A 57,671-nucleotide genomic window follows, 5' to 3' on the forward strand; every position below is an offset into this window, starting at 1 on the left:
ACAAAATTGCGCAAGTGTTTTATTTAAAAAAACATCTTTTATTTCATAATTGAACAAAAATCAGCCGAGTGGTTTAATAAACACTCTCAAGCGTGTTGTTTTTATTCCTAAACTTGTTGTTTCACTAATTTATATAAACCAACTCAGCGGGGACTTCTGAGCAAATCATGCTCGTTGTTCCATCTTTTTTTAAGGGAGTAACCATTAATGCTAAGATGCGCCTAGATCATGAATTGCTCAACAGTTCTGAAACTCGCATCTTGAAGATGCTTGGGTATAATAGGTGTTAGTCTTAATTAATATGTCTTTTTTGAATTTAGGAATAAATAATGACAATTCGCGCTTATAAAGGTATTCAACCAAAAATTGGTATTAATACATACGTAGATGAATCAGCCATTATTGTTGGTCAACTTTATTTAGGTAAAGATTCTAGTATCTGGCCTTTAGTTGCTGCTCGAGGTGATGTTAATTACATTCAAATTGGCGAAAGAACAAATATCCAAGACGGTTCAGTTTTGCATGTCACTCGAAAATCTGAATCCCTTCCCGATGGTTACCCGCTTATTATTGGTGATGATGTCACTATTGGACATAAAGCTATGCTACATGGTTGCAAGTTGGGAAACAGAATTTTAGTTGGCATGGGCGCTATTATTATGGATAACGCAATTGTTGAAGATGATGTCATCATTGGTGGTGGTTCTTTAGTGCCACCAAACAAAAAGCTTAAATCTGGTTACCTATATGTTGGCAGTCCTATAAAACAAGCACGCCCCTTAACTGAACAAGAACGTGCTTTTTTAAAAATATCTGCCGACAATTATGTATTGTTGAAAGATGAATACTTAAAGGACTTATAGCGCCTCTATTATCTTAACCAAATTTCACCGAGTTCATTATACTCTTCATCCTCAATTAGCTCGGTCGCTTGATCTTCTAAATCAAACTTATTTTGATTTAAAAACTCTTCAATATTTTCACCAGTATGTTTAACAAAACAAAAAACGATTAACCCAGAAACTATCGCTTCAAACTGAATCGCTTCTCGCTCTGCTACATATATATAACGATCCACAAATTGTATTGCTTGATTCATAGTTTATAATTCACTTTTTAATTTAATTAAGACATTTTCAATATTGGGCTTAGCATTTCGCCATAAATAAAAACTCTCGGCAGCTTGCTCAACTAGCATTCCGATACCATCTACTAGTATAGCTGCTTCATTATTTTCTTTAATCCAATTCAAAAATGAGGTTACATTCTTTTCATAAAACATATCATATGCTGCTTCACAAAATTGAGCATGAATAACATCTAACGCAGGTAAATCACCCGTGACACTGGTAGAGGTAGAATTAATAATTAGTTGATATTCATCTTTTGGTAACAAATCAAAGCTAGATGCAGAAATTGTAATGTTTTTTTCTAACGCATATTCTTGAAATGTTTTTTCTAACAACTGTGCTTTTTCAACTGTTCTATTCACAATAACAAGTGAATCAGGTTCTTGTCCTAACAAAGGTAAAATAACACCTCTCGCTGCGCCACCAGCACCAATCAACAAGATGCGTTTATTTTTTATTTTTATATTATTTCTCAATAAATCAGCGACTAAACCTGCACCATCCGTATTATCACCTAAAATACGGCCATCATCACACTTCTTTAATGTATTTACAGCACCAGCCAGTTGTGCTCTTAAAGTTAATGTATCAGCATATTGAAAAGCTTTTTCTTTAAAAGGTAAAGTTACATTTGCGCCTAAGCCCTCCCCTTGAAAAAACTGATTCAATGAATCGATAAAGCCATCTCTAGGTGCTAGAATCGCACGGTAATCAAGCTGATGCCCGACAGATAATGCAAACATTTGATGAATTGTCGGCGATTTTGAATGTTTTATTGGGTTACCAAATACAGCATATGAATCCATTTCAATCCTTTTTATCGTAGTTTTGGAGTTAACTTAACAGATGAACCTTATAAAACGTATTTTCACTAAAGAACACACACAAAACAAGCCCTCAGAAAAACCTATAGTTGAAAAAACACCTTATGAGATTATTGGTGGAGAAACTGGTGCATATAACTTATCAAAGCGCTTTTACGATATAATGCAACAAGATGAATATGCTCGCCCATTATTAGAGTTACACCCTCAACCTTTAGATCGTATTCGCATTGTATTTTTTGAGTTTTTATCCGGTTGGCTAGGAGGTCCTGATTTATTTACGGAAAAATACGGTCATCCAATGCTACGAAAAAAGCATTTACCTTTTTTAATTGATGAAGAATTAAGAAATCAATGGATTTATTGCATGTATAAGGCGCTAGATATTGAGATAGATAACCCCTTACTTCGCCAGAATTTAAAAATATCATTTTTACAATTAGCAACCCATATGATTAATCAAGAATAATTTAATCTAGGTCAAAACCCACTATAAAATGTTAGTACATTATATTTTCTCTATGCTAAGGATAAAATTTATGCGCTCACTCTCAATTCAAAACAAAATTTACATTCTCCCTGCTCTATAGCCGAATCAATATAAAATGACATAGTCAAGGTGCTCAGAAAATAGTGCGTCAAGCTCGCAACGCTTAGTTCTTCTAATTGATTTTACATGCGTCCATTTTTGCTCAATTGAATTTAAGTCAGGGCTATACCCATGCGACATGGAAATGCGTTATTTCAGCAAGTCGAGAAGCGTGCCAAATACGAGGCATAAGATGTGTCGTTAAGTCATTCTCAATAAATATCTTATAACAATGCATCTTGCCCTATGGGTGTTTGGGTAGAAAACGATTGCGGCGTTATGATTCATCATCAGGGAATAACCATGGATTACAAATCATGCCTTGTACTCGTATTCTAACCAAGCATAGAGTACATCGAAATTGACATAGCATGTAAAAACACTCAAAGTTAAGAATAGACCACCGACAATAGCACCAATGACATTCACTCGGTCTTTTACTTGCCAATCATGCATGCCATAACAACGAACAGCTTTTTTTTAATAGCCATGAGTGCACGGCATACATTGTGCAAAACCACTCTCATCAAGATAAACAATATCTTTTCCATCCTCTTCATAACACGCAATCCGACGCTGAAAATTTAATCGCTCTTCTTCGTCAGATTTTGGGTGTTTTAGTGTTTTTTTTTAAGGTGATGTAATGCGTTTCAGAGCGTAATGATACCAATTCTATTAAGTTAATGATCAGATTTAAATTAGGGTGAATTTTTAAGAGTAAGGCACTTAATTGAGTAATAGATAATTGGACTCCCCCACATTCTAAAATGTGGGTAATATAAAAGCTCCTAAACAAATATATTAAAAGCGTCCATAACATGTATCCTACTAGAGTTGCAGTTGATTTAGCAAAAGCAGTTATTCAAGTTTGCATTTATAAAAACAAAAAAGGTGAAGTCTAATATTGAAATGACACCGGATGAATTTCTTTGCATATCCACTTTAGTTTCAGATTTTTGCCGATTAATATAAGACGTAATGTTATTAGCCCAACGAAATAGTGTTCTGAGGCTAATATTAAAATGCTCACTTGTTTTTTCAAAAGTGAACTTATTTTTTTCTTTGTAAGCCAAAACAGGTTGGCGAAAATCTAGACGATCAGGTAAAAGCTTTTAAGTTAACACTATAAAATTCAATTAAAGCCAATTTTATAAACTGGCTTTAATATTAAATTTACTTTTCAGCTAACCAATCTTTTGGTTTTAAGAAATCATTATAAAGCTTAGCTTCTAAAGAATTAGCCTCAGGCGAATAGTTATATTCCCAACGAGCTAATGGTGGCATAGACATCAAAATAGATTCTGTACGCCCACCTGTTTGCAAACCAAATAATGTGCCACGATCCCAAACTAAATTAAATTCAACATAGCGACCTCTACGGTACAGTTGAAAGTCTCTTTGCTGTTCAGTAAAAGGCGTATATTTTCTTCGTTCTATAATCGGCACATACGCATCTAAAAATGCATCGCCTACCGATTGCATAAATTCAAAGCTTTTCTCAAAACCCATTTTATTTAAATCATCAAAAAATAAACCACCTACACCACGTGTTTCATCTCTATGCTTTAAATAAAAATATTCATCACACCATTTTTTATATTCAGGATAAATAGTATCGCCAAATGGATCACAAGCATTTTTAGCTACCATATGCCAATGCACTACGTCTTCAATTTTCGGATAAAAAGGTGTTAAGTCAAACCCACCACCAAACCACCAAATAGGTTCTTCGCCTTCTTTTTCAGCTATGAAAAACCTCACATTAGCGTGACTTGTTGGGATATGTGGATTTTTGGGGTGTATAACAAGAGATACCCCACATGCATGAAAGCTGCGCCCAGCCAGTTCGGGTCTGTGTGCTGTCGCTGATGTAGGCATAGAGTCACCATAAACATAAGAGTAATTAACCCCCCCTTGTTCAATGACTGCGCCATTGGTGATAACACGCGTTCGGCCACCGCCCCCCTGCTCTCGCTGCCAAGTATCTTCAATAAATACAGCTTCACCATCTGCTTGCTCTAGGCCTTGGCAAATTTGGTTTTGTAAACTTAATAAATACTCTTTAACTTTTTCTAAACTAACGTTCTGCATTTTGTCCTCAATTAACTTCTGATGACCGCACCAGTCATAGCATCTTTTATTTGACTAGGCTTATTCCCAATACCTAATTCACCTTGTACATAAAATAAATTTCTATCGATAAAAACCTGCTTAGCTTCTTTAATATCTTTCACTGGATCGCAACCTGCTAGGTTTGCACTGGTCGAAACTAAAGGTTTACCAAATTGAGAGCATAGCGCTTTAACTTCAGCATGATTACTCACTCTTACAGCTATGCTATCAAATTTACCTGTTATCCATTTTGGTGCTGATTCTGATGCAGGTAAAATCCAAGTAACAGCGCCAGGCCAAGACGAAAAAATCTCAGGTCTTTTATCCATTGGTATTTTACTATCATCAATATAAGGTAATAACTGGCTATAATTATCAGCAATTAAAATAAGGCCTTTATCAACTGAACGCTGTTTAATAGTCAATAAATCCATAACAGCTTGCTGATTATCTGGATCACAACCTAAACCAAACACTGCCTCTGTCGGATAAAAAATAACAGCACCTTGCTTTAAAGCCGTTATTACATTTAATTCATTATTTGATTCAGTCACTATTGTTTTAACTCTTAAAATTAACCAGTTTGTTTATAGCCGCATAATTTCTGTGGGCATTGTAACTTTTTACCTGCACCTGTCGACTTTTCAATTAACACTAACCAACCACATTGCGGACAAGTTTGATCAACTGGTAATTGATTTAATATGTAGTTACATTCAGGATATGCATTACAAGAATAAAAAGTTCGCCCTGATTTATTGCTACGTTTTACTAACTTTCCAGCACTACATTTTGGGCATTGAGGAAACTTATCTTCGGGTGAGTCTTCATTATCATGTGCAATATAATGACAACAAGGGAAACCAGTGCAACCAATAAACATACCATAACGGCCATTTTTAACGGCTAATACTTCACTACATAGCGGGCAATGAGATCCATCAAGTATTTTAATTTTCTCAACATCGTGCTCAATCAAAGATTTGGTATATTCACAATCAGGGTAACTAGCGCAGCCTACAAAAGGCCCACTTTTACTATGACGAATAATAAGCTCAGACCCACAATCAGGACATACTCCAAGCTCTTTTTCTAGAGCATGTTCATGTGCACTAAAAAGATCGTTGTCGATTTTTGTCATAACAATACCAGTAAAGATAAATTAATATATAGATTATACCTAACAAGGCAAAAAAATACCCTGAAACTATCAGGGTATTATTTATAAAACAGTCCATTTCATTTTTTTATATTGAAAAGCATCAACAGTTAATTTAAATTGATAACTGAGTTGGTTTTAATGTACTTGCCCTCTTTGCTCATCAAAAATCAAATCTTCCATTTGAGCATAAGCGCCTTCTTGTCCTGGTACATTAAACAAAACCATTAAAACAACCCACTTTAAATCATCTAAACTAATACACTCTTTATCTAAATAAAATATACGGTCTATTACCATTTCTCGCGTAATCGGATTAATAAGTGCAACCTGCTCTAAAAACATTAAAAAGCTTCTACAAGTGATATCTAGTTTGTCACATTCTGAATCTGTAAAAATTCGTGTTGAATGTGATGGCGAACGATTTAAATATGGAAATTCATCGCTATGCTGTAAATCGGCTAACTGCTCCAACCAATCAAGTGCTTTATATATTTCTGAACTATGAAATCCAGCTCGTTTGAGCTCTTCAGTCAACTCATTCTCTTCAACAAAGATGGCTGATTCGCTATGAATATAATTCTCAAATAAATACATGAGGATATCGAACATTTTAACACCTCCTTAGCTTAATGTAGCCGTCTATAACACGCTCTATTTTATCTTCTAATTCAAGATCTAATAAACGAGGTAATATCTGTTCTATTGGTAACTGAACCCTTTGTGCAATAACATCAACCGGAGTCACCTCAAATCCAAGCTGCTCTAATATTGGATCATTTTCCTTACTTTTTTCTTGCTCTCTATTAGTATATAGACAACTTTTTGTAAAAAAGCTCAACTCTTCTAATATATCGTCCACATTCTCAATTAATTTAGCGCCCTGTTTTATCAAAAAATGGCACCCTTGAGATAATGAGCTGTGTATGGATCCAGGTACAGCAAAGACTTCTCGGTTTTGCTCTAGCGCATATTTAGTTGTGATCAATGAACCGCTTTTTATTTCCGCTTCAACGACTACAACACCCAAAGATAAACCTGAGATAATGCGATTTCTACGAGGAAAATTACTTGCTTGTGGTTTGGTTCCTGGTAAAAACTCACTAACTAAAAGCCCTTTTTTCAGTATTTGTTCAAATAAAAGCGTATGCCTTTTAGGGTAAACTAAATCAATTCCAGTACCTAGTACTGCTATAGTGTATCCATTAGAAGCTAAAGCACCTTTATGTGCTGCACCATCAATACCTAAAGCTAAACCAGAAGTAATAGTTAAACCTTTTTCAACTAACTCATAAGCTAATTGTGATGCCGTAATTAACCCGTTAGGCGTCGCACTTCTGCTGCCTACCATAGCAATTTGAGGGGTTGATAACAAATGAACCTGACCTTTACAAAATAATAACAGTGGCGGACTAGCTATTTGCTTTAAAGACTCTGGATATTGATCATCAAAGTAACACAATACCTCAATACCTTGTTCCAATATAGAAGAGGTTATTTGATTGATATAAGACCAATCTGTGTTTATTAAATTTTGTGATATTTTTGCAGTTAAGCCAAACTCTAATAGTTGGTTATATGATGTGGAAGTTAATTGAGATAATTGAATCTTTTTTTGTAAACGAATTAAAATTGCAATCCCGAGCCCTTTACATAAATAAAAAGCGAGCCAATTACCTAGCTCGCTTTTTTTAATACTTTCCATGGTCCCTCCTTAGAGCCGATCACTATTATTCTACGCTTACAACATCTCCAACTCTTATTGGCTGTAACGTACCAGTGACTAAGGCGTAACTTAAATTATTATAAACCTTAAATACCATTAACTCGCCAACTTTTTCTTTTGGCATGTTCCAAACTGTACTATCAGCATTCTGTTCAATACCAAAAAATTCACTTGTTGAGGCTGCTATTTTTGCAAAACGAGATGAATCTTCTAAATATTTAGGCCCTGCACTACCATCTACAACTGTAGGCGATTGACGGCGAATATCAAAAATATGTCCAGGTTTTATTTCATCTTCAGTACCAAGGTCAATAACAACCACATCTAACTTGCTAAATTCCCTTAATTTAGTTGTAGATGCGATGATTAAACCATCAACTTTTTTTTCTGGTTTTGTTAAATTAAAGAATGCTGGTAAAGATTGTCCTTCAATTGCAGGCATTAAAAAGTCACTGCCATGAATTTCTCGTTTTGAGTTTATTACACGAACCGAAGCCGGAACACCATTTTCAATGTCGCCACTTCTAAATGCTCTAGCGGTACCTACTAAAATAGCTTCATGCGCTAAAGGCTCACCAGTCTCAGGATCAATATATGCTTCACCTTTGCGATAAATACCATAATATTTACTACGCTCTAAATTACCTTTGACGTATAAAATATGACCCGAAACTAAATTTTTAGCACTAGAGTTACCGCCTAAAACATATGGCTTTGTAGCCATAACTTCTTCATCCATAGCCTGTTCATAAGTTAAATAAGGTCGAATAAGTTCAAGCGGTAAAGTTGGAATAGCACCATCTTTCTTCATGGTTTTACGACCATGCGGAGATATTTTTTTATACTTTTGATTCATCACCAGCATAGGTTGACCATCGGCATCATAGACTAACGAAAGCATATCGCCAGGATATATTAGGTGCGGATTATCAATTTGTGGATTAAATCGCCATAGCTTAGGCCACAACCAAGGTTGCTCTAAGTAGATAGCAGAAATATCCCAAAGCGTATCGCCTTTTTTAACTACATACTGCTCAGGCGCATCATTTTTAACTTTCAAAATATCTGCGATCGCTGGAAAAACCATCGACAATGAAAGCGCTATAGCTGCAATTTTTTTAATCATAAAAGCTTCCTTGAGTCTTTTCTTTTATTATTATTGACCTAAACCTGTAAAAAATGAACACGAATGGCTAAAATACAGACATTAACATAATCTAGAATTTTAAGCACAGCTTTAAAAGGTAAATATGGCAATTTTAGAAGTATTACGTTTCCCCGATGAACGTCTTCGCACTATCGCAAAGAAAGTTACACAAGTTGATGATTCAATAAGAAAGATTGTTGATGACATGTTTGACACTATGTACGAAGAAAACGGCGTAGGCTTAGCTGCCACTCAAGTTAATATCCATCAACGTATTGTTGTTATGGACGTTTCTGAAAACCGAAATGAAAAAATTGTATTGATCAATCCAGAGATCACTCAGCAATCAGGAAACACAATCAGTGAAGAAGGGTGTTTATCTGTACCAGAAGCACATGCAAAAGTAGACAGAGCAGAATTTGTTACTGTTAAAGCATTAAACGCGCAAGGTGAAAAATTTGAAATGGATGCTGAAGAGCTGTTGGCTATTTGTATTCAACACGAATTAGACCATTTGGTAGGTAAATTATTTATCGATTATTTATCACCATTAAAGCGTCAACGTATACGTAAAAGATTAGAAAAAGAAGCAAAGTTAGCCGCAAAAGAAGCAGCCCGAAGCTAAAGAAAATCTAATTAATTATTTTTTAACGGCCATATTATGGCCTTATATAATTATGCTTTGCATTTTTATAACCTAAGGAAATTTTAGTGACACAACCTTTACGCATTGTTTTTGCGGGTACGCCAGATTTTGCAGCTCGCCACCTTCAAGCTCTTATAGACTCAGAACATCAAGTAATAGCCACATACACTATGCCAGATCGCCCAGCAGGACGAGGAAAAAAACTAAAAGCAAGTGAAGTAAAACAACTTGCTATTGAAAATAATATTGATGTTTATCAACCTGACTCATTAAAAATTAAGAGTGAACAACAAATATTAGCCGATCTAAACGCTGATATTATGGTTGTTGTTGCTTACGGTTTAATTTTACCGCAAAGCATTTTAGATACACCTCGTTTAGGCTGTATCAATGTACATGGCTCTATTTTACCTCGCTGGCGTGGTGCTGCACCAATTCAAAGAGCAATATGGGCAGGCGATAAAAAATCAGGCGTAACCATAATGCAAATGGACTTAGGTTTAGATACCGGTAATATGCTAAATATTACAACTTGTGATATCACGCAGAAGGAAACAAGTACATCTTTATATACCAAACTTGCAAAGCTTGGCCCTAAAGCACTTATCGAAACGCTAGCTGAAATAACTAATGGTACTTCAAAGGCAGTCGTTCAAGATGAAACACAAGCTACTTATGCTCATAAATTATCTAAACCAGAAGCAGATATAGATTGGTCTGTGAATGCTGAACAAATAGAACGTAATATTCGCTCATTTAACCCTTGGCCTATTTGTTTTACACAAATGTCAGGTAATACAGTTAAGATATACCAAGCGAAGGTAGTTGAATTAACTGGCAAACCAGGCACAGTGTTAAAATGTGATAAACTAGGAATCACCATAGCAACTGGTAAAGGCGCTCTTAAGATAGAACTGCTACAACCTCAAGGAAAAAAACCTATGTCTGCACAAGATTTTTTAAATGGTCGAGCTGATTGGGTCGAAATTAATAGCTTAGTCGGTAATAAAGGTGAAAACGAATGAGCGACGTAAGAGCCTTAGCAGCTGAAGTTATTTATCAAGTTATCATAGAAAAACAATCTCTTAATCAGGCTTTACCTGCTGCTAACACAAAAGTTACAGTGAAAGACAAAGCTTTATTACAACAGCTTTGTTATGGCGTATTACGTCACTATTCAAGTTTAGAGTTTTACTGTTCTAAATTATTAAGTAAGCCAATAAAAGGCAAGCAAAAAGTATTTGAGTTTTTACTTTATGTTGGTATTTATCAATTACAACATATGCGCACTCCACCACATGCAGCTGTTGCTGAAACTGTCAACGCATTAACAACTTTAAATGCCACTGGGTTAAAGGGTTTAATTAATGCTGTTTTACGTAATTTCCAACGTAAACAAGCAGATCTTGAAGCGCAAGCACATGAGATTAATGCATGTCGCTATAACCACCCAGGCTGGTTTATCAATCAAGTTAAAGCAGCTTACCCTGAAAAATGGCAGAAAATTTTAGAAGCAAACCAATTACAAGCACCTATGTGGTTACGTGTAAACCAAACACAAAATAGCACAACACAATATAGTGAAAAGCTCAGCCAAGAGAATATAAAACATCAATTACAAGATGGTTTTATTGATGCTGTTTTATTAGATAAACCATGTGATGTTTTTAGCTTACCAGAATTTGAAACTGGCGGCAGTTCAGTACAAGACGGTGCAGCTCAAATAGCTGCAAGATTATTAGATCCACAAGATGGCGACTATATACTTGATGCATGTGCAGCCCCTGGCGGAAAAACATGTCATGTATTAGAGCTTGCTAAAGTTGCAGTATTAGCCTTAGACTCCGATGCAAAAAGATTAGAGCGTGTCCAAGAAAACTTAACTCGTATTGGCTTGAAAGCAGAGTTAACGTGTGCCGATGCATCTAAACCTGATAACTGGTTTGATGGTAAGCAATTTGACCGTATTTTATTAGATGTTCCATGCTCAGCTACCGGTGTCATACGTCGTCACCCAGATATAAAATGGTTACGTAGATCAGACGACATTGAAAAAATAGCAAAACTACAAGGGCAAATTTTACAAGAAATATGGCCTTTATTAAAACCAGGTGGTACTTTGCTGTATGCTACCTGTTCGGTTTTACCTCAAGAAAACAAAAATCAAATTTTGAACTTCCTTGAAAAGCAAACTGATGCTGAACATATTGCAATAAACTCTGATGATACTTTAACCACTCCAGGATGGCAGTTGCTGCCTGATCTGACCGATGGTTTTTATTATGCAAAGTTAACTAAAAAACACCCTTAATAAAAACAAAAAATATATTGGTAGATCATGAAAATTATCATTTTAGGCGCAGGTCAAGTTGGTGGTACTTTAGCTGAAAACTTGGTTGGTGAGAAAAACGAAATCACTGTGATAGATGTCAACGGTGATAAACTTCACCAACTTCAAGATAAGTTCGACTTACAAGTTGTAACTGGACATAGCGCCCACCCTGATATTTTACGCCAAGCAGGAGCTGAAGATGCAGATATGATTATTGCGGTAACTAGCTCCGACGAAGTAAACATGATCGCCTGTCAAATTGCTTATAGTATATTTAATACACCAACAAAAATTGCGCGTATACGCTCTGAACAATACTTACGTTATAAAGAAAAGCTATTTCATAACCATGACCTACCTGTAGATCACTATATTGCACCTGAGCAACTTGTTACTAAGTACATACGTCGTTTAATTGATTACCCAGGTGCTTTACAAGTTTTACAGTTTGCGGAAGGTAAATTATCTTTAGTTGCAGTAAAAGCCTACTACGGTGGTCTATTAGTTGGTTATGCCCTTTCAACATTAAAGGAGCATATTCCAAATGTTGAAACTCGCGTTGCTGCTATTTATCGTCAAGGCAGGCCAATCAAACCTTTGGGTACCACAGTAATTGAAGCTGATGATGAAATATTTTTTATCGCAGCAACTAAACATATACGCGCCGTAATGAGTGAGTTACAAAAACTTGAGCAATCTTATAAAAAAATAATGATTGTAGGCGGTGGTAATATTGGAGCAGGCTTAGCGCGTTCTTTAGAAAAGAACCACACCGTAAAGCTTATTGAGCATAACCCTGAACGTGCAACTCAATTATCTGAACAGTTAGATAAAACTATTGTTTTTTGCGGTGATGCATCCGATCAAGAGTTATTATCTGAGGAACACATCGAACAAGTTGATGTATTCATTGCGGTAACCAATGATGATGAAGCTAACATCATGGCAGCTATGCTGGCTAAACGCATGGGGGCACAAAAAACGATGGTACTAATCCAACGCAGCGCATATGTGGACTTAGTACAAAGTGGTGAAATTGATATTGCGATTTCTCCGCAACAAGCCACCATATCAGCGCTACTTACTCATGTACGACGCGGTGATATTGTAAACGTATATTCTTTGCGTAAAGGTGCAGCTGAAGCAATCGAAGCGGTCGCTCATGGTGACAAAACGACGTCTAAAGTGGTTGGTAAAGCAATTAGGGATATCAAACTACCTGCTGGTACAACTATTGGTGCAATCGTTAGAAATGATGATGTTTTAATTGCACATGATAATACTGTCATCGAATCAGGTGATCACGTGATCATGTTCTTAATCGATAAGAAACATATCTATGTAGTGGAAAAACTATTCCAAGTAAGCGCTATCTTTATGTAGCATTAATTGTCTGTATTATTTAATAAAAAAGCACAACTAAAGTCGGGCATATACCCAAACCACTTCAAGATGCAGGATTCAGTTGGAATTAGAAATGCTTTAGGCAAGGCATTGATTGAAGAACATGGTTATTCCCTTTTCAAAATCAATAACGCTGCATAAAGTATTTATAAACCAACCTTACAGGGACTTCTGAGCAAATCATGCTCGTTGTTGCCTGCATGGATGTAGGTACTAGAGCAATGCAGGAGCATATTGCCGGTCCATCTTTTTTAAGGGAGTAACCATTAATGCAAAGATGCGCCTAGATCATGAATTGCTCAGCAGTCCTGAACCTCACATCTTGAAGTGGCTTGGGAATACAATTTAGCCACGCCAAAATGTGGGTGTAAATAAAACTAATAAAGTAAATATCTCTAAACGACCAAATACCATAGCAATGGTTAAAATCCATTTTGCGGTATCTGTGATATCACCAAAGTGAGCAGCAACATCACCTAAACCCGGGCCTAGATTGTTTAAACATGCTGCAGTAGCAGAAAAAGCAGTGATATTATCCATTCCAGTGCCCATTAACATTAGCATGATAATGACAAACACTAATGCATAAGCTGAGAAGAACCCCCAAACTGCTTCAACCACTTTATCGGGTAATGCTTTACGCCCCAGCTTAATTGAATATATCGCTCTAGGGTGCACCAAACGATTTAGCTCTCTTATGCCTTGTAAGTATAAAAGAAATACACGGACCACCTTCATACCGCCTCCAGTGGAGCCTGCACAGCCTCCTATAAAGCTAGAGAATATTAATAACATAGGTAAAAATATTGGCCAAGCAGAAAAGTTATCGGTGGCAAAACCTGCGGTTGTACTAATTGAAACTGCTTGAAACAATGCTTGATTCAAAGTTTCATCACCACTTTCAAATACATTTTCAGAAGACAGCACTGCAAAACAAATTAATACCAAGGCAACTTGAATTAACAAAAATACTTTTAGCTCTGGGTCTCGGATATAATTTTTTAAGCTTCTATTGGCCACAACCGCATAATGCAATGAGAAATTTACTGCGGCTATCAGTAAAAATACAACACATATTACATTTATGAATGGGCTATTAAAATGTCCCATTGAAGCATCATAAGTAGAAAAACCTCCTATCGCTATTGTAGAGAAAGCATGGCAAATCGCATCAAACCATCCCATTCCGGCACTCCAATAAGCTAAAGTACATGCTATAGTGAGCGATACATAAATATACCAAAGGTGTTTCGCAGTATCCGCGATACGGGGAGTCATTTTAGAATCTTTCACGGGACCTGGTGTTTCAGCCCTATATAACTGCATACCCCCAACTCCTAACATAGGTAAAACAGCAACAGCTAATACAATGATCCCCATACCACCAAGCCATTGTAATTGTTGTCGATAAAATAATACTGACTTAGGTAAAAATTCAATTCCGGTTAAAACGGTAGCTCCCGTTGTCGTTAAACCAGAAAACGATTCAAATACAGCATCTGCTAATGATAAGCTAGGTTCTTCCAAAAAGATCAAAGGCAAAGAACCAAACGCGCCTAATACCAACCAGAATAAAACAACAATCAAAAAACCTTCACGGGCTTTTAAATCTGCTTTTTCACTTCGATTTGGATACCAAGTAACTAAACCAATCGTGACACTAAATACAAAAGCGAGAACAAAAGGAAAACCACCACCATCTTTATAAATTAAAGAAACGAGTGCCGGAGGGATCATAGTGACACTAAAAAGTGCAACTAATAACCCGAGGATTCTGATAATAGTACGAAACTGCATTAGATTATTTATATCCTACATACCGATTTTAATCGGAAGTAATTAATGCCTATAGATTACTTTAAATTGCCCTAAAAAATAACAGTTAACAAATTAATCTTTTAACTTAAATTCAACTCTCGCATTTGTTTTCTCAAAGATTTCCGCTAAAACACGTTTAACTTCTCTACTGTCGATCTTAATTTGCCAATCTATTTGTGCTGTAAATGTTTTTTGAATATCTAAAACTTTATAGGCTGTTAAAATATTTTCAATCAAGCCCTGATGACTATATTCTGAAATACCATAAACTAACGCTTCAGGTATTTTAGTTTCAGTTTTTAGTTCCAACATCGCATTATTTAAACTACCGCCATATGCACGGACTAAACCACCAGTGCCGAGTTTAATGCCACCAAAATAACGTGTTACCACAGCTGTGATCTCACCTAAACCAGAGCCCATCAAGACATTAAGCATAGGCTTTCCTGCTGTGCCGTTGGGTTCACCATCATCAGAAAAACCAAACACATGACTCCCTCCCGGTTCACCTGCGATATGCGCCCAACAATTATGTCTCGCATCAGGGTATTTAATGCCAATTTCTTTAATGAATGCTTTGGCAGAATCTAAATCTGGCGTGTGAGCGATATGAACGATGAATTTGCTTTTTTTGATATCTTGTTGATAAAAGACAGAGTCAAAAGGGATTTTATATTCTTGCGGCATGGCTATAATCTAGGTTTAATAGCGAGGCTAAGAACCCCGCAAATTATTATGAGTATAAATATTAGTGATATTTTCTTATATTAAAAATTACCACGAACAAAAGAACTAAGCTAAATTTAAGTCACGTGTCATGTTTTCATTATGATCACGATGGACAATAATATTATCTTCAATTCTGATACCACCATGAGGCTTAAACTCAGCAACTTTATCCCAATTAATGTATTGGTTATTATTTGTTTTGGATAAATCACCTAATAATGAGTCAATAAAATATAAGCCAGGCTCAATAGTAAAGACCTGATTTACTTCTACGGTACGCGTACAACGTAAGAAAGGGTGGCCTTCAGGTGCACTTTGATGTGTTCCTCTTTCATCAGCCATAAACCCTCCCATATCATGTACTTGCAAACCTAAATGATGGCCTAAGCCATGTGGGAAAAAAGTTTTTGTAATACCTCTTTCAATAATTGCTTCTGTAGATAAGTTTACAATATTAAATTGTGATAATAGTTTTGCGATACGCATATGGCAATCAACATGTAAATCACCATATTTTACACCGGGCTTTAAGTCATCACACATTTGTAGTTGCTGTGTATTTAGTTCACTGATCAATTCTGCAAACTGACCTGATTTATTAAAGTCATAAGTACGTGTAATATCTGAGGCATAACCATTAAAACTTGCACCCGCATCAATCAAAAATGAACGCATTGTTTGCGGCGGTAACTGATCTAAATGTGTGTAATGTAAAATGGCACAGTTTTCATTTAGTGCAATGATATTATCATAAGGTACTTCGTTAGCACCTTGTCGTGTAGCCAATAAATAAGCATTTTGAATATCAAACTCAGAACCTCCAGCATAAAAAGCATCTCTTGCTGCTTGATGACCATTCACAGCTAAGCGATTTGCTTCACGTAAACACACATGCTCATAAGGTGTTTTATATGCGCGATGATAATGAGTATAATTAAGTACTGGTTCAGGGTTTAATTCTTTAAAACCCAGAGCTTCAGCAACTTCTACATACTCACCTAAATAAGCATATTTTTCTTTATCGTAAGGTAATAACTGCTCAACTTGATCTGGTACTTGTAATAATTGAATATCAAAATATTCAGCCCAATATTCATTTGGTTCATCTGGCACTTTATGCCAAAAATCTACTGGGAGATAAAAAATAAGCTTAGGTTTATCAGTACCATTAAGTACTAACCAGCAATGCGGATTATCTACAACTGGTAACCAAGCTTTAAAATGTGGGTTAACTTTGAACGGATAGCTCATATCATCTAAAAATTGACGTTTAGCTTGTCCTGAATGAATTACTAAACCATCAAGTCCTTCTCGCTCTAAAAGCGTTTTTGTTCGTTGCTGTAAAGTTGTAATATGTTCAGCATATAAAGAAGCGAGTTTATCCATTATTTTTCCTAAATGTGTGAAATTAAAATAATAACGATTATGGTCAGTTTAACACATGAAAGTCATTGATAAAGTATGCATCATTTCTGAATTTTCATCGTTAATAAATCATCAAATAAATTGTCAGTTTCACCCATTCTTGTATGGTAAACCTGTTTATAAGCAAATACGTTTTTCACATAATCACGAGTCTCTCTATATGGGATAGATTCTATCCATAAATCAACGGCTACAGGGTTTTTAGGTAGCCATTTTTTTACACGATGATAACCCGCATTATAAGAAGCAGTAGCAAGAATTTCATTACCATTATTTTTACGTTTTAAATAACTTAAATATTGAGAACCAAGTTTAATATTTGTTTTTGGATCAAATAACTTTCTACGTGAAATACTAGACTTAGAAATATATTTAGCTGTACTTGGCAATATTTGCATTAACCCCAAAGCGCCTGCATCTGAATTTGCATCTGATGCAAAAGAGCTTTCTCTTCTTGAAATCGCATAGATCCAAGCTATATCTATTTTACTTTTATGACTATATTTTTTATATAAGCCTACAAAAGCCTCAGGAAAACGTAAGTCTAAATGATGATATAACTTAAGTTGTGCCATAGTAATTATGACACGATCGTGCCAATCTAATTGACTTCCTAGCTGCGCCGCTGCCAACTTTTCCTCTTTTGATGAAGTATTAATTAAATAATTCCATTCTCGCCTAGATAAGGTCGTGCGTTTTAATTCAAATAAAGCCTTAGCCCTAATAAAACCAGGTGCTTGAGATACCTTTTCAATCAATAATGGTGCTATTACTGTTTGTTGATATTGCATCTGCGCAGGTAAATTTAATCTTGCCGCCGACATAAAGCCATAATAGTTACGCTTTTGTGCAATACCAGACCAAATTTTATCTGCTTTTTGTTTTTTACCTTGCTGCTGATATGAATAGGCTAACCAATAGTTTTGTCCATTTGATAGATTTCCTTTACCTGTAAAGTAAGCAATAATACCTGGCCAATCATTACTTTGTAGCATATTAGTTAACTGCCATTGCATCAGTTTTTTATCATGATTTTCAATCGCAACTTTGTTTAACCAAAACTTAGCTTCTTTATGCTTAGATGATGCCAGCGCTAAAGCGAAGGTATAATAAACTCCCTGCTTTTGTTTTTCAGTAAATTTAAATTTTACATCAAGTTTTCGCCAAGCACGTAATGCTAAATCATCATCTCGCCAAATTAAACGCTTGATACCATAAATAGCAATTTCAGATTCTTTTAAGTTGGCATTTTTAAATCGATATAGACCTGCAGATGCAGATGGGTCTCTTCGCATTTTATAATATAAGTCAGCAAGGTACTGCTCCTTTTTAGGAAGCTGCATTTTTAAATAAGGAATTAAAGAATGCTTTCCTTTTTGTGCTACTAACGTCAATCTTTGCCATATACGCGCTTGTGTCATATAACCTTGTTTACGCCATTTTCTAAATAAAACATCACATTCTTTTGATTGAGACTTGCCAACTAACCATAAATCTGTCACTTGTTGCAAAATAGCTCTTTTTGGCGCACCTAATTGCAACTGGTAATTAAGATTGATACAAGTTAAAGCTGCATTTTTTGTAGGTTTAAAGTATTTAATAAAAAGTGCTTTCTTATTTCGTTTCTTTAAATATTTTAGCCAAGCTTTACGAACAGGCCACTCTAATGGTGAACCTTGGTAAATTTTTAAAAACGATTCTATATCCGCTTCATTTGATAAATAAGGATATTTTTTTAAATAAGCCATTTTCACATAGGGCTTTAATGGATGATCTAAATTAGCTAAAGCTTTCTGATATCTTTTTTTATTACCAGACAAAGCCGCTTTCTCTGCCGAAATAAATGCTTTATGTTCAACAGAGATGGCATCAACTGAAAGACTAACAAGTGAAATTCTAGAAAATAGCGCAGCTGAAATAAACAGTTTTTTAAATATTTTCACTAAAAAATAATCCTTATGAATATCCTCTAATCTTACTCAACTCCCACTTTATCAAACTATTCATTGAAAACCTCATCTTAACATCTAGTTTTTAACCAAATATTAAGAAAGAAAGAAAATTTATTGCTATTTTTATTTAAAGAGGCGAAACTGCATAAAAAGAACACTCATCGTACCAGTTAATTTCACATATTAACTACTGTTTGAGTTAGAAGAATAACCCATGGAGATAAAAATGTTATATAAAAGCGATAGCTTTGAAGTAGCCTTCATAGAAGACGCGATTACAAAAAAATCAATTGCCGAATTTAAATTTTGCGTACCAGGCTCTGTAAATAAATTATCACAACAAACACTACAAGAATGTGGAGTTGCATTTGCAGAGCTTTCCAAACGTGATGATATTCAAGGCATGGTTTTTACCAGTGACAAAGATCATTTTATTATCGGTGCTGATATTTTTGAATTTTTACCTACATTTGATTTACCAGAATCAGAGTTAACACAGTGGATTAAGAATGCGACTGATGTATTTGATGCACTTGAAGATTTACCTTTTCCAACTGTAAGTGCTGTAAATGGTATGGCACTAGGCGGTGGCTGTGAATGGGTTTTAGCAACTGATTACCGTGTAGCTAGTGACGATGTGAAAATTGGTTTACCTGAAGTTCGCTTAGGTATTATGCCTGGTTTTGGTGGCACAGTGCGTTTACCTCGAATAATAGGTGCTGATAATGCGATGACTTGGATCACCACTGGTAAAGAGCATAGGGCAACACCGGCTTTAGCTGTTGGCGCATTAGATAGCGTTGTATCAAAAGAGAAACTATATGGTTCAAGTATTAAAGTATTAGAACAAGCAATCGATGGTAAATTAGATTGGCAAGCAAAACGCGCTCAAAAACTAGCACCGCTTACAATGAACAAATTAGAACAAGGTATGAGCTTTGCGACTGCTCAAGGCATGGTATTTGGTAAAACTAAAGGCCATTATCCTTCACCTTTAATGGCTATAAAAACCCTTAAATCTGCAGCTAACAGTGACCGTACTGAAGCAATGGCAATTGAAAACGCCAACTTTGCAGCACTTGCGAAAACAAATGAAGCGGCAGCACAAGTAGGCATATTTTTAGCCGATCAATATATAAAAAATAAAGCCCGCAAACAAGCAAAAACAAGTACAATAGATATTAAACAAGCCGCTGTTGTTGGCGCAGGAATTATGGGTGGTGGTATTGCTTACCAATCAGCCTATAGAGGCACTCCTATTATCATGAAAGATATCGCTCAAGATGCTTTAGATTTAGGCATGGGCGAAGCATCTAAACTACTTGGCAAACAAGTAGAACGCGGCCGCATTAAACTTGATAAAATGGTAAAAACGTTATCAGCTATCAAACCGACACTTAATGATTCAGATATGCAAACAGCCAATATCGTCGTTGAAGCTGTTGTTGAAAACCCCAAAATAAAACAATCTGTTTTAGCAAAGCTAGAAAAAGATATGCCTGAAGGTACTGTTTTAACGTCAAATACATCAACAATTCAGATTGATGAATTAGCAAGTGCGCTTACACAGCCAGAAAACTTCTGTGGCATGCATTTCTTTAACCCTGTTCATCGTATGCCATTAGTTGAGATTATTCGTGGTAAAGATACTTCCGATGAAACTATCGGTGCAGTAGTTGATTACGCATTAAAACTAGGTAAGTCTCCAATTGTTGTAAATGATTGCCCTGGCTTTTTTGTAAACCGTGTTTTATTCCCTTACTTTGCAGGCTTTAACCAACTTGTTGTTGAAGGTGCTAACTTCGCGAAAGTGGATAAAGTAATGGAAAATGTATTTGGTTGGCCTATGGGTCCAGGTTATTTACTTGATGTTGTAGGTTTAGATACAGCAAACCATTGTACTAGTGTAATGGCTGCTGGTTTCCCTGAACGTATGGCAATTCAAGAAAAAGATCCCGTTGCATTGTTTGCTAAAAACAATCGTTTTGGCCAAAAAAATGCAACTGGTTTCTATCAATATCTGCCTGATAGAAAAGGTCGTCCACAAAAGAAAAACGATCCTGCAGCAATTGAATTATTAAGCTCTATCTGTGAATCAGAAAAAGAGTTTTCAAAACAAGAAATAATTGACCGTTGTATGATCCCAATGCTGAATGAAGTTTTACTTTGTTTGCAAGAAGATATCATAGCATCACCACAAGAAGCTGATATGGCATTGATTTATGGTATTGGTTTCCCTCCATTTAGAGGTGGTGCATTCCGTTACTTAGATCAAATTGGTTTAGCTGAATTTGTAGCAACTGCCGATAAATATGCTGATTTAGGTGCTATTTACCAAGTATCAGATTTAACACGTCAATGGGCTGAACAAGGCCGTAAATTTTATCAAGTAGAGGGCGTATAACATGCAAACTCCAGTAATAGTCGATTGTATTCGTTCTCCAATGGGTCGTTCTAAGAATGGTATTTTTAAGCATACTCGTGCCGAAGACTTAAGTGCACATTTAATGAAAGGCTTAGTTGATAGAAACCCACAACTAGATCCTGCCGATATAGATGATATCTATTGGGGCTGTGTACAACAAACATTAGAACAAGGTTTTAATATTGCACGTAATGCTTCATTACTTGCAGGTATTCCTCACTCAGTGCCAGCAGTCACAGTGAACCGTTTATGTGGTTCATCTATGCAAGCAATTCATGATGCTGCACGCGCAATTATGACTGGCGCTGGTGATGTTTATATTGTTGGTGGTGTTGAACATATGGGTCATGTGCCTATGAATCACGGCGTAGACTTTAACTTAAAGCTTTCTAAATCAGTTGCACAAGCTGCTGGCATGATGGGGCTAACAGCTGAATACTTAGGTAAGTTACATGGTATTTCACGTCAACAGCAAGATGAGTTTGCAGCAAGATCACATCAGCGTGCTCACGTAGCAACTGTTGAAGGTCGCTTCAAACGTGAAATCTTACCAACTTTAGGTCATGATGATGATGGCACTTTAATTTCTATCGATACAGATGAAGTAATTCGCCCTGAGACAACCGTTGAAGGATTATCAAAATTACGTCCAGCATTTGATCCTGCAAATGGCACTGTTACGGCTGGTACTTCATCAGCATTATCAGATGGTGCATCAGCTATGTTAATGATGTCAGAAGAAAAAGCAAAAGCACTCGGATTGCCAATTAGAGCTCGGGTTAAATCTATGGCAGTTGCTGGTTGCGATCCTTCAATTATGGGTTACGGTCCAGTACCAGCAAGTAAAAAAGCATTAAAAGATGCAGGCTTAACCATTGAAGACATGGGTGTTGTTGAGCTAAATGAAGCATTTGCAGCACAATCTTTACCTGTTATTAAAGATTTAGGGTTGACCGATGTTATTGATGAAAAAGTGAATTTAAATGGTGGTGCTATTTCACTGGGTCATCCACTAGGATGTTCAGGTACAAGGATCAGTACTTCGCTTATTCATTTAATGGAAGATAATAATGCAAAATATGGCTTGGCAACTATGTGTATTGGTTTAGGTCAAGGTATTGCAACGGTATTTGAACGTGTTGAATAACTTACAAAACTAACATTTAAGTCTTGGTGTCAGGCAAGGGTTTGTTTCTTTATGATCACCCTTGCCTTTTTTCCTTTCTAATAACTTGAAATTACTCCGGTATAGGTAAACTAATTTTAAAAATTGTACCTTTATTTATTTCACTTTCAACTTCAATAAAACCTCTATGCGCCTCAATAATCTTATAACTAATAGACAAGCCTAACCCAGTACCTACACCCACTTCTTTTGTTGTGAAAAAAGGGTCAAACAGTCTTTGTTTCGTTTTTTCATCCATACCACATCCAGTATCTGTAATATGTAAAAACACAAATTCAGAATTTGCAAAGGTCTCTATAGTGATCACACCTTTTTCATTATTTATTGCATGTTTAGCGTTGATTAATATATTCATTAAAACTTGTTCAACTTGATTTTCAGTACCAAAAACATCCGGAATATCGGATGTTAACTTAGTATTAATATCACAATTTTCATATTTGAATTCAGAAGAAATTAAATTTAAAACGGTTTCAATCGCATCATTCAAACTAAAAGAAATAAATTCTTCACTACCAGAATGAGAGAAAGTTTTTAAGTCTTGTACTATTGCTTTAACCCGAGTTAATCCTCCAACACAAGTAGATATAATTTCTTTACTATCTTCTAATAAAAATTCTAATTCATTATCTGGATCAGAAGTATGAGTCACATCTTTATTTTCTTGTATTAATAAAGTAAAAAAATTATCAAATTGAGACATGTAATCTTTTAGCGACTCAATATTGCTCATAACATATCCCACAGGATTATTTATTTCATGAGCAATGCCAGCCGCAAGCTGACCAATCGATGCCATTTTTTCTGAGTGAGAGAGTTGTTTTTGTGTGTTTTTTAAAGAGGTATTCATTTTAGATAGTTCAGAATATTTTTTATCCAATTTAATTTCTGCCAACTTTCTTCTGATAGCGATATTAACAAGGTGGCGACCCGATTCTAATGTTTGTAATTTAAGACTATCTAAATTACTATCATCTTCAAAAAACAGTGCAATTATATGATCTTGATTTAATAAAGAAAATAAAGGTAATACAACGATATACTCTATTTTTTTTGCCATTAAAGATTCAGAATTAAAAAATTTTTCACTCGTTAATAATATTGTTTCATTTTTAGCTTCTTTGATATTTTGTCTTACTTGTAATGTATTAATTTCATTTATTGAGTTTTTAATTCTTTGATTTAATTCTTTATCGACACCTTTTGTTAAAGGTGAACTCGACTTTTCATTACAAAAAATATAACTACAACTAGTAGATAAAAAGCTAGCACAGAGCTCTAATAAACTTTGTATTATTGTCTCTACTTTATTTTTACTAAAAGTTACGGTTGCTAGATATGTTAAAAACTCTAGTTGTTGCTGTTTTGATTGTTCATATTCAACTTCTTCTTGTAATGTTTTTTTGAGTTCACTATTTGCAGCTAATAAAATTTTATTTTCTTTCATTAAATTTGTATTGGTTAATTGTTCAAAATTTTTATTTGTTTTCAGATTATTAGCTAAAATTTCATTAGATATTTCTTTTTTCATTTGTATCCCAATTTTTTTCAACTGATAAAAAAAATGCCTATACTGACATAAAGAATAGATATATTTTATATATATTGTTAGGACAAATAAAAATTAATTTAGGATAAAGCAAAGTATGGAAGATGTTTTCAAACCCAGAATTATTTTGGTTGATGATGAGGTTGAAGTTTTACAATCTCTAGAAAGAATATTCAGACGAGAATACGAGATCATTGCTTTTAATAATCCAGCAAAAGCAATCGAATTTATAAAAATGACCCCTATCCATATTATTATTTGTGATATGCGCATGCCTGAAATATCAGGTGATAAAGTGCTAGCTCAAGTAAAACAACACCAACCCAAAGCGAGAAGAATCTTACTTTCTGGTTACTCTGATATGCAAAGTACGATTTCAGCAATAAATGATGGTGGTATTCATGCTTACGTTGCTAAACCTTGGGATAATAAACAGTTAAAAGAAGTTGTCAATGATTCATTACATACTTTTAAATTAGAAATAGAAAATCAAAAACTCACTAAGCAACTTAAAATTAATAATCTAAATCTAGAGAATTTAAATAAGAAGTTAGATAAAAAAGTTGATGAAAAAACAATATCTCTTAATCAGACAGTATCTAAACTAAAAAAATCAATTAAAAACCAAAGAAAACAATTGCAACAGTTTATTGATATGATATCCCTAATATCGGCCGAGCACAGGCATGATCATCACGAACATGATATTCGAGTTGCAAAACAGTGCCGTTTACTCGGCCATAACATGGGGTTAAAAAAAACAGAATTAACTTATTTATATTTAGCGGCACAATTACATGCTCTTGGTGAAATATCCTTACCCGAATCACTACTCAAGAAACCTGAATCTAAAATGTGTAATGATGAGCTCTTACAATTGCATACACAAGCTACAATTGGTGCAGATATATTAGATGTTATGCCATCATTAAAAAATATTTCAGATACTTTGCGTTATCAATATGAAAAATTTGATGGACATGGCTACCCAGGGGAAAAAGAAGGGAAAGAGATCCCTCTTGCTTCAAGAATATTAGCTGTTATTCGTGACTACGATATATATATTTCTGGTTATGCAACATCGCAAAAAATGCAACCAGTAGATGCATTAAGGCAACTCCAATCTCAAGCTGATAAAAAGTATGATAAAGATGTTGTTTTAGCTTTTGAACACTTACTCGATAATATTCCAGCAGGCAGCGATGCTGAGTTTTGCTTTACTTTAGATATGTTAAAACCCGGTATGGTCATAGCGCAAGATGTGAAATATAGCAATGGCAATGTGCTTATTACTAAACATACAGAGTTAACTGAGGCTACAATAGATCGCATGGAACAATATGAATTTGAGCATGACTTCACATTTTTAATTTTCATTTTAATGCCAGAAGAAACGCCAAGTGAAGTTAATTAAAAAATCAGCTTTTATTCATTAAGAATTAAGCCTAAAATACAGCTCTTTTTTATGAGTGCAATCCATGACTGATTTAATTATAAAACCAACTATTAAAGCAGACCATACTTTAGATGCTATCGGTTTACGTTGCCCTGAGCCTGTTATGATGATTAGAGGCACAGTAAGAAAAATGCAAGCAGGTGAAACCTTATTAATCGTTGCAGACGATCCATCTACCACAAGAGACATACCTAGCTTTTGTCGCTTTATGGATCATACTTTATTAGCGCAAGAAATTGAAAATGAGCCTTTTCGTTATTTATTAAAAAAAGGTCTATAAACAAAATTACGCAGTAAGTTTGTTATTCGAACACTTTATTGATTGTTACTAAAGGTTTTGATTTTTGCCTAAAGTTAATACTGACCTGATACCAACCCGATTCATATGGTGTAAAACTAAAGTAATTATATATACTTTTACAGTTAGCCTGTACTGGAATTCCCGACTCTAAAAACTGATCTAAATCTTCATTTAAGTAACCACAATTTAAACCTTGGCTCCAATTTTCATCTGCAATTTTAAACTCATATGTTTGCCCTGCAGTCGAAAGTTTAATTTTAGTTTGCAGTACATCTGAGTTTATTTTCTTTAGTTGATATTCAGGTTGTGCTTCCCAAGTATTAAAATTTCCTCTTAAATATATAGGGGTACCCTTATTAGATATTTCAATTTCATTATCTTTAAAGGATTCTATACTTGAACACGCAGTTAAGGTTGATCCTATAAATATGAGCGGTAATATGTTTTTCATTTTTATTTCCCAATACCTAATATTATTATAATCGCATAAAAAGCCGGTTTTTAAACCGGCTTTTTCATCATTTCAAAAACCACGAAACGGTATGAATAAAGCTGTGTATCAGGTTTATTGAAGCACTGAAATATCAGCAATATCTAAAAATAAATTTCTAAGCTGATTAAGTAACGCTAAACGATTTAACTTTATAGCTTCATCATCCACATTCACCATTACATTATCAAAGAAAGTATCAACAGATTCACGGATATCTGCTAACTGAGTTAACTTCTCTGTATAGCTTCCTTGACCAAGTTGTTCAAACTTAGACTTAAATAATAATACGGTATCAAAAAGTACTTTTTCAGCATTTTCAGATAATAGCGTGGTATTAACTTCATCTGCTACTTCAAGTTTATTTTTAGCTAATATATTACCTACACGCTTATTAGCTGCGGCTAATGCCTCTGCAGATTCTAAACTGCGGAAGTGACTCACGGCTTTAACACGACGATCAAAGTCAATTGGATAAGATGGGCGACGAACTAATACCGCTTGGATAACGTCAACTTGAATTCCTTTATCTTGATACCAAGATCTAAATCTACCTAACATAAAATCAAATACATCTTGTGATACATTTTCATTCGTTAATTTATCAGCAAATAATTCCTGTGCTTTTGCCACAATATCAAGAATGTCTAACTCTAATTCTTTTTCAACCATAATCCTTAATGCACCAATAGCAGCGCGACGTAATGCAAACGGGTCTTTATCACCTTTAGGCGATTGACCTATACCAAAAATTCCCACTAATGAATCAAACTTATCTGCTAATGCAACAGCTTGACTTATTTTGTTTGAGGGTAGGTTGTCACCAGAAAAACGCGGCATATATTGTTCATTTAGTGCAACAGCAACCAACTCATCTTCACCATCAAAACGCGCATAATGCATGCCCATTACACCTTGCACATCAGTAAACTCCATTACCATTTCAGTCATTAGGTCTGTTTTACTTAATAATCCAGCACGAGCAGCTTTAGTTTCGTCAGCGCCTAATTTTGTTGCAATAAATGCAGCTAATTTAGATATACGCTCTGACTTATTTTTTAAAGTCCCCAACTGTTTTTGGAACAATACGGTATCTAAAGATTCTAAACGACTTTCTAATGTCTGTTTTTTATCAGTTTCAAAAAAGAATTGTGCATCAGCTAACCGTGGTCGTACAACCTTCTCATTTCCTTTTATAACTTGCTCTGGATTTTTACTTTCAATATTTGAAACAAATAAGAATTTATTAAGTAAGTTGCCATCTTGATCTAATAATGGAAAGTACTTTTGATCGTCTTTCATTGTGTATATCAATGCTTCAGCTGGTACTTGTAAGAATGACTCTTCAAAGGTAGCTACTAAAGTAACAGGCCATTCAACTAAAGAAGTCACTTCCTCAAGTAAATCTTCGTCCATAGCAACAACTGCATTATTTTCTGCAGCAACATTTTCGATTTGTTTACGGATAAGGGTTTTACGTTCTTCATAGTCAGCAATAACATAAGCTGATTTTAAAGCTTTTTGAGAATCATCAGCATGGTTTATTGTAATACGCTCTGGATGATGAAACCTATGACCTTGTAATTCATTATTAATATCTTTTCCTAAAATATTACCTTGAATTAGCTTATTACCAAACATTACTGTCACAGTGTGAACTGGGCGAATAAATTGAATTTTCGAATCGCCCCAACGCATCGGTTTTGAAATTGGCAATTTAGCTAAAGCTTTACTGATTGCATCCGGTAATAATGTATCTACTGTTTTACCTGTTACTTTTGCTTTATGTAATAACCAAGCACCTTTATCTGTTTCATAACGCTCTGCGTCAACAACATCAATACCACAACCACGTGCCCAACCTTGTGCAGCTTTAGTTGCATTACCATCAGCATCAAATGCAGCCTTTATAGCTGGACCACGTTTTTCTACGATCTTATCAGCTTGTGTTGACACTAAACCAATTACTTTTAAACCTAAGCGACGAGGTGATGCATACCAAGTTACACCTGAATTTTCCAACTCTAAAGTAGCTAGCTCTGCTTTAATATTAGTAGCAAATACTTCTGCTAAAGTACGTAATGATTTTGGAGGTAACTCTTCAGTACCAATTTCAATTAATAAATTTTCAGTTGTCATATCATTACGCTCCTTTCTTAATATTAGATTTATTTTTGCAAAGTGGGAAATCTAAAGCTTCACGTGCAGCATAATAACTTTGTGCACACGCTTTAGATAAGGCTCTTACACGTAATATATAACGTTGTCGTTCAGTAACGGATATTGCATGACGTGCGTCTAATAAATTAAATGCATGAGATGCTTTCATTACTTGCTCATATGCAGGTAATGGTAAATTGGCTGCTATTAATTTTTGGCTCTCTGCTTCACAGTGATCAAACTCTGCAAACAATGCTGATACATCGGCATGTTCAAAATTGTAAGTTGATTGTTCGACTTCATTTTGATGAAATATATCACCATATGTTACCGTTCCTAAAGGACCATCAGTCCAAATAAGGTCATAGATACTATCAACCCCTTGAATATACATTGCTAGACGTTCTAGGCCATAAGTGATTTCCCCAGTAACAGGAGAACACTCTATGCCACCAACTTGCTGAAAATAAGTAAACTGTGATATTTCCATACCATTCAACCACAATTCCCAACCTAAACCCCAAGCACCTAATGTTGGTGATTCCCAGTTATCTTCAACAAAACGTACTTCATCAGTTAAAGTGTCAATTCCGATAACGGCTAAAGAATCTAAGTATAATTGTTGAATATTTTCAGGTGATGGCTTAATCACCACCTGAAACTGATAATAATGCTGTAAGCGATTAGGGTTATCACCATATCGACCATCAGTGGGACGACGACATGGTTGAACATATGCACTTGCCATTGGTTCTGGACCAATTGACTTTAAAAATGTAAATGGATGAAATGTGCCAGCACCTACTTGCATATCTAATGGTTGTGCTATTACACATCCTTGTTGTGCCCAGTATTCCTGTAATGCCAAGATCAAACCTTGAAAGGTTTTAGTATTATGTGTTGTATTTTGCATAGTAGATTTATTCGTTTCTTTTAGCGGTCAAATGTAGAAAATTCCTTCAATTATACCCGTAATAAATCTGCTACGCATCTTTATTGAAGTCACTAAGTGGCATATTTATAGGAAAAATGAGTATGTAAGTTAAGCTTCTTTTTTACGGAAGTAAATACAAGTAATATAGGATTAGCTTTATAGTATATTTATATCTAATACTAAGTAAATTAATTACCATAAAACTACGTGCTTCTGCATCATTCTCAGGGATGGTCTAAACTTAAAGTAGAAACAGCCAACTTTGAGAGAAAACCCCATGGACACTCCAGAAGCTAGCTTTTTAACATGGCAACAACAATTCAATACCGAGCAAGACTGTCTTAATCACCTTAAACAATTAAAATGGCCAAATGGGTTTGTTTGTCCTCGTTGTGCTCACGATAAAGGAACAGAACTACATTGTCGTCAGCTTACAGAATGTGATCATTGTCATAAACAAGCATCCATCACTTCAAATACGCTATTTCACAATAGTAATTTACCGCTAATCAAATGGTTTTGGGCTTTATATTTTATTGACTCAGATAAAGGAAGTATTTCAGCGTTAAGATTGAGCAAACTCATCGAAGTCAATTGGAGGACAGCTCAACTTATTTTAAAGAAAGTAAGAGCTGCTATGGGCAATAATGATAGTCTTTATCGGTTGTCTGGCACAATAGTGCTCGATGTTGCCTTTATTTGCGGGAAACATAAAGGTAATAGAGGGAGAGATGCGTAAAATAAAACTCCTGTACTGATTTTTTGTTTAAATAAGCAAAAAATCCGGGGTTATTGTGATGAAAGCTGTTAACTCTGTTAATTTAAAAAATGTTGATGACTTTGTTAAGCATCATTTATTGACAGGTCAGAATGCAAGAACTGACGCATTTAGAGGTCTAAATATTATTGATAAAATTCAAGGACATGAATCTACGGTGACCTCAAGTAAGATGATTGATGAATGGTTACCTTTGGTTCTTATTGACATAAGCAATTTAAAAGCATTTTTGTTAGGAATATTTCATGGTGTAATGGGTAAACACTTACAATAATATATCGGTGAGTTCTGTTATCACTTTAATCGTCTATTTGTCGAGAAACAGATAACTAACAGCTCGTTAAATTTAAATTGTTCATATGCCTTTTAAATCAACCTGAAAATAGTACATAGGCATGTAAAACTTTATTTAAAGTATTAAATTACACTCTAAAAAAAGAGACTTAAAAGTCTCTTTTTAAATTTATCTTATCCACTATTGATTTTAATCAAAGCCACTAAGCTGGTTTATACGTCTAAGTTAACAACTCTTAATGCATTTTTCTCAATGAATTCACGTCGAGGTTCAACATGGTCACCCATTAAAGTTGAGAACAATTGATCTGCTGCAATTGCATCTTCTATTGTTACTTGTAACATACGACGAGATTCAGGATCCATCGTTGTTTCCCATAACTGACTTGGATTCATTTCTCCTAGTCCTTTATAACGTTGTATATATAAGCCTCGTTTAGATTCAGTCATCAACCAATCTAATGCTTCGACAAAAGTTGTTACTTCTTTTGTCTTCTCACCACGTTGAATATAACCACCTTCTTCAATTAAATTTGCAACTAGTTCGCCTGTTTTTTTAATTTTTGAATAATCTGTAGAAGTTATAAAATCAAAGTTAAATACGTGGTCTTTATCAATACCATGCTGACGAATTGTAATAACAGGTAAGATTAAATGACGTTCCGTATCTTCAACTGTTTTAGCTGTAAATAATGTCGCATCAGAATCTTTTTCAATTAAATCGGCAACAAATGATTCTATCCATTGAGTTACAACATCTACATTTTTCAAATCACTTTCAGTAAGTGCAGGTTGATATACCAATCTTTGTATTACAGTTAATGGATATTTTCGCGATAATCTTTCAATTACTGTTGTTGTTTTTTGGAAGTCTAAAACTAAGTTTTCCAAGCTAACACCATTTATAGCTGGAGCACTATCATTCACATATAATGAAGAACCATCAAGTGCTAACGATGTTAGATATTCAATTAATGCAGGATCATCTTTAATATATCTTTCTTGTTTGCCTTTTTTAACTTTGTACAAAGGCGGTTGCGCAATATAGATAAAGCCACGCTCAACTATTTCTGGCATTTGGCGATAAAAGAAAGTAAGTAATAATGTACGAATGTGAGAACCATCCACATCAGCATCTGTCATGATAATGATATTTTGATAACGAAGCTTTTCAGGATTGTATTCATCTCTACCAATACCACATCCTAATGCTGTGATAAGCGTAGCAACTTCTTGTGAAGAAAGCATTTTATCAAAACGTGCTTTTTCAACGTTAAGTATCTTACCTTTCAGTGGTAAAATAGCTTGATTTTTTCGATTTCTGCCCTGCTTAGCAGATCCGCCTGCAGAGTCTCCTTCCACGATATATAGTTCAGATAGTGCAGGATCTTTTTCCTGACAGTCGGCAAGTTTACCTGGTAATCCAGCTAAATCCATAGCGCCTTTACGACGGGTCATTTCACGAGCTTTACGCGCTGCTTCACGTGCACGTGCAGCATCAATAATTTTCATGACGATTGTTTTAGCTTCACTAGGATGCTCTAGTAAATATTCAGCTAATTTTTCCCCCATAGCTTGCTCTACGGCTGATTTAACTTCAGATGAAACGAGTTTATCTTTAGTTTGAGATGAGAACTTAGGATCAGGCACTTTTACTGAAACAACAGCAGTTAAACCTTCACGAGCATCATCACCTGTTGCATTACTAGTGGTTTTTGCTTTTTTATTAAAACCTTCTTTTTCCATGTAGTTATTTAACGTACGCGTTAATGCACCACGGAAACCAGCTAAGTGTGTTCCACCATCTCTTTGTGGGATATTATTTGTAAAACAATAAATATTCTCTTGGAATCCATCATTCCATTGCATAGCGACTTCAACAGTAATTCCGTCTTCTATACGATGTGCATCAAAATGAAATACTTCTTTATGGACAGGTGTTTTATTTGTATTTAAATACTCTACAAATGATTGTATACCACCTTTATACTGGAAATGCTCACGTTTATCTTCATCACGCTCATCTATTAAAATGATGCTCACACCTGAGTTCAGGAATGATAATTCACGTAAACGTTTTGCTAATATATCGAAATGAAAGTTGATATTAGTAAATGTTTTATCACTTGGCCAAAAACGTAGTTCTGTGCCCGTTTTTTCTGTATCACCAACAATAGCTAAAGGTGCATCAGGTACACCATGAGTATAATTTTGCTCATGAATATGCCCGTCGCGATGTACTGTAACTTTCAATTTAACTGATAACGCATTAACTACAGATACACCTACACCGTGCAACCCACCTGAAACTTTATAGGAATTATCATCAAATTTACCACCGGCATGCAATACCGTCATAATAACTTCAATAGCAGAAACACCTTCTTCTTCATGTATTTCTGTCGGTATTCCACGGCCATTATCACTTACAGATACTGAATTATCTGTGTGTATTTTTACATATATATCATCACAGTGACCTGCTAAGGCTTCATCAATAGAGTTATCAACAACTTCAAATACCATATGGTGCAAACCAGAACCATCATCTGTATCACCAATGTACATTCCTGGACGCTTACGAACAGCATCCAATCCTTTTAGTACTTTTATACTCGACGAGTCATAATTTTCAGACATGCTTTAATTCCACTCAATTTGTTATTAGTTTGCCATGTTTCACGTGGAACATTTCTAGTTTTCGCTTCATTGGCTCCACCACAGCAGAAATACAGTCAGATTCAATAGCCGTTATAAATATTTGAGAATCACACTGAGCTAATAGTTTGCCCACTTTTCCTCGAGTATCTTCGCCTAGTTCTGAAGGTAAATCATCTATTAGTAATATTGACTGTTTATTTGTTTCAGTCTCTATAAGGCTATTTTGTGTTACTTTTAATGCATATAACAAAAGCTTTAGTTGCCCGCGAGAAAAGTAGTTCTCGACACTAGTACCATCCACAGAGAAGCTAAAATCAGCTTTATGTGGCCCTTTACTAGTAAAGCCCTGTTTTAAATCTCTTTCAAAATTTTCAGATAAAATATCAGTTAATTCAGTAGTCGTTTTCCAGCCGGGATTGAATTCTAAGCTTAGATTTTCTACTAATTCTAAATCAACACATATTTTATCAAAAAACTGCGTATTAAACCTATTTATATACGATAAACGTAGATTATTTATGCTGACTGACAGTCTAACAAATTCTTTATCCCAAAACCTAATTTCATCATAATAGTTTTTAGGTTTTTGCTTTAATAATGCGTTTCTTTGTTTAAGTACTTTATTGAAAGATTGCCATAAAGAAAAGAACTGATGTTCCACGTGAAACAATCCAAAATCCAAAAATTTACGACGTTCTTTTGGCCCTCCAAAAAATAAAGAATAACTTTCAGGAGTAATAATTTGCACTGGTATTAGTTGTGCTAACTCGGAAATTTTTCGGGAAGGTTTTCCTTGTATCTTAATATTTATTTCACCAACTTGGTTTTTACTCAAACCTACTGGAATCGACAAATTATTTATAGATTTTTTGCCGTGAATGATAAATTCATTTTGTTTTTTTCTAATTATATTTTTATGTTTAGAAGTACGAAAAGATTTACCATGGGATAAATAATAAATAGATTCTAATAAACTTGTTTTACCACTGCCATTAGCTCCATAAATTATATTTATCCCATCCACAGGTAAAAGAGATAAATCTTCGATATTTCTAAAATTTTTAATCGTTAAAATTTCTAGAGACATATTAACTTATAAATAGAGTAATAATTAATTTTAAATTTTTCATTAGCTGTGATTATAATATTTACAGTCGCATTGGCATTACAACATACATAGCTTCTGAATCACCACAGCCTTCAACTAATGCGCTGCTGTTCGAGTCAAGTAATGTAAAACTTACATCTTCAGTTTTTAACGTATTCAATACATCTAAAACATAAGAAACATTAAATCCAATTTCCAAATCAGGACCATCATATGAAACTTCAACAACTTCTTCTGCTTGTTCTTGCTCAGGATTATTTGCACTTATCTTTAATTGACCAGTCGAAAAATTTAATCTTACACCTCTAAACTTCTCATTAGATAATATTGAAACTCGTGCAAATGCAGATTTTAACCATTCTCTGTTAGCTGTAACAATTTTGTCACCACCTCTAGGAATAACACGACGATAATCTGGAAAACGTCCATCAACTAGTTTACTCGTAAATACGAACTCTTGATCTAAAATACGAACATGATTTTCACCAAACTGAATCGTAACTAAAGCATCATCACTATTCATTAAACGCATTATTTCTTGCACCCCTTTTCTTGGGATGATCAATTGTCTTTGTGTATTCAATGACTGTGGTAATATTTTTTGCGCTAATGCTAACCTGTGTCCATCAGTTGCAACTGTTTTTATCTCAGTATTATCAACTTCAAAAGACATACCATTTAGGTAGTATCTTACATCTTGGTTAGCCATAGAGAAGTGTGTACTTTCTAGTAGTTTTCTTAACTCTAAACGTGTTAATTGAAATTCAACTTCACCATCCCACTCTTCTAAATTAGGAAAATCATCAGCTGACAAAAATGACAGCGAAAAACGACTTTTTCCTGATTTTAAAATAATTTGGTTATCTTTTAGAGATAAGGAAATTTCAGAACCATCTGGTAAGCTCTTACAAATATCTAATAACTTTTTTGCTGGTAAAGTCAGTTTATGATCTTCAATATTTTGATCTAAAATAACACTAGCAACAAGTTCTATTTCTAGATCTGTACCAGTCATAGATAATTTACCATTGTTAACTTCTAACAATACATTCGATAATATAGGTAATGTATGTTTACGTTCTATTGCGCCTGATACTTGCATCAAAGGTTTAAGAAACTGATCTCTTGAAATTGTTATTTGCATTTTAAATCTCGCCTTACGATGAAAGTGTTCTGATCAAGTTTTGATAATCTTCTTTTATTTCATGAGTTTCTTCACGAAGTGATTTTATCTTACGACAAGCATGTAATACAGTTGTATGATCTCGCCCGCCAAAAGCATCACCAATCTCAGGTAAACTATGGTTTGTTAACTCTTTAGAAAGTGCCATAGCAACTTGTCGTGGCCTTGCTATTGAACGAGTACGTCTTTTTGATAATAAGTCTGAAACTCTAATACGGTAATATTCAGCAACTGTACGTTGAATATTATCTATCGTTACTAATTTATCTTGTAAAGCGAGTAAATCTCTTAGCGCTTCTTTAACAAAGTCGATAGTAATTGGACGTCCAGTAAAGTTGGCATTAGCTACGACCCTATTTAAAGCACCTTCAAGCTCACGGACATTCGACCGTAATCGTTTAGCAATGAAAAATGCAACTTCTTCAGGTAACTTTATCTGACTTTGCTGCGCTTTTTTCATTAATATTGCGACACGTGTCTCAAGTTCAGGAGGTTCAATTGCAATTGTTAAACCCCAACCAAAACGTGATTTTAATCTATCTTCAACGCCATCAATTTCTTTTGGATAACGATCAGATGTCAATATGATTTGTTGATTACCTTCTAATAAAGCATTAAAAGTATGAAAAAACTCTTCTTGTGAACGTTCTTTGTTAGCAAAAAATTGAATATCATCTATTAATAGCGCATCAACGCTACGATAATAACGCTTAAATTCTTCAATCGCATTATTTTGTAATGCACGTACCATATCTTGAACAAAACGTTCAGAGTGCATATAAACAATATGTGCATCAGGTTTATTGGCCAATATACCATTACCCACAGCATGTAATAAATGTGTTTTACCTAACCCCGTACCACCATAAATAAATACAGGGTTAAAAGCTGTTCCCGGATTATCAGAAACTTGCACTGCGGCCGCTTTAGCTAGCTGATTAGATTTACCTTCAACAAAACTGTCAAAGGTATAGGTATCTTTGATATTGGCTTTTGGAAATGATTTAGGCGCAGGTTCAACTACTTCACGTTTTTTTGCTACAGGTCGTTTACTTGCTGTAGGCCCTTTAGTTTCAACAGCAGCTTGCTCTTGTTGAACAGGACTTGAAACAACAGGTTTGCTGCCACTACCAACACCAAAATGTAATTTAGGTGCTTCATCACCACAAATTTCAATTAATAATTCATTTATTCTATTTAAATATTTATCACGAACCCAATCCAATACAAAACGATTTGGTGCAAATATAGTTAAAGTATCTTCTGTACTTTCGGCCTGTAATGGACGAACCCACATACTAAACTGTCGTGAGGGTAATTCATCTTGAAGCACATATAAACAACTTTGCCAAACAGACAGATACACGGCTAACTCCTAAAGGCGGTAAATATTCCCGGTCATAATAAATAATGGAATATTATGCTAAATATATAAAAACACGTTATTATGAATCGACTTATCCACAAGTTCAAGAATGATTTATTATTTATTTTACTAGCGATACAAAAATTATATTAAGTCAATGTTTTATATACTTATATTTTTTATAATATGCTGTGTATATTTTAATAATAATTATTATTATATTTTGATCATCAACCGATCTAATCACGTTTTCCAAAGCTTTTACGCAAATTGTTAATAATAACTGTGGAAAACTATTTTTTACTACTATGCAATAAGGATCATTGAATGCAGATCAAATAAAAAACACATCCAGATCTGCCCCACTTTAAAGATCACATTGAAAGATCCTAAAACGATCTTCATCATTTAAAATGATAAGTAGTTACACTATAATAGGTAAATTAAGCTCATATTTAGCGTACAGCTTTAGGAGATGTTGATCTTACGAGATTACTTTTGCAGCTAATTGTTCGAAATTCATACAAGGCAGAAGCTTTGTCATGTGGTTGTTCCACATAAAAAGGCGATAATGCAGTAAAAATGCCCAACAAACGCTGTTCGAAGGATTCGGCTAAAAGCATTTTATTCTTTGTTGAGTAATATTTACTTAGAATGACTAGGCTACACACTACTCGCCGCGACTAAAATACTTTTATCTCGAACAAAATTTAACCCTGAAAATTTAACCTTGAAAGATCAACAGCCCCTAATATGCAATTTAATAAAAGGATTAACCGCTATCATTAAATAGATATATACCCAAACCACTTCATAGATGCAGGATTCAGTTGGAATTAGAAATGCTTTAGGCAAGGCATTGATTGAAGAACATGGTTATTCCCTTTTCAAAATCAATAACGCTGCATAAAGTATTTATAAATCAACCTTACAGGGACTTCTGAGCAAATCATGCTCGTTGTTCCATCTTTTTTTAAGGGAGTAAACATTAATGCAAAGATGCGCCTAGATCATGAATTGCTCAGCAGTCCTGAATCTCACATCTTGAAGTGGCTTGAATATACATAATTAAGATAAATGATTAATTAACTACTTAAATAGCGCTTTTATATTGACTTTTAGTACTACCCTCTATAACATCTCGCGCTCGCAATGGCACCTGTGCCAGGATCGCGACCTGCATAGGATGTTTTTAACTTAACCGATCGGAAGTAATAAAATGAAAAGAACTTTTCAACCAAGTGTACTAAAACGTAAACGTAGCCACGGATTCCGTGCTCGCATGGCAACTACAAATGGCCGCAATCTAATTAATCGCCGCCGCGCTAAAGGCCGTAAAGTACTTTCTGCTTAATAGTGGAACACTTTGCTTTTGGTAGGGAGTTACGTCTGTTAACTCCCTCACATTATTCAAGAATCTTCAGTGAGCCTGTTCGGGCTGCAACAAACTGTTTCACGCTTTTAGCAAAACCCAATGATTTATCGAATCCTCGCCTAGGCCTAACCGTAGCGAAAAAACGCGTAAAAAAAGCCTGTGATAGAAATAGAATTAAACGCCTTGCACGTGAAAGTTTTCGCCTTAGTCAACATAAACTAGATAACATTGATATTGTATTAATGGTTAAAAATGGTTGTGAGTTACAAGACAACGCAGAACTAACCAAACAATTAAATAAAATGTGGTTAAAACTAAACGAAAGATGTAAACCTGGCGCACCAAAACCAGCTCCCTTTAAAAAACGCCCTCGAAATCAAAAACTAAATAAGCCAGCTCGAACTAGATAGAATTGGTATTAAAAGTCGTTTTAGGGTATCTTTAGCCTACCTTTTACTCATGCCATTTAGTGAATAAAGCTTAGTGAACAAGCCTGATGCTATCTGTAATATAAATTTATATAATTAACAATAAGTTATGAATATAATTTTACTATTACCTAAAAAAATATTAATGCTACTTATTAAAAGTTATCAAAAATTTATAAGTCCGTTTTTAGGATCTAATTGTCGCTTTAATCCAACCTGCTCCAGTTATGCAATTAATGCAATTGAATTACATGGGTCAGTTAAAGGAAGTTGGCTTACGCTAAAACGCATAATAAAATGTCATCCCTTACATTCAGGCGGAGAAGATCCTGTGCCTGGCAATCCCATTAATCTAAAAGACGAGAAATAAGAGCTGTTATGGAATCTCAACGCACGTTTTTATTTATCGGTTTGATACTTGTGTCATTTTTATTATTTCAGGAATGGAATAATGATTACAATCCGAGTCAACAAATCGAGCAAAGTGCCAATACAAATCAAATAAATAACCAATCGAATGGAACAAATCAAAGTAATGACGGTAATTTTGTACCTTCATCATCTGACGATTCCATACCAAGCCAAGTAGCACAAGTTAATCGCTCTGTGATTTCTATTGAAACTGATGTATTTACAGTGAAAATAGACTCTAAAGGTGGTGACATCATTGAAGCTAACCTTTTGGCATATCCTACTGAACAACACGGTGATACTGCTTATAAATTATTAGGTGAAATCGACGGTCAGTATTTTTCTCAAAGTGGTTTAATTGGCAAAAATGGCCCTGACGCAAATGCGAAAGGTCGCCCAGTTTATGCTAGTGAGCAAACAGCTTATGTATTAAATGGTGATGAATTAAGAGTCCCACTTACTTTTACAGATGAAAAAGGTGTTCAATTTGTTAAAACATATGTATTCAAAAGAGGTCAATATGATGTTGGTTTAGAATACAATATTAATAACAATACGAGCGATACTTTATCTGTACAATTATATACCCAAGTAAAACATACTGTAGCAGAAAAAAGTAGTATGACAGATCAAACTTACTTAGGTTTCGCATATGGCACAACTGAAGACCCATATAATAAATATGATTTTTCAGACATTGAAGAAAAAAATATCAATGTAAATGCTAAAGGCGGTTATATTTCATTTATCCAGCATTACTTTGTAAGCGCTTGGGTTCCAAATCAAAGCGAGCAAAATAATCTATATACGCGTATGCTCTCAGGTAACGCAGCGATAATGGGTATAAAAGGTCCGCAAATTAATGTTCCAGCAAATACTAATCATGCATTAACAGCAACTTTCTATATGGGCCCTAAAGATGCAGATGCTTTAGAAGCATTACATGAAGATTTAGACCTTGCAGTTGATTACGGTATATTATTCTTTATTTCTCAACCATTATTCGTATTACTTAAATGGTTATACAGCATTTTAGGTAATTGGGGTTTTGCAATTATAGCAATAACTATTATAGTTAAAACAGCTTTATACCCACTTACAAAAGCACAATACACTTCGATGGCTAAAATGCGTAATCTTCAACCTAAGATTGCAGCTATGAAAGAAAAATATGGCGATGACAAACAAAAGTTTGGTCAAGCTATGATGGAAATGTATAAAAAAGAGAAAGTAAACCCAGCGGGTGGTTGTTTACCTCTTTTATTACAAATGCCTATCTTCTTAGCATTATTTTATGTATTCCTAGAGTCTGTAGAACTACGTCATGCTGAGTTTGGTCTATGGTTAACTGATCTATCAGCGATGGACCCATACTTTATTTTACCGGTTTTATTTGGTTTAAGTATGTTTGTAACTCAAAAACTACAACCTATGACTGCAACAGATCCTATGCAGCAGAAGATGATGATGTGGATGCCAGTTATCTTTTCTGTATTCTTCCTGTGGTTCCCTTCTGGTCTAGTACTTTACTGGTTAGTATCTAATATCATTTCAATTATTCAAATGCTGATTATTTATAAAGGCATGGAAAAGAAAGGTATTAAAGTTAAAAGCTAAACTATCTTTAGCATATAAAAGGCGACTTAGGTCGCCTTTTTTGTTTCTAACAATATTTTTTATCCTATTTATAATCAAATGTATAAATAAAAATATCGAATCACAATTAAGATTCTGAATCTACACCATAAAAATAAACTGTTTTATAATTAATCATTATCTTTACCAACGAAGTTAGCTTAATAGAAATGCGTAGCAGATCTATCTGTTATACAATTAGTCTATTCTTACCTAATCAATAGAATTCATATCAAATAATGGAAAATCAAGAAACAATAGTAGCCCAAGCAACAGCCCCTGGCCGTGGCGGTGTTGGTATTATTCGTGTATCAGGTTCCCTTGTACGGCAAGTTGCAGAAAAAATATTAGGTAAGTGCCCAAAAACACGTTTTGCTGAATATTTACCTTTTAAAAATTTAAAAGGTGATGAATTAGACCAAGGTATCGCACTGTTCTTTAAAGGTCCTAATTCATTTACTGGTGAAGATGTACTTGAACTACAAGGTCACGGTGGTCCCGTATTACTCGATATGATACTTAAAGAAATTTGTAATATCGATAAAGTTCGCATAGCAAAACCAGGCGAATTTTCAGAACGTGCATTCTTAAATGATAAAATGGATTTAACACAAGCTGAAGCCATCTCCGATTTAATTAATGCAAATTCAGAGCAAGCAGCACAAAGCGCCCTGCACTCCTTACAAGGCCAATTTTCAAAGCATATCAATAAACTTGTAGAACAAGTGATACATCTAAGAATGTATGTTGAAGCGGCCATAGATTTTCCAGAAGAAGAAATTGACTTCTTATCTGATGGTAAAGTATCGGGTGATTTAAATGACATAATAACACAATTGAATGAAGTTACTTCGCAAGCTAAGCAAGGTTCTATCATACGTGAAGGTATGCGTGTTGTGATAGCAGGCAGACCAAATGCAGGTAAATCAAGTTTATTAAATGCCTTAGCTGGTAGAGATGCTGCTATCGTTACAGATATTGCAGGCACCACACGTGATGTGCTTAGAGAGCATATACATATAGATGGTATGCCATTACATATAATTGATACAGCAGGTTTAAGAGAAAGCCCTGACATAGTAGAACAAATAGGAATTGAACGTGCCTGGGATGAAATAAACCAAGCAGATCGCGTTTTATTTATGCTTGATGCTACAGATACAAATGAAACTGATCCACATGAAATTTGGCCTGAATTTATTGATAAATTACCTAAAAAAATGGAAATTACAGTGATTCGAAATAAGGTCGATTTATCAAAAGAACAAATTGGTTCGCAAGAAATTAACAACCAAACCATCATCAACCTAAGTGCTAAAAATAACTCAGGTATCAATTTAGTAAAAGAACATTTAAAAAAAATAATGGGATATAAAGGCACAACTGAAGGTGGATTTATGGCTCGAAGACGTCATTTAGAAGCTTTAAATCATGCAGCTGAACATTTAGAAATAGGTAAAACTCAATTAGAAATGCACATCGCAGGTGAATTATTAGCAGAAGAACTGAGATTAACACAGCAATATTTGAACGAAATTACAGGTGAATTCACATCAGATGATTTACTAGGACAAATATTTAGCTCATTTTGTATTGGTAAGTAAGTATTGCTTCGCAAGTTTTACTAATAAAAGCTGCACTTTATTATAATAATTAAGTGCAGCAACTCACCTAATAAATATTAATTCACGATCATCAATAGTCTAATTAACAAAAAACACTGTAAGTATCTTAAAGCACTTCTAAACCAACCTATCTGGAGCTTCTGAGCAAATCATGCTCGTTGTTCCATCTTTTTTTAAGGGAGTAACCATTAATGCAAATATGCACCTAGATCATGAATTGCTCAGCAATCCTGAATCTCACATCTTGAAGTGGCTTGGGTATATAATAGATCTATGATTGACTTCTCACATTAAAAACACATATTCCAAGCCGCTTTATAAACAAAGATAGCCTATCTAGTCGCCAAGATCTCATCTCATTTATACGCCCATGACGCACAGCATAACCAATTTTTGATTGCGTATTGATCCCTAATAGATGATACTTATCTGGCTGCAGTTGAGACTCTTGAGCAAAAACTTCATTGATCCCACCCGCCTCAACTAACCGAATAAACTCCCCTTCTTTAATTTGATGAAAAATAATACTCATACAAAACACCATAATTAACATAACATTTTGTCATTATGTAATTAATAGGATATTTTGACTAGTAAAATACTCATGTTTCCAATAAAAATATATAATTAATAACTGTTAATAGATCATTATTTTCTATTTTCTAAATTATTTTTATATTATTTAGATCTAATAAAATACTTTTAAGATCTAAAAAGAAGATCAAAAAAGTAGATCATCTTCATTTATACATCAGATCTATCCACAAAAATAGATCCACAATAAAAAGTGACGTTAATAAGCACAATAGACAAGTATTTATAATAATTAATCTTCAAACAGTAAATAATATCATTTTAATGACAATCTTATAACGAGTTTCCCCAAGTTTATCAACAAGATGATCTTAATAAACAAAATAAAACAAAAATAAAAAACAACTAATAAACAGATACTTAAGTTCAGCTAGCTGTAATTTCAATTAAAAACAAGTAAAAAAAATAAAAAATATACACAGACGATCTACCCCATCAAATAAAAATAAATTATGATCATAAAATAATTAATAAAATTGAAATTATAAGCGGATCATGACAGATAAAAATATTCACATTATTGTAGGTAGTCAAATGGGATCATCAGAGTATGTTGCAGATCAACTTAATGATGTATTACAAAATAAAGGCTATATATGTCAAGTACACGAACAACCTGATTTGATACAGATCCCTTCGAGTAATGTGATCTGGTTAGTATGCACATCTACTCATGGTGCAGGAGATTTTCCAGATAATTTACAAGAGTTTATAAAGAATTTAAACCAACATACTAATCTCAACAGCTTAAGCTATAGCGTTATAGGGCTAGGTGATACAAGTTATGATAACTACAATAAAGCAGCTAAAGATGTCGATCTATTATTAAAAACAAAGCAAGCAAATCAAATCACGCAAGTTTTAGAGATTGATGCAATGGATGAAAATTTACCTGAAGACATTGCGATCGCTTGGTTACCAACTTGGTTAACTGCTATATCAGAAGATAAATTATAAGATCTTATATTAATAGGTTATACACAATATATAATATTATTAGATCCTTTTGTTGATAACTCTTGAGCAAGCTGAGTATAGAGGTGCTATTATCCACTGGATAAAATTAGTACCGGATCCAAATGTGTATAACTAGCCTTTTTGATCAGAGCTTTTACAAACGTTGATCCGATCATATTAACAAGAAAGATCCAGTCCAAGTTACTGAACTTATATAATAAAAGTGACTTATGTACAGAAAAAGTGCTCTATAGTAGTAGTATTAATAAAGATCTCTTTAAAAGATCCTTTATATATATAAGATCTTTAAAAGGGATCTGAATAAAAAATAACCATTTCACTTCTTTGAAATTCTAGGTAGAATACGCTCCCTTTTGAAAATTGATGGCTTATTGGAGTAGGATCGTTAGATGATTTTTCATGAACATTTTGATGTAATTGTTGTAGGTGGTGGTCATTCAGGTACGGAAGCTGCGTTAGCATCTGCAAGAATGGGTATGAACACTTTACTGTTAACGCAAAATATAGACACATTAGGTCAAATGTCATGTAATCCCGCTATAGGTGGTATTGGTAAAGGACATTTGGTGAAAGAGATTGATGCTTTAGGCGGTGCAATGGCCAAAGCAATTGATAAAGCAGGCATTCAATTTAGAACACTTAACTCATCTAAAGGCCCAGCAGTTCGTGCAACTCGAGCTCAGGCGGATCGCAAACTTTATAAAGCTGCAATTCAAGATATATTAGAAAACCAAGAAAATTTAAAAATATTCCAACAGTCTTGTGATGACTTAGTAGTTGAAAATGATCGCGTCAAAGGTATCGTCACTCAAATGGGTTTACGTTTTTCTGCTGGATCTGTTGTTTTGACCGTAGGTACTTTCTTAGGTGGTCGGTTACATATTGGTCTTGAAAGTTTTAGTGGTGGTCGCGCTGGTGATCCTCCTTCAATTTCACTTGCAAATCGTTTACGTGAATTGCCATTTAGAGTTGATCGTTTAAAAACAGGAACTCCACCACGTATAGATGCGCGTACAGTTAATTTTTCAGTAATGCAAGAACAACCTGGTGATACCCCTACTCCTGTATTTTCTTTTATGGGAAAACAATCAGATCATCCGCAGCAGATCTCATGTTATATCACTTACACAAATGAAAAAACACATGATGTGATCCGTGAAAATTTAGATCGTTCTCCAATGTACGCTGGAGTAATTGAAGGTGTTGGCCCTCGTTATTGCCCTTCAATTGAAGATAAAGTAATGCGTTTTTCAGATAAAGATCAACATCAGATCTTTGTAGAGCCTGAAGGTTTAACAACACATGAGCTTTATCCTAATGGGATCTCAACAAGTTTACCATTTGATGTTCAGGTTCAAATTGTAAGATCTATGAAAGGTTTTGAGAATGCACATATCTGTAGACCTGGCTATGCAATCGAATATGATTTTTTTGATCCAAGAGATTTAAAACAATCATTAGAAACTAAATTTATTGAAGGTTTATTCTTTGCTGGTCAAATAAACGGTACTACTGGTTACGAAGAAGCGGGAGCACAAGGCTTAATCGCAGGTTTGAATGCTGCTCTTAAAGAACAAGGAAAAGATGCTTGGACACCACGTCGTGATCAAGCATATATGGGTGTATTAATTGATGACCTTGCTACTATGGGTACGAAAGAACCATACCGTATGTTTACGAGCCGTGCTGAATATCGCTTATTATTAAGAGAAGATAATGCTGATATTCGATTAACTGAAAAAGGCCGTGAATTAGGTTTAGTTGATGATGATCGCTGGCAAGCTTTTAATGAAAAAATGCAAGCTATTGAAATTGAAAGCCAAAGACTAAAAAACACTTGGATCCATAAAGATCATGATCAAATAGACGCTGTGAATGATCTACTTAAATCTGCTTTATCAAGAGAAGCGAGTCTTGAAGATCTGATCCGCCGTCCTGAAGTTAATTATAAAGCGTTAGCGCAGATCCCAGGTTTAGGATCTGAAGTTAATAATCAGCAAGCACTTGAACAAGTTGAAATTCAAATTAAATATGCTGGATATATTGCACGTCAACAAGAAGAAATAAATAAACAACTTCGTCATGAAGAAACTTTATTACCATCTGATTATGATTATTCAGTTGTTTCTGGTCTTTCAAATGAAGTTGTTGCTAAATTAACAGATACAAGACCACAAACAATAGGTCAAGCATCGAGAATTTCTGGTATCACACCTGCTGCTATCTCTCTATTACTGGTATACTTGAAAAAACAGGGCCTGATAAAAAGAATGGCTTAATCAAATTTGTTATCCCTAATGTCAGTCATTAGGGATATGTTACATATAAAACGTAACTTAAATTTCATTATTAATAGTTAATATTGAATGAAAAACATCGAATTAAAGGTATCGTGTGTTATTAGAACAATTAAATAAATTACTCGCGCAAACATCTATAAAATTAACTGATGAGCAAAAATTAAAATTAGTGAAATATGTAGAGCTGTTAGATAAGTGGAATAAAGCTTATAACCTAACATCTGTTAGAGAACAGTCTCAAATGATGGTGAAACATATTTTAGATGCGCTTGTTGTTGCACCTCATATTAATGGTAAAAATTATATTGACGTTGGTACGGGCCCTGGACTACCAGGAATTGTTTTAGCTATTGCATTACCTGATACACAATTTATTTTGTTAGACAGTTTAGGTAAACGTGTTAGATTTTTAACTCAAGTGAAACACGAACTTGGTTTAACCAATGTGACACCTGTTCAATCAAGAGTTGAAGATTTCCAAGCACCGGTAAAATTAGATGGTGTTTTAAGTCGTGCTTTTGCTTCAATACAAGATATGGTTCAATGGTGTGAACACTTAATTGATGATTCTGGTAAATTCATAGCACTGAAAGGTCAATATCCAGAAGAAGAGCTTGCATCTTTGCCTGAAAATATTAAATTTGTCGAAAATATAATACTTGAAGTTCCTGGATTAGATGCACAAAGGCATTTAATTATTTTAAATAAAGCACAATAAAAACTTAATCAGGGGATACTGTGGCAAAAGTTATCGTCATTGCTAACCAAAAAGGTGGTGTTGGTAAAACAACCACTGCGGTTAATTTAGCTGCTTCAATGGCAGCAACAAAACGAAAAGTATTATTAATCGATTTAGATCCTCAAGGTAATGCTACTATGGGGAGTGGTGTTGATAAATATGGTGATGTTGCTACCGTATATGATTTACTGGTTGATGAAAAACCATTTGAAGAAATAGTTGAGAAAGAAACTTCTGGTGAATATCATTTAATTCCTGCTAATGGTGATGTCACCGCTGCGGAAGTTAAATTGATGGAATTATTTGCTCGAGAAGTAAGATTAAAAAATGCACTGGCATTAGTAAAAGATCAATATGACTTTATTTTTATAGACTGCCCGCCTTCACTTAATATGTTAACTGTCAATGCGATGACTGCTGCAGATTCTGTTCTTGTGCCAATGCAATGTGAATATTATGCATTAGAAGGCTTAACTGCATTAATGGACACGATCACCCAATTATCAAAACTGGTTAATCCTGATTTGAAAATTGAAGGTATTTTACGAACCATGTATGATCCACGTAATCGTTTAGCCAATGATGTATCTGAACAACTAAAACAACATTTTGGCGAAAAAGTTTACCGAACTGTCATTCCTAGAAATGTAAGATTAGCAGAAGCACCAAGTTTTGGTGCTCCAGCGATGTATTATGATCGTACTTCTACGGGCGCTAAAGCATATTTAGCATTGGCAGGTGAAATACTAAGACGTAAAGAACAGGTCGAAGTTGCATAATATTTTAAGGTAGTAAATTATAATGTCTGCTAAAAAACGTGGTCTTGGTCGAGGCTTAGATGCCCTATTAACATCAAGCAAACCTGCTGTAGCTAAAACAACACAGACATCAATCGATCAGGTTGAAATCACAAAAAATTTAGAAAAAAGCGAATTGCAAAAATTACCAATTGAGTTTATTAAACCAGGTAAATACCAACCGCGTAAGGATATGTCGGAACAAGCCCTTGAAGACTTGGCTAGTTCTATTCGTTCACAAGGTGTGATCCAGCCAATTGTTGTTCGTGAAGTATTTCAAGATAGTTATGAAATTATTGCAGGTGAACGTCGCTGGCGTGCGGCACAACTCGCATGCTTAGATGTTATTCCCTGTCTTATTAAAGATGTGCCTGATGAAGCTGCAGTTGCTATTGCGTTAATTGAAAATATTCAACGTGAGGACCTTAATGCTATGGAAGAGGCTATTGCACTAAATAGATTACAAAATGAATTTGAACTAACGCATCAACAAGTCGCGGATGCTGTTGGTAAATCTCGTACTACAGTAACAAATTTAATGCGTCTAAATAATTTAAATGAAGATGTTAAAAAATTGTTAGAATATGGCGATTTAGAAATGGGCCATGCCCGATGCCTTTTGGCCCTTGAAGGTCACTTACAATCAGATACTGCTCGCACTGTTGTAGCTAAGGCGCTAACAGTTCGTGAAACTGAGAAATTAGTTAAGTCTGTCTTAGAGCCAGATCCAGAAAAGAAAATCATTGAAAAAGACCCTGATGTCAAACAGTTAGAGCAACAACTTTCTGATAATTTAGGCGCTAAAGTTGATATTAGTTATAATAAAAAAGGCAAAGGTAAGTTGGTTATTTCATATACTGACTTAGCTGAACTTGATGGTATTTTAGAAAAAATTAATACCTAAAACAGTTGATTTTTAGCTAGATATTTGAAGATAAGCTTAAAAATAAAATTAACCTATCTTCAAATCATCACTTTAAAATGTGATTTTTTTAAAAAGTTAAATTTATATTTCTTTTTATTTAGCTTCATTCTAAATAAATATCAGTAACACCAGATAAAGTCTAAGATAAAACCCCACTATCAAAAGGAATATTCCATTGCAAAGTCACCAGAAATAAGTATAATTTCGCCAGTTTTTGTTACTTGAAATTTTTTAGCTGCGTAAAGGTTAATAAAACGTGAATAATCGCTTAGCTCAACCATTACGTAACGCTGCATTTAAATTAGTCATATTTCAAGCGATAGTAGCAGTCATTGCTGCAGCCATAATTTTTATAGGTTGGGGACTTGAAGCAAGTTTATCAGCATTAGCTGGCGGGTGTGTTTGTGTTATCGCCAACCTTGTATTTTCAGCTTACGCATTTAGATTTGCCGGTGCTAGGCAAGCAAATCAAATATTTGTTTCGTTTAAACGAGGCAGCGGATTAAAATTTTTGTTAACCATATTTTTATTTGCATTGATTTTTAAATTTGTACAGGTGGTTCCATTGGCATTTTTTGCCTGTTACATACTAATCATGTTTATGCAGTGGTTTGCACCGTTATTTTTTAAAAAATAACGATAAAAATAACTTTTAAACTTTAACTTTAACTTTAGGATAAAACATGGCTGCTGAAGAGCAAACCCTACAGGGTTACATCAAGCACCATTTAACGAATGGACAGGTCGCCCTTACCGACGATCCAACCAATACGTTTATGGTACTTAATGTTGATACCCTTGCATGGTCCATTGGTTTAGGACTGATATTTTTATGGATATTTAAAGGTGCTGCAAATAAAGCAACACTTGGCGTACCAGGAAAATGGCAATGTCTAATCGAAATGGTTGTTGAATTTGTTGATCAAAACGTGAAAGATACTTTTCACGGTAAAAGTCGTTTAATCGCGCCTTTAGCCCTAACAATTTTTGTTTGGGTTTTCTTGATGAACTTAATGGATTTAATACCGGTAGATTTCTTACCATGGATTGCAGGCCAAGTTGGTGTTGCTTCAGGTGCTGTTGAAAGCTCTCATGATATTTATATGAAAGTAGTACCTACTACTGATTTAAATCTAACAGCTGCTCTAGCCCTTGGTGTTTTTGCGTTAATTATTTTTTACTCAATTCGTGTTAAAGGCGTAATGGGCTTTGTAAAAGAGCTTACATTAAATCCTTTTAGTGCTAAAAATCCCGTATTACAAGCATTGCTTATTCCAATAAACTTTGTAATGGAAGCTATTACATTGATAGCGAGACCTATTTCTCTATCGTTACGTTTATTTGGTAACTTATATGCTGGTGAGCTTATTTTCATTTTGATTGCTGCCATTGGTTTATTCCAATTACCGCTTCATTTTGTTTGGGCTGTATTCCACATATTAGTAATCGTATTGCAAGCATTCATCTTTATGATGCTAACAATTGTATATTTAAGCTTAGCGTCAACAGATCACTAACTAGATATATAAATAAAAAAATTTTTAACTTTAACTTTAACTTTAACATGTCAATCGGAGACAAAAATGGAAATCTTTGAAGGTTTAAAACTTATCGCTGTAGCTTTACTAATCGGTTTTGGTGCCCTAGGTACTGCTATCGGTTTTGGTAACTTAGGTGGTAAATTCTTAGAATCAGCTGCGCGTCAACCTGAACTTGCTGCTTCACTTCAAGTAAAAATGTTTATCGTAGCTGGTCTAATCGATGCGATCGCTATGATCGGTGTTGGTATCGGTCTATTCATCCTTTTCGCTCTATAATAGTTTTTTTCGTTTTACTAAACGAATTTATTATTAACTATTTTATTAATGAAAAGGAGGAGCGGTTATGAACATTAATGCCACTCTAATAGGCGAATTAATCGCATTTATCGTTTTTGTATGGTTCTGCATGAAGTATGTATGGCCACCACTTAACGGTGCGATTGAAGAACGTCAGAAAAAAATTGAAGATGGTTTAGCCGCTTCAGATCAAGCTGAAAAAGATTTGCAACTTGCGCGTGATAAAGCAACTGCACAACTTAAAGAAGCTAAGTCTCAAGCTGCTGAAATCATCGAACAAGCTAAAAAACGTGCTACGCAAGTCGTCGATGAGGAAACTCAACGCGGTCACGAAGAACGTGAAAACATTATTGCTCAAGGTCACTCAGAAATTGAAGCCGAACGTAATCGTGTTAAAGAAGACCTGCGTAAGCAAGTTGCTTCTTTAGCGATTATTGGTGCTGAGAAGATCATAGAGCGCGAAATTAACGAAGCTGCACATAGTGACATTGTTGAAAAACTTGTTGCTGAGCTGTAATTGGAGGTCTGAGCATGTCTGAATTGACTACTATAGCTCGTCCTTACGCTAAAGCGGCTTTTGAATTTGCCGTTGATAAAAATGCTGTTGCTGATTGGAACAACATGTTGGAGTTTGCTGCACAAGTAGCAAATAACCAACAAGTACTTTCATATGTATCAAGCAAAGCCTCAGAAGAACAAGCTGAAATATTTATTTCAGTTTGTGCTGAGCAAATCAACGAATACGGCCAAAACTTAATTAAAGTTTTAGCCGAAAACGGACGTTTAGTTGCGTTACCAGCGGTTGCTGAATTATTCACTGCATTTAAAGCTGAATATGATAAAGAAATAGATGTAGACATCGTTTCTGCAACAGAGCTTGCTGCAAGTCAGCAAGACGCATTGGTTAGCGCGTTAGAAAAACGTTTTTCACGCAAAATTAAGCTGAATTGTAGTGTTGATGAAACGCTTGTTGGCGGTCTTATTGTTAAGGCTGGTGATAATGTCATTGATGGCTCTATACGCGGTAAATTAAACCGTTTAGCCACAACACTTCAATCGTAATTAGGAAGAAAGAGCATGCAACTTAATTCCACTGAAATTTCAGAACTAATCAAAAAACGTATTGAGCAGTTCGAAGTTGTAAGTGAAGCTCGTAACGAAGGTACTATTGTATCTGTTACTGATGGCATCATCCGCATCCACGGTCTTGCTGACTGTATGCAGGGTGAGATGATTGAGCTTCCGGGTAACCGTTATGCTATCGCACTAAACCTTGAGCGCGACTCAGTTGGTGCAGTAGTTATGGGCCCTTACGCTGACCTTAGAGAAGGCGTTAAAGTATTATCTACAGGCCGTATCCTTGAAGTACCAGTAGGTCCAGGTTTACTTGGTCGTGTTGTAAACACTCTAGGTGCTCCGATCGATGGTAAAGGCGCTGTAAACAACGATGGCTTCGAAGCTGTTGAGAAAATCGCACCAGGCGTTATCGAACGTCAATCAGTAGATGAGCCAGTTCAAACTGGTTATAAATCTATCGATGCGATGATCCCAGTTGGTCGTGGTCAACGTGAATTGTTAATCGGTGATCGCCAAACAGGTAAAACTGCTTTAGCAATTGATGCAATCATTGCACAAAAAAATACTGGCGTTAAATGTGTATACGTAGCTGTAGGCCAAAAGGCTTCTACAATTGCTAACGTAGTACGCAAGCTAGAAGAGCATGGCGCGCTAGATAACACTATTATTGTTGTTGCTTCAGCTTCTGAATCAGCTGCACTTCAGTACTTAGCACCATTCTCTGGTTGTACTATGGGTGAATACTTCCGTGACCGCGGTGAAAACGCTTTAATCGTATATGATGATTTATCTAAGCAAGCAGTTGCTTACCGTCAAATCTCATTGCTACTTAAGCGTCCACCAGGTCGTGAAGCGTACCCAGGTGACGTTTTCTATCTTCACAGTCGTCTTCTTGAACGTGCATCTCGTGTAAACGCTGATTACGTTGAAAAATTCACTAACGGCACAGTGAAAGGTAAAACCGGTTCATTGACAGCATTGCCTATCATTGAAACGCAAGGTGGTGACGTTTCAGCGTTCGTACCTACTAATGTCATCTCTATCACTGATGGTCAGATATTCTTAGAATCTGACTTATTTAACGCAGGTATCCGCCCAGCTGTAAATGCTGGTATTTCGGTATCTCGAGTTGGTGGTGCAGCACAAACTAAAATCGTTAAAAAACTAGGTGGTGGTATCCGTCTAGCGTTAGCTCAGTACCGTGAGTTAGCGGCTTTCTCTCAGTTCGCTTCTGATCTTGATGAAGCGACACGTGCTCAACTTGAGCATGGTCAGCGTGTTACAGAGTTAATGAAACAGAAACAGTATGCTCCAATGACTGTTGCTGATATGTCTCTGTCTTTATTTGCTGCTGAAAAAGGTTATTTGCAAGATATCGAAATCGAAAAGGTTTTAGATTTTGAAGCAGGCCTTATTTCTTTCGCAAATAGCGCATATGCAGAGCTTGTGGCTCAAATTAACGAAACTGGTAACTACAACAAAGAGATTGAAGCACAGCTTAAAGAACTTCTTGAGAAGTTTAAAGCAACTCAAACTTGGTAATATGTAGTTATTCATAGGTGAACTTTTTTATTAAAAGTTCACCCGGATTCGGAGAATAGAGTCATGGCCAGCGGTAAAGAGATAAAAAGCAAGATCGGCAGTATTAAAAATACTCAGAAGATCACCAGCGCAATGGAAAAAGTTGCAGCGTCTAAAATGAAAAAGGCGCAAGAACGTATGGCTTCAAGCCGTCCATATGCTGAAAATATACGCAAAGTGATCGGTCACATTGCACACGGTAGCTTAGAGTACAATCATCCATATTTGGAAGAGCGCCAAGCGAAACGTGTTGGTTATATTGTTATCTCTACAGATCGTGGTTTATGTGGTGGTTTGAACACTAATATGTTCAAAACATTAGTACAAGATGTTCAAAAATTTAAAGCACAAGATGTTGAAGTTGATTTTGCCTCTATTGGTAATAAAGCTGCTAACTTCTTATGTCGTTTTGAAGATAAAGTACTCGCACAAACTGCAGGTTTGGGAGATACACCTTCGATACAAGACATTATAGGTCCTGTAAAAGTTATGCTTGATGCATACAATGAAGGAAAATTAGACCGCTTGTTCGTAGTGTATAACAATTTTGTTAACACTATGAAACAAGAGCCAAAGATCGATCAGTTGTTGCCTTTGCCAAAAGCAGAAAGCCAAGCGCTTTCACACCGCTGGGATTACATATATGAACCAGATCCAAAAGCAATTTTGGATACATTAATGGTTCGTTTTATTGAATCTCAGGTATATCAAGGTGTTGTTGAAAATGCAGCTTCTGAACAAGCCTCCCGTATGGTTGCGATGAAAGCCGCAACAGATAATGCAGGTGATTTAATGGACGAGTTACAACTTGTATATAACAAGGCTCGTCAGGCAGCAATCACACAAGAAATCAGTGAGATTGTAGCGGGTTCAGCAGCAGTTTAAACTGTTTAGGCAAAGTTAAACTAGAGGAATAGACATGAGTTTAGGTAAGGTCGTCCAAATAATCGGCGCTGTTGTGGATATTGAATTTCCACAAGAAAGCGTACCAGCCGTTTATGACGCACTAAAAATTAAAAATGGCGATTTAGCGGGTTTGACTCTAGAAGTCCAACAGCAGCTAGGTGGCGGTGTGGTTCGTACAATCGCACTAGGTACTACAGATGGTTTACGTCGTAGCGCTGAAGTAGAAAATACAGGTAAAGGCATCCAAGTTCCAGTAGGTCAAGCAACGCTTGGTCGTATCATGAACGTACTTGGTGACCCTATCGATGAAGCTGGTCCAATTGGTGAAGAAGAGCGTATGCCTATTCACCGTGCTGCACCTAGCTATGAAGATCAATCAAGCTCAGTTGAACTTTTAGAAACTGGTATCAAGGTTATCGATCTTGTATGTCCATTTGCTAAAGGTGGTAAAGTTGGTCTGTTCGGTGGTGCCGGTGTTGGTAAAACTGTAAACATGATGGAACTTATCCGTAACATCGCTATCGAACACAGTGGTTTCTCTGTATTCGCTGGTGTTGGTGAGCGTACTCGTGAAGGTAACGATTTCTATCATGAAATGAACGAATCTAACGTACTTGATAAAGTATCGCTAGTTTACGGTCAAATGAATGAGCCTCCTGGAAACCGTTTACGTGTAGCACTTACTGGTCTTACTATGGCAGAGAAGTTCCGTGATGAAGGTCGCGATGTACTTTTCTTCGTAGATAATATCTATCGTTATACACTAGCAGGTACTGAAGTATCAGCATTGCTAGGTCGTATGCCATCAGCGGTAGGTTACCAACCTACACTAGCTGAAGAAATGGGTGTTTTACAGGAGCGTATCGCTTCTACTAAAACTGGTTCAATCACTTCAATCCAAGCGGTATACGTACCAGCGGATGATTTAACCGATCCATCTCCAGCAACGACCTTTGCTCACTTAGATGCAACAGTAGTACTATCTCGTGATATAGCATCACTAGGTATTTACCCAGCGGTTGATCCACTTGATTCAACTTCACGTCAACTTGATCCATTAGTAATTGGTCAAGAGCATTACGATGCTGCACGTGGTGTTCAAACAGTACTTCAACGTTATAAAGAGCTTAAAGACATCATCGCTATCCTAGGTATGGATGAGTTGTCTGATGAAGATAAGAACACAGTAATGCGCGCACGTAAAATTGAGAAATTCCTTTCTCAACCTTTCTTCGTAGCTGAAGTATTTACTGGTGCTTCTGGTAAATATGTATCTCTTAAAGATACTATTGCGGGCTTCAACGGCATCTTAAACGGTGAATTTGATGATCTACCAGAGCAAGCATTCTACATGGTTGGTTCTATCGAAGAAGCGATAGAAAAAGCTAAAAACATGTAATTAGGAGGTTGTCATGGCTATGACTGTACAGTTGGATGTCGTTAGTGCAGAAAAAACTATTTTTTCTGGTCTAGTTGAAACTATCCAAGTAACAGGAAGTGAAGGTGAACTAGGTATACACCCAGGTCACGCTCCATTACTGACAGCCCTTAAACCTGGAATGGTACGTTTAGTTAAGCAACATGGTCACGAAGAAGTGATTTATGTTGCTGGCGGTACACTTGAAGTGCAACCTTCATCTGTAATCGTGTTAGCTGATATTGCAACAAGAGCTGAAGACTTAGATGAGCAAACAGCCCTTGATGCAAAACGCAAAGCTGAAGAGCATTTAGCGAATTCATCGGCAACAGACATAAGTTATGCAGAAGCTGCGGCAGAATTGTCACATGCAATTGCACAACTTAAAGTGCTTAAAATTATGCGTAACTAACCTTTCCGGTTAATAGAAAAAGCCACCTTAGGGTGGTTTTTTTTTACTTTAATCAAATCCATTAAATATTTATTTGAGACTATAATTTGTTATTTTTATTTGTTCGGATAATAAAAAAATAAAACTTTGAATATCAAAGATGCTTAGTAAACTGATTTTACTTTTGTTAATGTTAAATTCAGTATTTAGGTACATGAAAAAAAGAATAATAATGAAACAAATTAATTTTTCTAGAGAAGTAAAAACAGTTAAATTCGGATGTTGGAATTTGAGCCCCAAACGTCAAACTATATTTGATGGAAAAGTAGAGAGAGAATTAGAACCGTTATTATATAACTTATTAGCGTATTTAATATTAAATAGAGAGAAAATAGTAACAAGACAAGAATTAGTAGATGAAGTATGGCAGCAAGTATATGTTGATGATAATGCCATTAATCGAGCAATGTCTAGATTAAGAAAAATATGTAAATCTGAATTACAAAGAGGGCAAATATTAAAAACGCATTACCGTAAGGGGTATAGTTTTTTATTAGATGTGGAAATTATAAAATATGATAAAAAAAGAACTACAAACGAAAATATAGAACTAATAAACGCAGAGAAAGATAAATATATTTTAGTATCTAAAAAAAATAACAAAAAAGATAAACAGTTTGAAGTGAAATTTAAAGATAAAAAATCAATTCAATATTTTTTATTTTTTGTTTTTTTATTATCAATTCTTACTTTTATTTATTATTTCAATCAAGATAAAGATGTAAACTTAAAAATAGTTGAAGTTAAAAATTACTCTTCAGATATTTTATCATGGAAAAGAGGTACTTATGAATTTCCTTATCTTTCATCTTCAGGTAAATACTTAGCATATGCACTGAAAGAGGAAAATAAACCTGTTAGTAGTTTACATATTAAGGATATGAAAAACTTAAAAGATTTTATCATCAATGAAAATCAATATGATGTTTACCCGATTGGATGGTCGAACCAAAGTAATATTCTATTCTACCAACTAATAAGTGTCGGAGATGATAACCTCTGCGAAATCTGGAGTGTAGATTTATCTATTGAACCTAACTTAGCTAAGCATAACAAGCTTTTTGAGTGTAGTTCATCTTATGTATTAAGCGCCAGTAGTTATGATAATAATAAGTTAATTTATACTAAATATGGCTATAGAGGCCGTTTAGATACAGCTGCACTGGTTATGCGGGATTTAATGTCTAATGAAGAGTTTCAGGTATCTTTACCTGGTTTTAAACCAATAGGGGACTATTCATTAAAAATATCTCAAAACTCTGAAAGGTTGGCTTTTTTACGTTCTCAATCATATGGAACACAAATATTCGTGACGAATATTGATGGCAGTAACCAAAGTATGATTGCTGAAGTTGATTACATAATTAGAAGTGTATATTGGGATGATATGTCTCAACATATTATGTGGTTTAATAAATCAGATAATATACTTAATAAATATGATGTTTTAACTAAAAAATTACAACATTCAGTTGTAAAAACCACTGAAGATATTCATGACCTTATTTTTATATCTGAAGATGACTTATTAATAACAACAAAGTGGACTGATTATGATTTAGTGAATTTATCATTAAAGACGAATGAAATTATTAACTTTTCAAATATGACACTAAAAGAAAAGTTGATAGCTCCTTTAAAAGAAGCACAGCACGCACTACTGCTAATTGAGGGGGAGCGCCATGCTATTTGGTATGTAAAAGGAGATAA

At 35.0% G+C, this 57,671-nt stretch carries 54 protein-coding genes and 1 pseudogene (1 of these 55 running past the window's edge); 33 read left to right on the top strand and 22 right to left on the bottom strand.

Going from position 1 to position 57,671, the window contains the following annotated elements:
* Positions 1–167 precede the first annotated feature (167 nt).
* A complete protein-coding gene (locus CJF42_RS28985; RefSeq protein ID WP_286203461.1) occupies positions 168–290 on the top strand; it encodes a hypothetical protein in 123 nt (40 codons plus the stop codon).
* Positions 291–329: 39 nt separating this feature from the next.
* On the top strand, positions 330–863 hold the full coding sequence (locus CJF42_RS02310; RefSeq protein ID WP_095365127.1) for a gamma carbonic anhydrase family protein: 534 nt from the start codon (positions 330–332) through the stop codon (positions 861–863).
* 8 nt (positions 864–871) lie between these two features.
* On the opposite strand, the gene CJF42_RS02315 is transcribed toward CJF42_RS02310, so the two are convergent.
* Positions 872–1,099 (bottom strand): DUF1488 family protein, encoded by a 228-nt coding sequence (locus CJF42_RS02315; protein WP_095365128.1) that lies wholly within the window; start codon positions 1,097–1,099, stop codon positions 872–874.
* A 3-nt stretch (positions 1,100–1,102) separates the two neighbouring features.
* On the bottom strand, positions 1,103–1,936 hold the full coding sequence (gene aroE, locus CJF42_RS02320) for a shikimate dehydrogenase (protein ID WP_095365129.1): 834 nt from the start codon (positions 1,934–1,936) through the stop codon (positions 1,103–1,105).
* 40 nt (positions 1,937–1,976) lie between these two features.
* On the opposite strand from aroE, the gene CJF42_RS02325 reads away from it, so the two are divergent.
* Positions 1,977–2,423: a group II truncated hemoglobin gene (locus CJF42_RS02325; RefSeq protein ID WP_095365130.1), complete on the top strand. Its 447-nt coding sequence runs from the start codon at positions 1,977–1,979 to the stop codon at positions 2,421–2,423.
* Positions 2,424–3,716: 1,293 nt separating this feature from the next.
* On the opposite strand, the gene hemF is transcribed toward CJF42_RS02325, so the two are convergent.
* The 6 genes from hemF to CJF42_RS02355 all read right to left on the bottom strand — a co-directional run bounded on the left by hemF (position 3,717) and on the right by CJF42_RS02355 (position 8,666).
* Positions 3,717–4,634 carry an oxygen-dependent coproporphyrinogen oxidase gene (gene hemF / locus CJF42_RS02330; RefSeq protein ID WP_095365131.1) on the bottom strand — a complete coding sequence of 306 codons (918 nt, stop codon included), beginning with the start codon at positions 4,632–4,634 and terminating at the stop codon, positions 3,717–3,719.
* Positions 4,635–4,645: 11 nt separating this feature from the next.
* On the bottom strand, positions 4,646–5,209 hold the full coding sequence (tsaC, locus tag CJF42_RS02335; protein ID WP_095365132.1) for an L-threonylcarbamoyladenylate synthase type 1 TsaC: 564 nt from the start codon (positions 5,207–5,209) through the stop codon (positions 4,646–4,648).
* A 20-nt stretch (positions 5,210–5,229) separates the two neighbouring features.
* A complete protein-coding gene (locus CJF42_RS02340; RefSeq protein WP_095365133.1) occupies positions 5,230–5,796 on the bottom strand; it encodes a DNA topoisomerase family protein in 567 nt (188 codons plus the stop codon).
* A 156-nt stretch (positions 5,797–5,952) separates the two neighbouring features.
* Complete coding sequence (locus CJF42_RS02345) at positions 5,953–6,426, bottom strand: DUF494 family protein (protein ID WP_095365134.1); 474 nt, start codon at positions 6,424–6,426, stop codon at positions 5,953–5,955.
* 1 nt (position 6,427) lies between these two features.
* The gene (gene dprA / locus CJF42_RS02350) at positions 6,428–7,519 is read right to left on the bottom strand and encodes a DNA-processing protein DprA (RefSeq protein ID WP_095365135.1); all 1,092 of its coding nucleotides are present in this window, start codon (positions 7,517–7,519) and stop codon (positions 6,428–6,430) included.
* Between the two features lie 25 nt (positions 7,520–7,544).
* Positions 7,545–8,666, bottom strand: a complete 1,122-nt coding sequence (locus CJF42_RS02355) for a LysM peptidoglycan-binding domain-containing protein (protein ID WP_095365136.1) — start codon at positions 8,664–8,666, stop codon at positions 7,545–7,547.
* A gap of 124 nt (positions 8,667–8,790) precedes the next feature.
* Between CJF42_RS02355 and def the strand changes: the two genes are divergently transcribed.
* The 4 genes from def to trkA all read left to right on the top strand — a co-directional run bounded on the left by def (position 8,791) and on the right by trkA (position 13,048).
* The gene (gene def / locus CJF42_RS02360; RefSeq protein WP_095365137.1) at positions 8,791–9,312 is read left to right on the top strand and encodes a peptide deformylase; all 522 of its coding nucleotides are present in this window, start codon (positions 8,791–8,793) and stop codon (positions 9,310–9,312) included.
* Between the two features lie 86 nt (positions 9,313–9,398).
* Positions 9,399–10,358 (top strand): methionyl-tRNA formyltransferase, encoded by a 960-nt coding sequence (fmt, locus tag CJF42_RS02365; RefSeq protein ID WP_095365138.1) that lies wholly within the window; start codon positions 9,399–9,401, stop codon positions 10,356–10,358.
* Positions 10,355–11,644: a 16S rRNA (cytosine(967)-C(5))-methyltransferase RsmB gene (gene rsmB, locus CJF42_RS02370; RefSeq protein WP_095365139.1), complete on the top strand. Its 1,290-nt coding sequence runs from the start codon at positions 10,355–10,357 to the stop codon at positions 11,642–11,644. Before fmt ends, rsmB begins: the two co-directional genes overlap by 4 nt.
* Before the next feature lie 27 nt (positions 11,645–11,671).
* Entirely contained in the window at positions 11,672–13,048 is a 1,377-nt protein-coding gene (gene trkA, locus CJF42_RS02375; RefSeq protein ID WP_095365140.1) for a Trk system potassium transporter TrkA, read from the top strand.
* Between the two features lie 366 nt (positions 13,049–13,414).
* On the opposite strand, the gene CJF42_RS02385 is transcribed toward trkA, so the two are convergent.
* The 4 genes from CJF42_RS02385 to CJF42_RS02400 form a co-directional block, all read right to left on the bottom strand.
* Positions 13,415–14,866, bottom strand: a complete 1,452-nt coding sequence (locus CJF42_RS02385) for a TrkH family potassium uptake protein (RefSeq protein WP_095365141.1) — start codon at positions 14,864–14,866, stop codon at positions 13,415–13,417.
* Between the two features lie 93 nt (positions 14,867–14,959).
* Positions 14,960–15,574, bottom strand: coding sequence for a YigZ family protein (locus CJF42_RS02390; RefSeq protein WP_095365142.1), 615 nt, complete (start codon positions 15,572–15,574; stop codon positions 14,960–14,962).
* 105 nt (positions 15,575–15,679) lie between these two features.
* Complete coding sequence (gene pepQ, locus CJF42_RS02395; protein WP_095365143.1) at positions 15,680–17,002, bottom strand: Xaa-Pro dipeptidase; 1,323 nt, start codon at positions 17,000–17,002, stop codon at positions 15,680–15,682.
* Between the two features lie 80 nt (positions 17,003–17,082).
* The gene (locus tag CJF42_RS02400; RefSeq protein WP_252097503.1) at positions 17,083–18,984 is read right to left on the bottom strand and encodes a transglycosylase SLT domain-containing protein; all 1,902 of its coding nucleotides are present in this window, start codon (positions 18,982–18,984) and stop codon (positions 17,083–17,085) included.
* Positions 18,985–19,219: 235 nt separating this feature from the next.
* Between CJF42_RS02400 and fadB the strand changes: the two genes are divergently transcribed.
* On the top strand, positions 19,220–21,397 hold the full coding sequence (gene fadB, locus CJF42_RS02405) for a fatty acid oxidation complex subunit alpha FadB (RefSeq protein WP_095365144.1): 2,178 nt from the start codon (positions 19,220–19,222) through the stop codon (positions 21,395–21,397).
* A gap of 1 nt (position 21,398) precedes the next feature.
* Positions 21,399–22,565 carry an acetyl-CoA C-acyltransferase FadA gene (fadA, locus tag CJF42_RS02410; protein ID WP_095365145.1) on the top strand — a complete coding sequence of 389 codons (1,167 nt, stop codon included), beginning with the start codon at positions 21,399–21,401 and terminating at the stop codon, positions 22,563–22,565.
* 91 nt (positions 22,566–22,656) lie between these two features.
* Here fadA and CJF42_RS02415 read toward each other — a convergent pair whose 3' ends face one another.
* On the bottom strand, positions 22,657–24,135 hold the full coding sequence (locus CJF42_RS02415) for a sensor histidine kinase (RefSeq protein WP_095365146.1): 1,479 nt from the start codon (positions 24,133–24,135) through the stop codon (positions 22,657–22,659).
* Positions 24,136–24,250: 115 nt separating this feature from the next.
* Between CJF42_RS02415 and CJF42_RS02420 the strand changes: the two genes are divergently transcribed.
* The gene (locus CJF42_RS02420) at positions 24,251–25,567 is read left to right on the top strand and encodes an HD domain-containing phosphohydrolase (RefSeq protein WP_095365147.1); all 1,317 of its coding nucleotides are present in this window, start codon (positions 24,251–24,253) and stop codon (positions 25,565–25,567) included.
* Between the two features lie 64 nt (positions 25,568–25,631).
* On the top strand, positions 25,632–25,889 hold the full coding sequence (tusA, locus tag CJF42_RS02425) for a sulfurtransferase TusA (protein WP_095365148.1): 258 nt from the start codon (positions 25,632–25,634) through the stop codon (positions 25,887–25,889).
* 22 nt (positions 25,890–25,911) lie between these two features.
* Here tusA and CJF42_RS02430 read toward each other — a convergent pair whose 3' ends face one another.
* From CJF42_RS02430 to glyQ, 3 genes are all read right to left on the bottom strand, one after another.
* The gene (locus tag CJF42_RS02430) at positions 25,912–26,361 is read right to left on the bottom strand and encodes an early set domain-containing protein (RefSeq protein WP_095365149.1); all 450 of its coding nucleotides are present in this window, start codon (positions 26,359–26,361) and stop codon (positions 25,912–25,914) included.
* A 114-nt stretch (positions 26,362–26,475) separates the two neighbouring features.
* Complete coding sequence (glyS, locus tag CJF42_RS02435) at positions 26,476–28,539, bottom strand: glycine--tRNA ligase subunit beta (protein ID WP_095365150.1); 2,064 nt, start codon at positions 28,537–28,539, stop codon at positions 26,476–26,478.
* A gap of 4 nt (positions 28,540–28,543) precedes the next feature.
* Entirely contained in the window at positions 28,544–29,473 is a 930-nt protein-coding gene (glyQ, locus tag CJF42_RS02440) for a glycine--tRNA ligase subunit alpha (protein WP_095365151.1), read from the bottom strand.
* Positions 29,474–29,771: 298 nt separating this feature from the next.
* Between glyQ and CJF42_RS02445 the strand changes: the two are divergent.
* Positions 29,772–30,652 (top strand): annotated as a pseudogene (locus CJF42_RS02445) (IS1595 family transposase).
* Positions 30,653–30,779: 127 nt separating this feature from the next.
* On the opposite strand, the gene gyrB reads toward CJF42_RS02445, so the two are convergent.
* From gyrB to CJF42_RS28375, 5 genes are all read right to left on the bottom strand, one after another.
* Positions 30,780–33,206 (bottom strand): DNA topoisomerase (ATP-hydrolyzing) subunit B, encoded by a 2,427-nt coding sequence (gene gyrB, locus CJF42_RS02450; RefSeq protein ID WP_095365152.1) that lies wholly within the window; start codon positions 33,204–33,206, stop codon positions 30,780–30,782.
* Between the two features lie 13 nt (positions 33,207–33,219).
* Complete coding sequence (gene recF / locus CJF42_RS02455; RefSeq protein ID WP_095365153.1) at positions 33,220–34,314, bottom strand: DNA replication/repair protein RecF; 1,095 nt, start codon at positions 34,312–34,314, stop codon at positions 33,220–33,222.
* Positions 34,315–34,375: 61 nt separating this feature from the next.
* Positions 34,376–35,479: a DNA polymerase III subunit beta gene (gene dnaN / locus CJF42_RS02460; RefSeq protein WP_095365154.1), complete on the bottom strand. Its 1,104-nt coding sequence runs from the start codon at positions 35,477–35,479 to the stop codon at positions 34,376–34,378.
* 13 nt (positions 35,480–35,492) lie between these two features.
* Positions 35,493–36,884 carry a chromosomal replication initiator protein DnaA gene (dnaA, locus tag CJF42_RS02465; protein ID WP_095365155.1) on the bottom strand — a complete coding sequence of 464 codons (1,392 nt, stop codon included), beginning with the start codon at positions 36,882–36,884 and terminating at the stop codon, positions 35,493–35,495.
* Between the two features lie 455 nt (positions 36,885–37,339).
* Positions 37,340–37,555, bottom strand: a complete 216-nt coding sequence (locus CJF42_RS28375) for a hypothetical protein (protein WP_095365156.1) — start codon at positions 37,553–37,555, stop codon at positions 37,340–37,342.
* Between the two features lie 548 nt (positions 37,556–38,103).
* Here CJF42_RS28375 and rpmH point away from each other — a divergent pair.
* The 6 genes from rpmH to CJF42_RS28990 all read left to right on the top strand — a co-directional run bounded on the left by rpmH (position 38,104) and on the right by CJF42_RS28990 (position 42,635).
* The gene (gene rpmH / locus CJF42_RS02475) at positions 38,104–38,238 is read left to right on the top strand and encodes a 50S ribosomal protein L34 (RefSeq protein WP_095365157.1); all 135 of its coding nucleotides are present in this window, start codon (positions 38,104–38,106) and stop codon (positions 38,236–38,238) included.
* 2 nt (positions 38,239–38,240) lie between these two features.
* Entirely contained in the window at positions 38,241–38,669 is a 429-nt protein-coding gene (rnpA, locus tag CJF42_RS02480; protein ID WP_095365158.1) for a ribonuclease P protein component, read from the top strand.
* A 127-nt stretch (positions 38,670–38,796) separates the two neighbouring features.
* On the top strand, positions 38,797–39,057 hold the full coding sequence (gene yidD, locus CJF42_RS02485) for a membrane protein insertion efficiency factor YidD (RefSeq protein WP_095365159.1): 261 nt from the start codon (positions 38,797–38,799) through the stop codon (positions 39,055–39,057).
* A gap of 8 nt (positions 39,058–39,065) precedes the next feature.
* Positions 39,066–40,715: a membrane protein insertase YidC gene (gene yidC / locus CJF42_RS02490; RefSeq protein WP_095365160.1), complete on the top strand. Its 1,650-nt coding sequence runs from the start codon at positions 39,066–39,068 to the stop codon at positions 40,713–40,715.
* Between the two features lie 257 nt (positions 40,716–40,972).
* On the top strand, positions 40,973–42,337 hold the full coding sequence (gene mnmE / locus CJF42_RS02495; protein WP_095365161.1) for a tRNA uridine-5-carboxymethylaminomethyl(34) synthesis GTPase MnmE: 1,365 nt from the start codon (positions 40,973–40,975) through the stop codon (positions 42,335–42,337).
* A 172-nt stretch (positions 42,338–42,509) separates the two neighbouring features.
* On the top strand, positions 42,510–42,635 hold the full coding sequence (locus CJF42_RS28990) for a hypothetical protein (protein WP_286203462.1): 126 nt from the start codon (positions 42,510–42,512) through the stop codon (positions 42,633–42,635).
* Here CJF42_RS28990 and CJF42_RS02500 read toward each other — a convergent pair.
* On the bottom strand, positions 42,630–42,890 hold the full coding sequence (locus CJF42_RS02500) for a hypothetical protein (protein ID WP_095365162.1): 261 nt from the start codon (positions 42,888–42,890) through the stop codon (positions 42,630–42,632). The two genes, CJF42_RS28990 and CJF42_RS02500, sit on opposite strands and share 6 nt — an antisense overlap.
* Before the next feature lie 557 nt (positions 42,891–43,447).
* Between CJF42_RS02500 and CJF42_RS02505 the strand changes: the two genes are divergently transcribed.
* From CJF42_RS02505 to CJF42_RS02575, 15 genes are all read left to right on the top strand, one after another.
* Positions 43,448–43,909, top strand: coding sequence for a flavodoxin domain-containing protein (locus CJF42_RS02505; protein ID WP_095365163.1), 462 nt, complete (start codon positions 43,448–43,450; stop codon positions 43,907–43,909).
* Positions 43,910–44,319: 410 nt separating this feature from the next.
* Positions 44,320–46,209 carry a tRNA uridine-5-carboxymethylaminomethyl(34) synthesis enzyme MnmG gene (mnmG, locus tag CJF42_RS02510; protein ID WP_095365164.1) on the top strand — a complete coding sequence of 630 codons (1,890 nt, stop codon included), beginning with the start codon at positions 44,320–44,322 and terminating at the stop codon, positions 46,207–46,209.
* A 115-nt stretch (positions 46,210–46,324) separates the two neighbouring features.
* Positions 46,325–46,948, top strand: coding sequence for a 16S rRNA (guanine(527)-N(7))-methyltransferase RsmG (gene rsmG, locus CJF42_RS02515; protein WP_095365165.1), 624 nt, complete (start codon positions 46,325–46,327; stop codon positions 46,946–46,948).
* A gap of 20 nt (positions 46,949–46,968) precedes the next feature.
* Positions 46,969–47,748 carry a ParA family protein gene (locus CJF42_RS02520; protein ID WP_095365166.1) on the top strand — a complete coding sequence of 260 codons (780 nt, stop codon included), beginning with the start codon at positions 46,969–46,971 and terminating at the stop codon, positions 47,746–47,748.
* A 22-nt stretch (positions 47,749–47,770) separates the two neighbouring features.
* Complete coding sequence (locus tag CJF42_RS02525) at positions 47,771–48,670, top strand: ParB/RepB/Spo0J family partition protein (protein ID WP_095365167.1); 900 nt, start codon at positions 47,771–47,773, stop codon at positions 48,668–48,670.
* Positions 48,671–48,947: 277 nt separating this feature from the next.
* On the top strand, positions 48,948–49,328 hold the full coding sequence (locus CJF42_RS02530; RefSeq protein ID WP_095365168.1) for an ATP synthase subunit I: 381 nt from the start codon (positions 48,948–48,950) through the stop codon (positions 49,326–49,328).
* A 46-nt stretch (positions 49,329–49,374) separates the two neighbouring features.
* Complete coding sequence (atpB, locus tag CJF42_RS02535; RefSeq protein ID WP_095365169.1) at positions 49,375–50,208, top strand: F0F1 ATP synthase subunit A; 834 nt, start codon at positions 49,375–49,377, stop codon at positions 50,206–50,208.
* Between the two features lie 66 nt (positions 50,209–50,274).
* Entirely contained in the window at positions 50,275–50,508 is a 234-nt protein-coding gene (atpE, locus tag CJF42_RS02540) for a F0F1 ATP synthase subunit C (RefSeq protein ID WP_095365170.1), read from the top strand.
* Between the two features lie 67 nt (positions 50,509–50,575).
* Positions 50,576–51,046: a F0F1 ATP synthase subunit B gene (gene atpF / locus CJF42_RS02545; protein WP_095365171.1), complete on the top strand. Its 471-nt coding sequence runs from the start codon at positions 50,576–50,578 to the stop codon at positions 51,044–51,046.
* A gap of 14 nt (positions 51,047–51,060) precedes the next feature.
* Entirely contained in the window at positions 51,061–51,591 is a 531-nt protein-coding gene (gene atpH, locus CJF42_RS02550) for a F0F1 ATP synthase subunit delta (protein ID WP_095365172.1), read from the top strand.
* A 15-nt stretch (positions 51,592–51,606) separates the two neighbouring features.
* The gene (gene atpA, locus CJF42_RS02555) at positions 51,607–53,148 is read left to right on the top strand and encodes a F0F1 ATP synthase subunit alpha (RefSeq protein ID WP_095365173.1); all 1,542 of its coding nucleotides are present in this window, start codon (positions 51,607–51,609) and stop codon (positions 53,146–53,148) included.
* Positions 53,149–53,211: 63 nt separating this feature from the next.
* The gene (atpG, locus tag CJF42_RS02560) at positions 53,212–54,072 is read left to right on the top strand and encodes a F0F1 ATP synthase subunit gamma (protein ID WP_095365174.1); all 861 of its coding nucleotides are present in this window, start codon (positions 53,212–53,214) and stop codon (positions 54,070–54,072) included.
* Between the two features lie 34 nt (positions 54,073–54,106).
* A complete protein-coding gene (atpD, locus tag CJF42_RS02565) occupies positions 54,107–55,492 on the top strand; it encodes a F0F1 ATP synthase subunit beta (protein WP_095365175.1) in 1,386 nt (461 codons plus the stop codon).
* Between the two features lie 13 nt (positions 55,493–55,505).
* Positions 55,506–55,922 carry a F0F1 ATP synthase subunit epsilon gene (locus CJF42_RS02570; RefSeq protein WP_095365176.1) on the top strand — a complete coding sequence of 139 codons (417 nt, stop codon included), beginning with the start codon at positions 55,506–55,508 and terminating at the stop codon, positions 55,920–55,922.
* Between the two features lie 211 nt (positions 55,923–56,133).
* Positions 56,134–57,671, top strand: partial view of a winged helix-turn-helix domain-containing protein gene (locus CJF42_RS02575; protein ID WP_170940443.1) — the 5' portion only. 643 nt of this gene lie beyond the right edge of the window; 1,538 of the gene's 2,181 nt are visible here — the first part of the coding sequence; the start codon lies at positions 56,134–56,136; the stop codon falls past the right edge of the window.

The sequence above is a fragment of the Pseudoalteromonas sp. NBT06-2 genome (assembly GCF_002276045.1).
Classification (GTDB): domain Bacteria; phylum Pseudomonadota; class Gammaproteobacteria; order Enterobacterales; family Alteromonadaceae; genus Pseudoalteromonas.

Coding starts and splice junctions, on each gene's coding strand:
- CJF42_RS02355 (WP_095365136.1), bottom strand. CDS start 8,666: ATGATTAAAAAAATTGCAGCTATAGCGCTTTCATTGTCGATGGTTTTT.
- glyQ (WP_095365151.1), bottom strand. CDS start 29,473: ATGCAAAATACAACACATAATACTAAAACCTTTCAAGGTTTGATCTTG.
- hemF (WP_095365131.1), bottom strand. CDS start 4,634: ATGCAGAACGTTAGTTTAGAAAAAGTTAAAGAGTATTTATTAAGTTTA.
- fadB (WP_095365144.1), top strand. CDS start 19,220: ATGTTATATAAAAGCGATAGCTTTGAAGTAGCCTTCATAGAAGACGCG.
- atpH (WP_095365172.1), top strand. CDS start 51,061: ATGTCTGAATTGACTACTATAGCTCGTCCTTACGCTAAAGCGGCTTTT.
- CJF42_RS02345 (WP_095365134.1), bottom strand. CDS start 6,426: ATGTTCGATATCCTCATGTATTTATTTGAGAATTATATTCATAGCGAA.
- CJF42_RS02415 (WP_095365146.1), bottom strand. CDS start 24,135: ATGAAAAAAGAAATATCTAATGAAATTTTAGCTAATAATCTGAAAACA.
- recF (WP_095365153.1), bottom strand. CDS start 34,314: ATGTCTCTAGAAATTTTAACGATTAAAAATTTTAGAAATATCGAAGAT.
- atpE (WP_095365170.1), top strand. CDS start 50,275: ATGGAAATCTTTGAAGGTTTAAAACTTATCGCTGTAGCTTTACTAATC.
- CJF42_RS02430 (WP_095365149.1), bottom strand. CDS start 26,361: ATGAAAAACATATTACCGCTCATATTTATAGGATCAACCTTAACTGCG.
- CJF42_RS02390 (WP_095365142.1), bottom strand. CDS start 15,574: ATGCCGCAAGAATATAAAATCCCTTTTGACTCTGTCTTTTATCAACAA.
- pepQ (WP_095365143.1), bottom strand. CDS start 17,002: ATGGATAAACTCGCTTCTTTATATGCTGAACATATTACAACTTTACAG.
- trkA (WP_095365140.1), top strand. CDS start 11,672: ATGAAAATTATCATTTTAGGCGCAGGTCAAGTTGGTGGTACTTTAGCT.
- glyS (WP_095365150.1), bottom strand. CDS start 28,539: ATGACAACTGAAAATTTATTAATTGAAATTGGTACTGAAGAGTTACCT.
- CJF42_RS02325 (WP_095365130.1), top strand. CDS start 1,977: ATGAACCTTATAAAACGTATTTTCACTAAAGAACACACACAAAACAAG.
- atpF (WP_095365171.1), top strand. CDS start 50,576: ATGAACATTAATGCCACTCTAATAGGCGAATTAATCGCATTTATCGTT.
- CJF42_RS02570 (WP_095365176.1), top strand. CDS start 55,506: ATGGCTATGACTGTACAGTTGGATGTCGTTAGTGCAGAAAAAACTATT.
- fadA (WP_095365145.1), top strand. CDS start 21,399: ATGCAAACTCCAGTAATAGTCGATTGTATTCGTTCTCCAATGGGTCGT.
- atpG (WP_095365174.1), top strand. CDS start 53,212: ATGGCCAGCGGTAAAGAGATAAAAAGCAAGATCGGCAGTATTAAAAAT.
- CJF42_RS02315 (WP_095365128.1), bottom strand. CDS start 1,099: ATGAATCAAGCAATACAATTTGTGGATCGTTATATATATGTAGCAGAG.
- yidD (WP_095365159.1), top strand. CDS start 38,797: ATGAATATAATTTTACTATTACCTAAAAAAATATTAATGCTACTTATT.
- atpD (WP_095365175.1), top strand. CDS start 54,107: ATGAGTTTAGGTAAGGTCGTCCAAATAATCGGCGCTGTTGTGGATATT.
- dprA (WP_095365135.1), bottom strand. CDS start 7,519: ATGGAAAGTATTAAAAAAAGCGAGCTAGGTAATTGGCTCGCTTTTTAT.
- dnaN (WP_095365154.1), bottom strand. CDS start 35,479: ATGCAAATAACAATTTCAAGAGATCAGTTTCTTAAACCTTTGATGCAA.
- CJF42_RS02420 (WP_095365147.1), top strand. CDS start 24,251: ATGGAAGATGTTTTCAAACCCAGAATTATTTTGGTTGATGATGAGGTT.
- rpmH (WP_095365157.1), top strand. CDS start 38,104: ATGAAAAGAACTTTTCAACCAAGTGTACTAAAACGTAAACGTAGCCAC.
- CJF42_RS28985 (WP_286203461.1), top strand. CDS start 168: ATGCTCGTTGTTCCATCTTTTTTTAAGGGAGTAACCATTAATGCTAAG.
- CJF42_RS28990 (WP_286203462.1), top strand. CDS start 42,510: ATGCTCGTTGTTCCATCTTTTTTTAAGGGAGTAACCATTAATGCAAAT.
- CJF42_RS02340 (WP_095365133.1), bottom strand. CDS start 5,796: ATGACAAAAATCGACAACGATCTTTTTAGTGCACATGAACATGCTCTA.
- mnmE (WP_095365161.1), top strand. CDS start 40,973: ATGGAAAATCAAGAAACAATAGTAGCCCAAGCAACAGCCCCTGGCCGT.
- mnmG (WP_095365164.1), top strand. CDS start 44,320: ATGATTTTTCATGAACATTTTGATGTAATTGTTGTAGGTGGTGGTCAT.
- CJF42_RS02385 (WP_095365141.1), bottom strand. CDS start 14,866: ATGCAGTTTCGTACTATTATCAGAATCCTCGGGTTATTAGTTGCACTT.
- CJF42_RS02505 (WP_095365163.1), top strand. CDS start 43,448: ATGACAGATAAAAATATTCACATTATTGTAGGTAGTCAAATGGGATCA.
- rsmB (WP_095365139.1), top strand. CDS start 10,355: ATGAGCGACGTAAGAGCCTTAGCAGCTGAAGTTATTTATCAAGTTATC.
- tusA (WP_095365148.1), top strand. CDS start 25,632: ATGACTGATTTAATTATAAAACCAACTATTAAAGCAGACCATACTTTA.
- atpA (WP_095365173.1), top strand. CDS start 51,607: ATGCAACTTAATTCCACTGAAATTTCAGAACTAATCAAAAAACGTATT.
- CJF42_RS02310 (WP_095365127.1), top strand. CDS start 330: ATGACAATTCGCGCTTATAAAGGTATTCAACCAAAAATTGGTATTAAT.
- CJF42_RS02500 (WP_095365162.1), bottom strand. CDS start 42,890: ATGAGTATTATTTTTCATCAAATTAAAGAAGGGGAGTTTATTCGGTTA.
- aroE (WP_095365129.1), bottom strand. CDS start 1,936: ATGGATTCATATGCTGTATTTGGTAACCCAATAAAACATTCAAAATCG.
- atpB (WP_095365169.1), top strand. CDS start 49,375: ATGGCTGCTGAAGAGCAAACCCTACAGGGTTACATCAAGCACCATTTA.
- yidC (WP_095365160.1), top strand. CDS start 39,066: ATGGAATCTCAACGCACGTTTTTATTTATCGGTTTGATACTTGTGTCA.
- def (WP_095365137.1), top strand. CDS start 8,791: ATGGCAATTTTAGAAGTATTACGTTTCCCCGATGAACGTCTTCGCACT.
- gyrB (WP_095365152.1), bottom strand. CDS start 33,206: ATGTCTGAAAATTATGACTCGTCGAGTATAAAAGTACTAAAAGGATTG.
- CJF42_RS02525 (WP_095365167.1), top strand. CDS start 47,771: ATGTCTGCTAAAAAACGTGGTCTTGGTCGAGGCTTAGATGCCCTATTA.